Here is a 57,671-nt window from a genome sequence, read left to right as displayed (position 1 = left end):
GGGTATAACCTCAGTGCCCCCAGGGAAGTCGCTATTCTTCAGGGAAACAAAGAGGCACTTTCACATGTGGTCTCCAATGTCTTTTCGGGAAAAGTCCTTCTTGCTGCCCTTGCTGCCTTTATGATCTTGATTGGGGTTTTTGGACTCAACCTCTTCGAGGGGTATCAGATGATTTTGGTTTTTTCGGTGCTGTTACTGTTCTCTGAAGCCACCCTTCCGCTATGGTTTTTTCAGGGTATGGAAAAAATGAAACTGGTGTCCATTGCCAATATCTTCTCCAAACTACTCTTCCTGATGGGCATCGTGTTGTTCATTCATTCTCCGGAGCAGAGCAAATGGGTGAATTTTCTAATGGGCTTTTTCGGGCTGGGCATCAATCTGTTACTCTTGGCCTATATCCATTCTTTTCTAGGTATTCAGTTTTACAGACCGGAGTTTTCAGCAATCTGGAAAAGCCTAAAGGACAATTCGCTGTTGTTTTTAAGCAATCTGGCGAGTCATATTTCCATCAATGGAGGACTTATTATTCTGAGCTTTTTCTCCGTAGCAGAGACCCTCGGCATGTATAGCTTAGCCGAGCGGGTGATTATGGTGTTAAGGATGTTTCCGGCACTGATTATTCAAGCAATTTTCCCCAGCGCATCCCGACTTTTCAAAGAAAATCAAACTGCATTTTATGTCTTTTTAAAGCGCGTTTATTTTCGAGTCTTGGGTATTGGAGCGATTATTTCCACTAGCGCATATTTCTCTGCTCCATTTATCATCAAAGTGCTTTCCCGTTCAGAGTTGGAGGAATCCGTAATTTACTTACAGATTCTATCCATCGTTCCCTTTTTGGCTTGCCTGAATATTGGCAATATCACGATAATGCTTGTTTCGGATCTGAAACAGCTGCTTTTCCGTGCTTCATGGATGATGTGCGCATATATGGTGACGGTCTCCTTGATTTTGACCTCCATGCTGGGTGCAATTGGACTATGCCTTGCTATTGCTTCCACAGAAATAGTCGTGTTTTTAATCTGTCTGGTGTTGCTTTACAGACATAACCGGACATTAGTTCATGGCTTTTACTCCTGATACTTCGATCGCCGTCATTTTGGTCAACTGGAACGGGTTTGATTTTACCAAGGCCTGTTTGGATTCGTTGCGCAAAGTTGATTTTCCTGATTTTAAGCTCATTTTAATAGACAATGCTTCACAAAATCAGGAAGGTCTTCGACTGAAAAGAGCTTATCCGGAAATCGAGTTGATTGAAAATTCTGAAAACCTGGGGTTTTCGGGCGGAAATAATGTTGGAATTCGCTTTGCACTTCATCAAGGCTTCTCTCATCTGATGCTTCTCAACAATGACACAATAGTCGAACCTGATTTTTTGGGAGAAATGATGCGAAAATTTCTTCAAAGTCCAGGGTTGGGCGTGGTACAACCATTGATAATTTTTCAGCATGATCCTAAAATCATCTGGAGCGCAGGGGGAAAATGGATGCCATCATTGTACCGGGCCATTACCCTTGGAGATCGTGAGCCACTTGCAGATTTTCGATGCAAAAAGGAAAATTTGGATTGGGCTACGGGATGCTGCATGCTTATTTCCCGTGAAGCCATTTTGGCAACCGGTCTTCTCAATGAGCAATACTTTGCCTATTTTGAAGATGTGGAATGGTCTCTGAGATTTCGAAAAGCCGGATTTGGGATTGCCTTAGCTGAGAAAGCGGTGATCTATCATGAAGCTGGAGCCTCCTCCAAAAAGAATCATTCCGAAGGGACATTGAGTCCCAAGGTGTTTTACTTTCATGTTCGAAATCAATTGTTGTTGATTCGGGGAATTCACCAATGCTCCACGAGTCGCGGTAAAACCTTTGGCGGTTTGATATATCACCTTTGCCGCTTTACGCTCTGGTTAGGTTATTTTCTAATCAGAGGCAGATTTCAGAAAATGAAAGCTGTGGCAAAGGGAATTCGAGACGGGCTGACTTTGCCTATTCAACCCGCTCCAATATGGCCTTAATCTTCTTCATTGGTATTGCTATAGCGGTCGGTGCAGGATTCCTGTGGGTTGTTCAAGAGATGATTTTCAGGGGGAGATGGAGCTATTTTATTTTTTTCCTGACAGCATTTCTCCCTTTCTACATTACCAGCCTAAGTGTAGTTTACCTGGCCACACAGTCTGCTGAGGTTGTTGGCATGTTCCAGATTTTTAAAGAAGTCATAGTATTGGTGGCGATACTTGTTTTTCTATTTTACCAAAAGGGTATTTTTGATTATCCCTTTCGCCTTCAGTCCACCGATTGGATGATGTTGGCCTTTCTCTGCCTTGGATTTTTGTATTTGTTACTACCTCTGGGAGAGGCTTCCTTTATTAATAAGGCATTGTACTATAAAAGTATGCTAATACCGGGATTGGTGTATTTCCTAGGTAGAAATACCCGTTTTTCTAAACTGGAAATCGGGTGGATATTTAAAATCATTTTCGCCGTCGCTATTGGAGCCTTTTTGGTCAATTGTGTGGAAAGCTTCCTGCTAGACTCACATCTCCAGCAACTTACGGGCTATGCACTTTACAATCAGGCCATCAATGACATCGACCCAAGTGGGAATTTCGGGCTGACTTGGACCTTTGAAACTCAGGCGGTCACCAAGCGACTTGCAAGCTTTTTCTCAGATCCTTTGGAGTTGGCAAGTTCGGTGCTGATGGGTTTTGCCGCGGGTTTAATTTGGTTTTTGACCTCCAAAAAAGAATACAACTGGCCTTACCTTTTGGTGATGGCCTGCTCTTTGGGAAGTCTGGTTTTTTCGGCTTCCAGAGCGGCATTTGGGGCATTTTTTATCATGATTTTTTTTGTGGCGCTGGTCTTTAAACTTTACAAACTTATCGGAGCGGGCTTTCTGGTATTAGTCTGTTTTGGGGTTTATGTAATTGGGTTTGCATCGGATGATTTTTACTTTTTTGTGTTGGATACCATCACCTTCGAAAACTCTTCAAGCCTTGGCCACGTGGTCGAATGGCTTTTGGCATTGGACTCCATGGTAGCCAATCCGCTGGGGATTGGACTTGCTATGAGTGGAAATGCCGGAAGCGTTACGGATGAACTGCGAGTAGGGGGTGAAAATCAATTTCTGATATATGGGGTACAGTTGGGCTGGCTGGGGATGATGCTTTACATTCTCACTATGGCGACGGGTGTCGTCTTGAGCCTCAGGGTATTTTATCAAACTGAGAATACGATGACCGCACGGCTTGCATTTGTAGGAGCGGTCACCAAAGTCGGCTTGCTTCTTCCTCTCTTCACTGCTAATGCAGAAATGTATACTTATGTTGCCTGGTTGTCTTGGTGGATGATTGGATACAATGTGAAGGAATATAGTTTTATTAAAAACACATCAAACCAAATCTTTCCTGGACTCAGGCAATAATTGATTTTACCTAAAATCACTTAACTTGTTTTGTGAATTTTTCTGAGCAATCCATTGCTGATTGCTGAACAAGGTTCCATTAACTGTCTACCCAACAATTAACCTCCAATTGAAAGTCCTCCTCGACCTCCAATACCTCAACGTCGCCTCCACCGGGATCAAAACCTACATGATGGAACTGGCGAAAGCGGCCCGGAAATATCCGAATCCTGGGATTGAATGGATTTTTACCCATGAACCTGAAGCGCAGGCATCTGATAAAACCTATAAATCCACCCTCTCCAAAGTCCAGAAACTCAACTATCATTTGGACTATTTCAGATGGAAGGAGTTCCAGCTCCCGGATCTAATCAAAAAGCACAAACCGGATGTCTTGATCTGTGCCGATTTTGTTTCTCCCGCAGCTTCCCTGCCTTGTCGAAGGCTGACGGTAATTCATGATGCATTTTTCTGGCAGATGCCTAAAAACTACTCCAAGTGGTGGCGCAAATACTTCACCAGCCTGATCAGGAAAGGCTTGAAGGAAAAAACCGAAATCATCACCACATCAGAATATTCCCGCAATTCCCTACTTGAACATCTCGGGGATTCATTTCCTATTTCGGTGGTATACCAAGCCCCAAAAGGACTGAAAGCACCTGCTGATCCTACTTTTCTAGCTAAAAACAAGTTAACTACACAAGACTATTTTCTCCATATCGGCACATTTGACAAGCGTAAAAATCTTCCGCTGCTTGTCAAAGCTTATGCAGAATTCCTTGCCAAATCCTCATCAGATAAAAAGCTTGTTCTAGCCGGCGGACCGGGCGAAAGCAAGCAGATGAATGACCTTCCTGCAGTTGAGAATTTGGTTCGGGAATGTGGGTTGGAGGGCAAAGTCCTCCTTCCAGGCTATATCACAGACGGGGAAATCAAAGCCTTGTACCAAGGAGCTTTGGGGTACATATTTCCTTCGGAAAATGAAGGCTTCGGAATTCCCATTTTGGAAGCATTTGGCTTTGGTGTTCCGGTCATCCATTCCGATCAGCAGGCACTTTTAGAAGTGGCCGGTGGTGCAGGTTTGTCATTTGAAACGGGAAATCAGGCTGATTTGACGGAAAAATTGATACTTTTGGGACGTGAGAATGAGCTTAGGTCCAAGTTAATCCAGTTGGGAAAGACTCGATCAAAGGACTTTTCCGCACAAAAATTTATCGAAGCTTTTCAAAAGATTATCTTAAGTTCTACACCAATTACATGAGGCAAATCACCTGTCCGGTTTGTAAAACTTCCCCCCAAAAACCAAACAAAAATCAATCTATTGTCAGCTGCGATTACTGCGGCACCGGATGGACTTTTCTTTCAAAAGACATTGATTCAGACTCACTCTACACTGACGAAGTCTACGCCTTAGTCGACAATCGGAAATCTGTTTTCGAGCGTATTATTTTTTTGGAAGCTGAAAAAATCCTAAAAACTGCTCGATCCATTCATCCACACGCAGTTACAGTGTTGGATTTTGGTTCAGGGAAAGGGCAGTTTTTAGCCGTGGCCAAAGGCTTGGGCTGGAAAGGTTTGGGAATCGAAACAGCAATAGAACGCGCCGCTTTTGCTAAGGAAAAATATCAAGTTGAGGTCTTTGTTGAACGCTATGAAGAAGGCCAAATTGGGCTGGACGGATTTGATTTCATCACGCTGAATCATGTCCTTGAACATTTGCCCGATCCTATTAAATTGATCAATGAGCTTCTTGAAAAAAATCTTGCTCCAAACGGTCTGGTCTATGTCGAAGTTCCCCGTGCTGATTCTTGGCAATCAACGATAGCCGGCGATAAATGGATCCATTGGGATATTCCAAGGCATTTAACCCACTGGACAGAATCAGCACTGGAAAATGAGTTTGCAAAAATTGGCTTTCAAAAAGTAAGAGTTCGAAGATTTTCAATCCATCTCGGGATTTTGGGAATGTTGCAGGCCATACTTTCCAAAGTAGGATTTCGGGAAAACCTTATCCTACACTTGAAGCGAAAAAAATCCTTTGGATTGCTTATAGCTGTAGGTATTTTCTTACCCTTTGCATCGATATTGGAGTTGATTGCTGCTGGTTTTGGAAAATCAGGAATTTTGGGAGTATACCTTAAAAGAAATGCCTAAGCCTCGAAACGTACTTTTTCTTCAAAGTTCTTCAGAATGCTATGGTTCCGGCAAGATCATTCTTCAGGTTTTGCGGATTTACAGAAAGGAAGGATTCAATCCGGTTGTACTTCTGACGAACTCAGGCCCACTACAGGTGATTTTGGAGTTGGAAGGCTTCTCGGTTTACGTTCAAAATCTGGGAATCCTCCGTCGGAAATATGTCAACCCGACTGGTTTACTCAACAGATTGAGTAAAAACCTAAAAGCCTATCGATTTCTCACCAAACTCCATCAGAAATACCAGTTTGAGCTGGTTTATTCGAACACACTTGCGGTAATCGTTGGTGCTTTTTGGACCAAAAGGAGGCAAATTCCGCATGTTTGGCATATCCATGAAATCCTTCCCGGACCAAAGCCTTTAGTAAAAATGTTGGCCAGTTTACTGGACCAAAGCACTCCAAATCCCATCGCCGTCTCGAATGCAGTAGCAGACCATTGGCAGCCTCTTTTGAAGAAATCCAAAATTGAAGTGATCCACAATGGAATTCCTTATGGAGATTACCTCGAAGATTATCCCAGTGCGAAAAAGGAATTGGGACTCACCAAAAGTCCTATCACCATCGGAATGATCGGCCGGATCAATCCGGGAAAAGGACAGCTTTTCTTCCTGGAACTAGCCGATCAGCTTTCAAAGAAGTATCCAAATACGCACTTTATACTCGTAGGAGATCCATTTCCGGGATACGAACCGATTTTGGAAGAGATCAAAAAAGAAATCAGAGACAAGAGTTTAGAAACAAGAGTTACCTATCTCGGTTTTCGTGAAGATATTCCAAAAGTCATGGCAGCCCTTGATGTCTTTGTTTTGCCTTCGATTTTGCCTGATTCATTTCCTACCGTGATCTTGGAAGCCATGGCCGCCGGGAGACCTGTTGTCGCAACGCAATCCGGAGGTGCGTCAGAGATGGTTTCTGATGGAGAAACCGGCCTTTTAATCCCCATTTCCTCCGTAGAAAAAGGGGTAGATGCTTTGGAAAAGTTAATTCAGGATATTGAGTTACGCCAACGATTTGGCGATGCAGGAAGAAAGCGAGTTCTAAACGTATACAGCTTGGAGGCTTTCGAAGAAAAAATCAAAACACACCTATGGCTGCACCTGAAAAAAAGCTAAAAGTCGCCATCATGGGGGCCAAAGGCTATCCCTATGTCTATGGTGGATACGACACGATGATCAAGGAACTGGGCGAGCGATTGGTTATCAAAGGAGTGCATGTACGTGTATATAATCATCGGGCTTTATTTGCAGATCGACCTCGATTTGTCAATGGAATTGAATGCATTTATACCCCTGCTATCGAGTCCAAGAGCCTGACTCAACTGACACATACCTTCTTTTCGATGATCCATGCCTGCTTCTCGGATGTGGATGTGATTTTTGTGGTAAATAGCGGCAATGGCCCTTTTGGCTTGATTTCAAAACTTTTTGGGAAACCTACAGCGATAAATGTCGATGGGCTGGAATGGTTGCGCCCCAAATGGAAAGGCTTGGGTTCAAAATATTTCTTCTGGGCTTCCAAGATGGCAACCAAATTCTACGATCAAATCATCAACGACTCCGATGAAATGCGTCGTGTATATCTGGAGCTTTTCAAGGCAGATTCCAAAGTAATCGCTTATGGAGCTAATCCACGCGAAGCTGTGGAATCCAAACCAATCAAGAAATGGAATTTGGCAAGCCAAGGTTATTTGCTTATTGTCGGAAGGTTGGTGCCGGACAATAATGCGGATCTGATCATTGAAGGCTTTTTGAAGTCCGATTCCCTACGAAAATTGGTGATTGTCGGCGATGTTCCTTTTGAAGATGCTTGGGCAAATCGGTTGAAGAATCTGAAGGACGAGCGGCTTCTTTTCACGGGATACGTGAAGGACCCGAATGAATTGGCGGCACTATACTCACACTGCTACGCCTATTTCCACGGACATGAGTTTGGTGGGACCAATCCGGCGATGTTGAAAGCCTTGGGATACGGATGTGCGATTTTGGCATTGGACACCCCATTCAATCAGGAAATGCTTCAAAACGGAAAGCATGGTTGGTATTTTGAGAAAAATCCAGAATCCCTGAAGGAGATTGTGGAAAAAGCTGAGGCTGAACCCGAAAAAATGAATGAATTCCGCCTAATTGCCCGATCCGGATTGACTCAGAAGTACAATTGGGATTATGTGACGGAGCAGTATTTGGAGGTTTTTTTTAGCTTGGTGAAAAATTAGTTCTCACAGATCTGCACAGAAAAGAACACAGATTAACACAGATTTTTTGATGGGGTGTTATCACTTTCTGTGTCAATCTGTGATTTTAATCCGTGACAATCTGTGGGAAACTGGGCATTAGAGGTATCCATTGATCTTCCGAATAATGTTCTCTGACAAATCATCTGTATTGAAGTTAACCAAAAGACCAACCTTTACACGTGACAGTCTTAAATATGTCATTATTTGCAAATGGTGAACATTTAGTAAACGCTCCACTGATTTAATTTCAACGATTACCCTTTTCTCTATCAACAAATCTATTCGATAACCAACATCCAATTTTAAATCCTCATAGATTAAAGGAAGTCCAACTTGATGCTCAACCAAAAGCCCAGATTTGATCAATTCATATCCCATCGCCGCCTCATAGCTCGATTCCAATAGCCCCGGGCCGAGGGTATTGTACACTTTAAAAATTGCACCCCGGATTAAAAATGTGATTTCATTCTCGTGCATTGTCTAAATTAAAAAATAGTTCCCACAGATTAGCACAGAAAAGGGCACGGATTAGCACAGATTTTTTGAATTTCTTTATTTTTAGTTCAGATATATTGCCTAATTTCTGTGTTAATCTGTGATTTTAATCCGTGAAAATCTGTGGGAAATTCAAAAAACAAGAAACTTAAACCCTTCAAAAAGCCTTATAATACCATATTTTAACCTCAAATCTCTTTAATCCCATGATCAGAAAAGCAACTGCCGTTTGGAACGGAACCGGAAAAGAAGGCAAAGGCCATTTGACCACAGCAAGCACTGTCTTAAACAAAACACAATACTCTTTCAACACCCGATTTGAAGACGGAGTAGGAACAAATCCCGAAGAACTCATCGCTGCCGCTCATTCTGGCTGCTTTGCGATGAAGCTCAGCTTCAACCTGACCGCTGCCAATTTTCCTCCGAAGGAACTAAACGTAACTTCCAACATCACTTTTGAGGACGGCACGCTGAAGAAATCTCACTTAGTGCTTAAGGCTCAGGTAGAAGGCATCTCCGAAGAAGAATTTGCCAAGCAGGTAAAAGACGCAGAAGAAAACTGCCCGATTTCCAAGGCATTGAATATGGAGATCAGTGTGGAATATACACTGAACGCATAATTACTTTTGGTCTGTGTCTCCACAGACCACGGCGATAGGTGCTGAAGAAAATTGTCCGATATCCAAAGTCTTGAATATGGAAATCAGCGTAGCGTATACGCTTAATTCCTGAAAATTTGCGTTTCGCGGAGACCTGGCTGTCGGTTGTCAGACACAATCTGCTTCCAAAAAATATGATTAAAAGAAGCCATGCTAGTAAATTAGCTTGGCTTCTTTCTTTGAGCATGTTGCAGTTAAAATTTAATCCTTATCGAAACTACTGGAACTCCGGCCATTTGTCTGCTTGAAAACCTCTGTATCTCCATGGGTTTGTAGTCCAGATTTGCAGAAAGTTCTCTCGCTTTTTTGAAACTTTTGCCTGAGGAGGATAAAACAACGATACTTGCGCCAAGAATAAGCGCTCCCCCCACTACTAAATTTCTAATATTATTCATTGGGACATTTCCTTGGGCGGCATGAACGAATATCAATGCTGAACCAACTAACAAGGCCGAACCGATTATCATCTCTAAGTTCCCTTCTCTTTTGTAGTCTTGATATGACTTTTTGGAATTAGTTTCCTGGCCAAAACAAAAATTAATTGTTGCTAAAATCATCAAAATAAGAAATGCTGTTTTCATAAGAATTAAAGTTTGATTGATCTAATTTATTATCAATCAAACTATTGAATATCCAGGAATTGCGAATTTCAGAATTAATAATTGCAGAAATCGCAATTATCCGACCCGATGACCTTCAGACCTATTTTCCCGCTGCTTTTCAGTCAAAAAAGTCCAAGCCACAAATCGACTTTGCTTATTTCCCTGAGCCATATCGATCGTTTTTTGGGAAAAAACCCCAGCTTTTTCAAGTTGATAATAAATTGATTTTAGATTTTCGGACTTCGATACCAAAGTCGTAAACCAACAAACTTGATTCTTGAATCTCATGCTTTCCTCAATCATTTTTCGGATAAACTCCAATTCTCCCCCATCTGTCCACAATTCATCAGCTTGTCCTCCAAAGTTCAATACTGGTTTTGAAGTCAACTTTCCGGTTAGATTTCGGACTTTTCGCCGGCTGACCTCTTGGGCAGCTTGGGCAGATTCGTGAAAAGGAGGATTGCAAATCGTCAGGTCGAAAAATTCCTCAGCAAGGATGACGTTGGAGAAAATTCTGGATGAATCAGGCTGCAAACGGAGTTCAATTTTAGCTTGCAATTTTTGATTCTGCGCGATGATTTTTTGAGCCGATTCCATAGCTACTGGATTCAACTCCGATCCTACAAAACTCCAATCATAAATCGAATTCCCTAAAATAGGATAGATCAAATTTGCCCCGGTTCCTATATCCAAAACCTTGATTTTTGAGCCTGTTGGGATTTTGCCATCCTTGCTTTCTCCAAGCACGTCAGCCAAATAGTGAATGTAATCCGCCCGACCTGGAATCGGAGGACAAAGAAATCCAACAGGAATATCCCAAAACTCGATTTGGTAAAAATACTTTAAAAGAGCGCGATTGAGGGATTTGACGGCTTTCGGGTCGGCAAAATCCAAAGTCAGATTCCCATGCTCGTTTTTGAAAATATGTGCTTTCAGCTCCGGCAAAGAATCTGAAAGCAACTCCAAATCGTAGCGCCCTTGATGGAGATTTCGGGGGTGAAGACTTGGCTGTGGAGTTTGCTTCTTCATGTAGACAAAACTACCCTTTTCACCTTAATCCACCTCAAAACTCAGCTTCATCGTGATGGAAGCCGTTTTGTTTTTTGCCGAGGTATTGAATGTGCCTCCCCAGGAGTAGTCTTCACCTGAGTTTTGGCCGGTGATCTGGAAAATCCCCATGTTGGCAGTGACGAGATCTCCCAAGCTGGAATTTGAGTTTTCAGCGATTCGCTCGGCCCGGATTCTACCGTCCTCTGTCGCCTTGGCGATCATTTCCAGTTTCAGAGATTCCAGTTGGGTATAGTAATACCGGGGTGGCTGAGAATAGAATGTGATCCCCTGATTGAGCAATTCGGTGATTTCACGGCTGATTTTCTCCACTTTTTCCACCTCCTTGGATTCGATGACCAAGGACTGGTTTAACTGATATCCCTGAAAAGTCTGTCCGGCGTAGTTTCCGTTTGCAGTATAATTTTGTTGGTAAATGGGATTAGTACTGACTGCATTGAACACCAATTGCTCGAAGGGAATACCCTTTGATTTGAGGTAATTGGTGACGGCCGTTCGATCACTTTCCAAGCTTGCATAAGCAGCTTTTAGATCCTTGCTTTCCCGGGAGAAATTTCCCTCCCAAACCACCAGATCCGAAGTAAAATTCTGCTCCCCCAAACCCGTCACGTGGATCATTCCCTGTGGACGGTTTCGGTTGATGACCGCATTGGCAAATACAAAAGCGGCGATGATGATTGCAATTGCAAAAATCAGTGAAGAGAGGTTTTTTCGCATGGCGATTTAGAAAAGTGATTGATGAATTTACCAGATATTCTTTCAAATTCATAGGCAAAAAACCCGCCGAGTATGCGGGTTTTAACTTTAATTAAAAATTAGTTTTAATTCTGATAACTCCCTTCCAATTCGATTGATGCCGGCAAGGATCCGCTGTGATTGGTTTATCGAAGGCTTTTTTTTTCCACTCACATACTGAGAAAGCAAAGAGGGATTCATTCCGATTTTTTCAGCTAGAACTTTTTTCAAAATACCCGATTTCGAAATTCCTGTTTTTTAGGATTTTCAAGGTCAATTAAATACCCATTGACGACACCATATTTTAGCACTCCATCTTTGGCCAAAAAGAAATTGGGAACGGAACCGGTGGTCCAACCGCCTGTGAATTTTTCTGTGGTCTTCAGCACCAGTATTGGAAGTCTATGTACTTGTCTAGCCTCTCCGTTTTTTACTTTCACAGCCATAAAGCCCTGACGAAGTAAATCCATCGCTTCAGCTTCGGAAATTTTGTCGACACTTTCGAAAGCTGTAGGGTAAACTTTCCCCTCAGTATAGTGAAGTCCTGTGGCATCCAAGGTCTCAAAACCATAGAAAATCTGCATATCTCCCAAGTCCTCCACTGATCCAGTCATAAAATATCCGGAAGCATTCTCTGACTCTCTTCTTCGGATGGCCAGATCGAGGGGATACAGTTTGTCCCTCACGTTGACTTGCATTTCATTGATGATCAGATCCATGAGTTGAAATCCATTATCAGGAATCGCGAAATACTGGGCAGTGGTGTATTGCTCATAGCCTTTGGTGGCGATTTGATGCAGTGCATTGAGGATTATCATAAAGTTCAGCTTGCGGATGTATTGCTTCTCCGGATCACCAGGATACCCTCCAGATTCGATCAAAATCGTACTGGTACCCCACTTTTGGATATTGTCTCCAAAGGCACGTGGTTCGAAAGCGTCATCATACTTTCCAACCTGCCCGGGAATCAGATTTTGCAGAATGTCATTCATCCCCGCAATGGTCTTCATTGCATTTCCGCGGACATCATTGATTTCGGTCTCATAATTATAGGCTGGAGCCAAAAGGGAAATTGTTGCTTGCTTTGGCGTATTGACCACATTATAATAGATCTGCTGATCATGGAGATTGAACCCAAACTCAGGTTCGAAGTCATCTCTGGCTTTTTTGAGAATCACTGCCTCCGGTGAAATTTGCGAAATCGCATCGCGATTTAAGTCAATGTCCAAACCATTTCTCCGCTTAAATGCATCCGCTCCGTCAGGATTAAGCATGGGGATAAACTTTAGAGTGAGGCTGGATTTTAGGGTTTTTCTCAATTCCTCATGCTCATCGTCTGAAGCTTCCAAGAAATTGAACAGGTCAAAAAGGGCCATTGTTGCCGTACTTTCATTGCCGTGCATCTGAGACCAAAGCATCACCTTGGTTTGGCCTTTGCCCCAAATCATGCTGGAGATGCTTTTGCCTTCTACGGATTCGCCTAATTTTTCGATCTGAAAAGCTGCAGAATGCTTTTGGATCAAAGGCTGAAGATCGGCATGCTTAAATCGACGGTGTGTGATCGTGGGTTCTTTGTAGCTTTCAAAAGCGGCTTCCAAGCGGTCAGAGGGAATTTTTTCGTAAGCTATCTGAGCTTGAATTTTACAGCTCGTGGCAAAAAGCAGAAAACAAAGGAGGTACAATTGTATCGAATTCTTCATAGAATTGGCATTTGAATCACTGAATCTAAAACTAGCTAATCGAGTGAAATAAATTCATCTATTTTTGTCCAAGCTCATAAAATCCTCCCATGAACCTCAGCTACCAAGTCATTGACCTTCCTCTAAAACACACCTTTACAATTGCCCACCAAAGCCGGGATATTCAAGATACTTTGATCGTAAAGCTGGAGGAAAACGGCATTTACGGCTTGGGTGAATCCACTACCAATCCATTCTACGGAATGACAATTGAGAATATGGTTCCGCTTTTGGAGGCTTTTCGGCATGTAATTGAAGGCGAGGGTTGGGAAACACCTGAGCAACTTTGGGAATTGGGCCGGGAAGTATTCAATGAAAACCCATTTGCGCAATGTGCACTCGATATGGCGGCTTGGGATCTTTTCACCAAAAAGAAGGGCCAAAAACTCTATGAATACCTAGGCTTAAATCCTGCTACGATTCCCACTACCAACTTCACCATTGGAATTGATACGGTCGAAAAGATGGTGTCCAAAATGAAAGAAGTGGATTGGCCGATCTACAAGATCAAGCTGGGGACTGAAAATGATCTGGAAATCGTCAGCGCATTGAGAAAGCATACTGATGCAATTTTCCGAATCGATGCCAACTGTGCTTGGACGGCTGAGCAAGCCATTCGAAATTCTGAAGAATTGGCTAAGCTCGGCGTGGAATTTATGGAGCAACCGTTGGGAAAAGACGACTTGGAAGGAATGAAGGAAGTTTTCAAACACTCAAAACTTCCTGTGATGGCTGATGAAAGCTGTATCGTAGAATCAGACGTCAAAAAATGTCACGGCTTATTCCATGCCATCAATGTCAAACTCGTCAAAGCAGGAGGCATAACTCCGGGACTGCGAATGATCCATGAAGCCAAATCGCTGGGTATGAAAACGATGGTAGGCTGCATGACAGAATCCTCTGTTGGAATCACCGCCATTGCCCATATTGCCCCGCTTTTGGACTATGTAGATATGGATGGAGCGATGCTACTGACCAAAGATCCAGCAAGAGGGGTGAGGATTTCACCAGAGAAGGTTACTTTCCCGGACGGCCCTGGTATCGGGGCGGAGTTGGTTTAGGGGTTTCGGAGGTAAGGAAGTTGGGAGGTCAAGGGGAGTTAGAAAGTCGGAGATTTGTCTTTCTCAAAAATCTGTGTTGATCTGTGTCTTTTTCTCCGGAAACCTGCGGGAAAAAATAAAAACCCCGGAGCATCTCTACCCCGGGATTTCAAAATCTTGATACTTATGTCTAGCTACTAGCTTCTCCAATTATCCTTCCCCCACAATCATCTTAAATCCTTCTCCGTGAATGGTAATGATCTGGACTTTTGGATCGTCTTTGAGGATTTTGCGGATTTTGCTCAGGTACACATCCATGGAGCGGGCATTGAAGTAGCTGTCATCTCCCCAGATCTGCTTGAGCGCATGACTTCTGTTGACCAACTTATTGATCTCTGAAGCAAGGAGTCGGATCAACTCGTTTTCCTTAGAAGTCAGCTTGTGCCTTCCCTCAGGGCCTTCGATAAACTGCTCATCGTAATGCAGGACAAAATCACCAAACGTATAGGTTTTCAACGCTGAGATTTCGGTTGACTTTTGAGTTCTGCGAAGGATAGCTGTTATCCTCAAGAGCAATTCTTCCATAGAGAATGGCTTCGTAAGGTAATCATCCGCTCCGATTTTCAGGCCTTCGATAATGTCATCTTTTTGATTTTTGGCGGTCAGAAAAAGTATTGGAAGGTTTTCCTGCACTTTCTTGATTTCCTTGGCTAGCGTAAATCCGTCCTTCTTTGGCATCATAATATCCAAAAGACATAGATCGTATTTGTCTTTCTTGAATTTATTCCAGCCTTCCTCCCCATCTCTGCAAAGTGTGGGCTCATAGCCTTTCATTTCCAGATACTCCTTTAAGATATCTCCCAAGTTTGGATCATCTTCTACGACTAATAGTTTGGCCTTGCTCATTGTTTTTTGGGTAGGTTAATGGTGAAGATACTTCCTTTTCCGGTTTCTGATTGCACTTGAATTTCGCCTTTATGGGCTTCCAGCATAGTTTTGACATAAGAAAGCCCGAGTCCGAAGCCTTTTACGTCGTGTACGTTACCGGTTGGTACCCGATAGAATTTATCAAAAATCTTTTTCTGGGCATCTTTATTCATCCCGATCCCTTTATCCTCGATGCAAATAAAAACCCGATCTGCTTCTTCCCAAGCTTCCACCCGTATGACCGGATTTTCTTTGGAATATTTGTTGGCGTTGTCCAGTAAGTTATTGATCAGGTGGGTAAGGTGAAAGGCATCTCCTTCAATTTCGGGATCTCTGAGTTTGTTGACAAAGTTTATTTTCCCGCCGCGTTTCTCCACCTGAAGACTGATTTGATCTACATTGCTCTCCAGCAAATCAGTCAAATTGATTGTTTCGATTTTGAGTTGGAAATCCTTTTTTTCCAGCGCGGCTGCTTGCAGTACTTTTTCAACTTGGGTTACCAAGCGCTTATTTTCGTCTTTGATGATTCCAAGGTATCGGGTTCGGAATTTATCATGATTGGACAGCTCAGGGTCCTGAAGAGCTTCCACGGCAAGACTCACCGTAGCCAGTGGAGTCTTAAATTCGTGGGTCATGTTATTTATAAAATCGTTTTTGATTTTGGAAAGCTCCTTCTGTCGGATGATGACTTTGATCGCGTAGACGAAGCAAAAAATGATCACGAAGATGAAAACGACGGAGCTGAAGATCGGAAGCCAGACTTGCCGGATCACGTGATTATTTTTCTCAGGGAAAAAGATGAACAGAAAGTTATCCTTGCCTAGAATATCATTAGGGAAAAGCTTGGCTTGGACTCCATGATTTTTTAATCTCAAGGGGTCAGCTACTTGGCCAATGGGCACCATTTCTGCCTTATCATTAAGCAATGCCAACTCAAAATCCTCGGAAATTCCTTTTTCGACCAAGCGCTGCTTAAGCATTAGCCTGACTTTTCCAGTATCTAAGCGGTCTAAAATAGCGCGCTGCCCCTCTGCCCACTCAGCTATAGCCTGATTAATTAAGTCAATTTTGATATTCGTCTTTACGATCTTGTCGATCGCATCATCAGAAAGAATGATCTCTGTTTCAAAGGAAGATATGATTGGCTTATTTTGCCTTCTCTGTCGAAGGAAACCTTGACTTTTACTCAGGAAATCTAACTGCCGCTCTTTTTCCTGAAGCAAAATTTGCATTTCGTCAGGAGTGAACATCCTCGAGGCAATCTCAGGAGTCAAGTAGGTGAAGAAATTTTCCAATTCAGAAACTACAGAAATATCCACTCCACGAGAAAGCAACATACGACGAAACGTCTCACTCACCTGAGGCGCGGGTAAGGAAAGCATGGTGTCTACGACTGATGGGCGGCTATATCGAGGGGAGGTTTGGATTTGAAGCTCAATAGGATCGATTTTTTTGAATATAGTCTCCTGAAGCGCTGAATCCTGAATAAGTTGGCTAAGCAGGACATCACTCGTTTCACCTTTTTCCAACTCATTGATTGTACTGGAAAGTACCTGAAGCACATTTTGATCGAATCTTTCCTGATTAATCCTTACAGCATTTCTGACCCAATAGTATTGAAAGCCCATCAAGCCAAAGCTTGCCAGCGACATCAAAACTACAATAAGGGTGATATTACCTTTGGACATCACACAAATTTAAAGTGATTCGCAAGTGAGGCGCAGCTGTTAACATGTTTTAACTGAGCTGTTTTTTTTCAAATTTCTTTATTTTGAACAATGGAAGTAATCTTGCCGTTCTCACTTCATTAGTTTCTTAATTACATTAAATCCAAAAAAAGGGAAGGTACTAGCCTTCCTTTTTTTTATGAATAGGTAACTTGCAGCCTCAAATCTTTAAACCTTTTCCAAGTGCCTAATCCTACGCATATCCAAGGAGTATCCATCGCCGCTCTGGCTGATGAATTTGGAACCCCTCTTTACATTTATGATGGTGAAAAAATCACTCAACAGGTAAAAACTCTCCAAGAAGCTTTTGGAGGCGTGCCTTTGAAAATCAAGTATGCCACCAAGGCACTTTCCAACATCAATATCTTAAAACTGATACGGAAAGCAGGCGCGGGTGTGGATGCGGTATCCATTGAGGAAGTAAGGTTGGGAATGATGGCCGGACACCAAACAGATGAAATCATGTACACCCCAAGTGGCGTTGGTTTTGAGGAAATTCGGGAAGCTGTCAACTTGGGAATCATGATCAATCTGGACAGTCTTCCTTTGATGGAAGAGTTTGGGGAGGTCTATGGAGGATCGATCCCTGCCTGTATCCGCATCAATCCGCACATCATGGCCGGAGGAAACCTCAAAATTTCAACTGGGCACAAGGAAAGTAAATTTGGTATTTCCATCGAACAACTCCCTCAAATCCTGGATACGGTAGCCAAATACAAGCTTAATATCGTAGGACTTCACATTCATACGGGCTCAGATATCTTAGATGCGGAAGTATTCTTGAAGGGGGGAAATGTTCTTTTTGAAGCTGCGATTCAGTTTCCTGAGCTTAAATTCCTTGATTTCGGGGGAGGGTTTAAAGTAGCTTACAAGCCGAATGATATTGCTACAGATATAGTGGAAGTGGGCAGCAAAGTGTCCATAGCCTTTCAGGATTTTTGCAAACGCTATGGGAAACAACTTGAGCTTTGGTTGGAACCGGGAAAATTTTTGGTCAGTGAGGCTGGATATCTTTTGGTAAAGGCTAACGTGGTCAAAGAATCCCCGAGCGTAACTTTTGTGGGTGTAAATTCTGGATTGAATCATCTCATTCGGCCCATGATGTATGATGCATACCATGGCGTATACAACCTGAGCAATCCAGATGGGAAAAAAGCGAAATACAACGTCGTGGGATACATTTGTGAGACCGACACGATTGCTTCACATCGTGAACTGACTGAAGTAAGGGCAGGAGACCTTCTGGTCATCAAAAATGCCGGGGCTTACGGTTACAGTATGGCTTCCAATTACAACTCAAGAATGAGACCCGCGGAAGTGCTGGTTTTGGACGGAAAGGCATTCCAAATTAGAAAACGGGAAAATTTTGAGGACCTGGTTCGCAATCAGGAAATTATTGATTTTTAACTCAAAGGCGCTCGACAAAGCGCCTTTGGTATAATTATTGACAAACTGTGCATGTCAAGAAGCGAAAAGTACTTTTGATTCGTTTCAAGATAAGGTTTGAAACCCAAAGATTGCTCACCTCAATCCTAAGCCCTAGTAGTTTCAATGTCTTATTTGATAAAATCTAATCACGGATAAAGTATTGGTTATAACTTTGTTCCGCGAGAGAGGATAGTTTATGTTGCGGAAATTTATTTTAGGGATATGGCTTGTATTGTTTGGGCTCTTGGGTGTTTTCCCCCTGAGTGCGCAAGACGTGCAATATTCCCAATTCTACGCCGCACCCCTTTACCTCAATCCTGCCCTGACCGGCGCCTCCGAGCTCACCCGCGTTGGGGTAAACTATCGAAATCAATGGCCTGGCTTGGACCATAGTTTCAATTCCTATTCAGCCTATATTGATCATTATATTTTTGACTACAACAGTGGCATTGGCTTAATTTTCAATGGAAATCAGGAAACTCTTGCCAATCTTTCTACCAATGAGATTGGATTAAGCTATTCCTACAGACTCAAATTGACCGAGAAGTTTTTTTTCAGGCTTGGAGCGCAGGCTAGCTACATGCAGCGAGATGCCTTTTTCTCAGATTTGGTGTTTGGTTCGATGATTGATATTGTCAACGGTACCGTAGGCGGCATTACCGATGAGCTAAATGGCGTTCCTTTAGACAGTCGCCATTCCTTTGTTGATTATGCTGTGGGAGGAATGTTTTACAATGACAAATTTTGGCTGGGCGCATCCGCCCATCATCTGAGCGAGCCCAATATTTCTTTTGTCAACGACCAATCCAGCGTACTCCCGATGAAATTATCGCTTCAGGGAGGATACAAAATAAATCTTGCTCCCGGAGGAAGGGACTACTTTACGCACATCTACCAGGAAAGATCGCTCTCATTTGCTTTTAATTACAAAGAGCAAGATCCTTTTAGCCAACTGGATGTGGGGGCTCAACTGTTTTTACACCCGCTAGTCTTAGGCTTATGGTATCGGGGACTTCCTACCAAAAACAGTCTTCCAAACAATGAAGCATTCATTGGACTGGTAGGCGTTGCTTTAGAAACCGGTCTGGACATAGGCTATTCTTTTGATATGACTACGTCCAAACTTGGACTGAGAAATAGTGGAGGAGCGCATGAAATTTCGGTTAGATATACTTTTTTATGGGGTGATGCTAAATCCCGAGGTCAAAGATCACGCGTAATACCTTGCTTCAGGTACTGATTTTCAGAGGAAAAATCAGTTTAACGTAAAAAATTCGAAAAAATTTTGATTTTTTTTCAAAGGCCTTTCTAGCAGGTCTTTTTTCATTTCACATCCTGAAAAAAGTATCACCACAACAGTTTTTTTAATTATGATACATTTTAAAGAAAAATTATACTTTTCTAAGCCTAGCATTTCATTTACATCGTAGTTCACCCTGCTTGGAAAATAGAATTTTTAGGTTCTAATTTCATGAAATCAGCAATTCTAAAGAATATCATTTTGTTGTATGTGACTTACAAAAAATATTATTCTTAAAAATGAAATACACAAAAGGGTTTTTGTAAGACAAAAATCTACTGCTGAAAGAGTTGAATACTGTGATGAAGTGCAAAAATGAAAGGTTTAAATAAAATGTCCGGCGCAAAGATTCTCCTACTGATCCTCAGTATGGCAATCAATTATTCTGCCCGGGCCCAATTTGCCTTTAATATCCCCAGTCGTGAAAACCAGCGAATTGAAACATATCAGACAATTCAAGTCGCAGTAAGCGGAAAACTCGCACTCTGTTCTCACAGTGAAAAAGGAAGCATTATCCTTGACGTAACAGGAGGAGTTCCTCCATATAAATTCAGATGGAACACGAACGAGACCAGCCAAAACCGTACCAATTTAAATGCCGGTACCTACACGGTCAAAATCACCGACGCACTAGGAACAGAGCATATCGAACGAATAATTGTTCAACCGCCATTTCCTTTAATCCTCAATCCTGTCACAAAAAGAGATGCAAGCTGCGGCTCCGGAAATGATGGATTCGCTAAAATCAGCGTAAAAATCGGTAGAAATGATTACGAGGCTGACAGCCCTCCTTATAAGATAACCTGGAGCAATGGCCTCAAAGATGTTTGGGAAGCCGATAATTTAGCCCCGGGGACCTATACAGTAGTAGTTGCTGACAAATACAATTGCGACGTAAGCATTTCATTTGATATAAAAGCTGCTGCTGAAGGAATTAATGTTTCGGCTGCTTCCCAAGATCCAACCTGTCAAATAGCTAATTCTGGAAAAATTCAATTAACTGTAACTGGGGGTCAGGCTCCATATACTTATGCATGGAGCAATGGGGCCAACTCCAAAGATCTCTCCAATATCGCTGCCGGGACGTATCAGGTTACTGTAAAAGATAACAAAGGCTGTTCTTTCCAAGCTTCCTACACATTGAGCTCACCGGCTTCTTTCACCTTGGATTCAAGAATCCTTGATCCTACCTGTAAGGATTCAGACACCGGTGAGATTGAAATCCTTCCAAAAGGCGGAAAGGCTCCATTTTCATTTCTATGGAGCAATGGAAAAACCTCAGCAAGAGTAACTGACTTAAAAGAAGGCAACTATTCTGTGAAAGTAACAGATGCCCTTGGCTGCACTGTTGAAAAGCAATTTTCCTTAACCAATCAGTCAAGCCTGACCTTAGAGGTGTTGGAAAACCGTCCGGTTTCCTGTTCCGGCCAAGCCGATGGAGGCATATCCCTAAAAATCACAGGACAAAAAGGAACCATAAAATTATCCTGGTCAGACGGGGCAAAAGACTTACTTCAGAGAAAAGACCTGAAAGCGGGAACCTATACGGTGACCGCCACTGATGAAAGCGGATGCTCAGCTTCCCTCACTGTCACCGTGGTAGAAACCACAAAAATCCAGGCCCGTATCGAAACTGCCCTAGATATAGACTGTTCAAATGGAAAAGCAACCGGAGTGGCTTGGGTCTCAATTCAGGGAGGCAAAGAGCCCTATACCATCAAATGGAGCAGTAGCAATTCAAATACCCGAGAGATCAACTTCAGCTCTTCCGGAGTCCTTAAGGTAACAGTAACTGACGCACTTGGCTGTAGTGTAGAAGCTGAGTCAAAAGTGGATTTTCCAAATCAAAATTCACAGGGATCAAGACTTGACTTCCAATATCGAAAGCTGGTCTTCACCTCTGAACCGGAAGTAATGATCGAGGAGGAAATCCTGTTTGAAAGTGAAATTGCCCCGGAATTCATCGCTTGGGAATGGGAGTTTGGAGACGGGAAAAAATCCTCTGAAAAAGATCCTATCCACATTTTCTCAAAGTCCGGAGAATATGAAGTCAAACTAACCGGATACGACATTTTTGGCTGTTCTACTGTCGAAACAAACAAAGTCCAAGTCACTTCTCCAACTGAAATGATCGTAATCCCAAACGCCTTCACTCCCAATGGAGATGGGCTTAATGATACGTTTTTCCCTAAACTGAGAGCTGTCACCTCATTCCAATTGGAAGTCTTCAACACCTGGGGAGAAAAGCTCTTTATCACCAACAGCCTGGAAAGCAAAGGTTGGGACGGGACCTACAAAGGTCAGCTGACTCCCGCCGGCAATTACATTTATCGAATCACCTTCACCACCATGAACGGACAAATGGTCAATCGTTCCGGTGGTATCACCCTTATCAGATAGCATATGAGAACATCATTTACGCTTATCACCCTCGTGTTCTTCACTATGTGTTGTACATCCCTCTGCCTTAAGGCTCAAGATGTTCAATACTCACAGTTTTACGCGAACCCGCTTTATCTTAATCCGGCTATGACCGGAGCAAGCGAGATGACCCGAATCGGAGTGAATTACCGAAATCAATGGCCGGGACTAGATCAGTCTTTTACTTCTTATTCCGCACACATTGACCACTACCTGTTCAATGCCAACAGTGGAATTGGAGTGATATTCAATCGCTCAGAGCAAAGCATGGCTAACCTCAGCGTGTCGGAGATCGGCGCTACCTATTCTTACAGAGCTCGTTTGGGGTTCCGTTCCTTCCTTAGATTTGGAGGTCAGGTGAGTTATATTGATCGTGATGCCTATTTTGGCAATTTGGTCTTCGGCAGTCAAATCAATGATCAGACTGGAGCAGTGGGAGACTTTTCGGGCGAAAACCTCGGACCTGATTCAAGACATCAATTTGTGGATTACAGTCTCGGAATGATGTTCAACAATGAAAAGGCTTGGTTTGGTGTCGCTACACATCACATTACCCAACCCAACATTTCATTCCTCAATGATCAGGAAAGTCGATTACCCGTAAAATTCTCGGCTCATGGCGGATACAGAATTGACCTTTCTGGAGGCTCATCGCGCACTTTCATGAATGACCGAAGCGGAACCAAAGATTTGACTTTGGCTTTCAACTACAAAAACCAGGGTCCATTCTCCCAGTTGGATATGGGGGCTCAGGTTAATCTGCAGCCAATGGTTTTGGGAATATGGTATCGTGGAATTCCTGTTTCGGAAATAACTCAGACTAACCATGAATCGGTCATTGCCCTAGTAGGTATTTCTCTCGGAAACGGAATTGATGTAGGATACAGTCATGATTTCACCATTTCATCTTTGGGGAATGCCAATACAGGTGGTGCCAATGAAATATCCATCAGGTATAGCTTCTTAGCCGGTTCGGCAAAAGGAGCCGGAAGAAAATCCTCCATGCCTTGCTTTAAATATTAATTTTTTCATGAACAATGGGTTACGAAAAGGGCTTTACTTTGGTAAAGTCCTTTTTTTATGGCCAAAACTCTTCGTCTGATCCTCGGTGATCAACTCAACATTCAGCATTCTTGGTATCAGGAAGTAGACGATTCTGTCAGGTACCTGATGATGGAAATGCGGCAGGAGACTGATTATGTCACGCATCACATTCAGAAGATTGTTGGATTTTTCCTATCCATGAGGACTTTTGCTCAAGCGTTGACAGAAGCTGGTCATCAGGTGATTTATCTCAACTTGGATGATCCCGAAAATCAACAAAACCTCAAAGAACAGCTGAATTTCTTGATCTCCAAAGAAGGTTTTGAGCGCTTTGAATATCAACTACCTGATGAATATCGACTGGATAAGATTCTGAAAGACATTTGCGAAAAACTTCCCATCCCTTCAGCTTCTTTCGATACTGAGCATTTTCTGACCACCCGAGATTTTCTGAAGGATTTTTTCAAGGGGAAAAAAACCTACCTCATGGAGACCTTTTACCGGGAAATGAGAAAAAAATACAACATCCTAATGGATGACAAAGAACCATTGACGGGACAATGGAACTACGACCATGACAACCGAGCATCCCTAAAAGACAAAAAACTGCTTCAAAAAGCTTTGATCCGGCCAAAGAAAGTAAGCGAGATAGTAGAACTACTGGAAAAATCCGGAGTGAAGACCATCGGAAAGATTGATGCAGAAAATTATCCTTGGCCTGTCTCTCGCGCTGAAAGTCTCGAAATTCTGGAATATTTCTGCGAAAATCTCCTGATGCACTTTGGCGCTTACCAGGACGCATTGACCACTTGGGACCCATACCTTTTCCACTCTCGATTGAGTTTTTCGATGAATACCAAAATGATCTCTCCCCTTGAGGTCGTACAGACTGTAGAGAAATATTGGTATCAGCATCAAAACACGATCTCCATCGCTCAGGTGGAAGGGTTTATCCGGCAGATCATTGGATGGCGTGAATACATGAGAGGAATCTATTGGGCAAAAATGCCGGAGTTTTCAGGAATGAATTTCTTTGGTCATGATAACAAGCTGCCGGATTGGTTTTGGACCGGAAATACTAAAATGAATTGCTTGAAGCAATCCATTGGCCAGTCATTGGATTTGGCCTATGCGCATCATATCCAACGCTTGATGGTCACCGGTAACTTTGCCTTGCTGGCAGGAATCCATCCTGATGAGGTCGATCAATGGTACCTCGGGATCTACATCGACGCGATCGAATGGGTCGAAATCACCAATACACGCGGCATGAGCCAATTTGCAGACGGGGGAATCGTCGGCACCAAACCCTACGTCTCCTCAGCCAATTACATCAAAAAACAGGGGAATTACTGCTCCGGCTGTGCATACGATTCCAACAAAAAGGCAGGACAAGGGGCCTGCCCTTTCAATAGTCTGTATTGGCACTTTTACGACCGAAATCGTGATAAACTGGAGAAAAATCCGCGAATCGGAATGGCTTACCGGACTTGGGATAAGATGAAGAACCAAAAGGAACTTATCGATCAAGCAGAACAATATCTTGGTCAACTTGATCAACTCTAAATCCAAAGTTTGCTCTAGAGGTAAATAAAAATATTAAATGAGTATCCGCAATCTTTCACGTACTATTAAAAGTGTGGGTTTGAAGCTTAATTTGAGGAGATTCCCCCTTTCAAAGGGGGCTAGGGGGATTTTTTCCTCAGGTTAGTTAGTGAAATTCCTACAACGTGCAACATTCCGTAGAGTCATAAAATATTAAAACCAATCAGAATTTTGCAATTTGAAGGCAAAAATGCAGGCTTGGACAGCATTCTCCAAACCTGCATAATTCCTGATTTAAAACCAACCCACCAAACTAAATGACAAAGTGTTCTGCTTATCAGTATTGGTAATAAACGGATTTTTTTCGTTTCCGGAACTTTGTAATTCCCCTTCGAAAAACCAGTTTTGGGTTCCATAGTCATATCGATGCTCCAGTCGCAACATCAAATGATTGGGAACTAACGTGTGAGAGTAAGTAGTAGTAAAGCCATACAATCCCGCTTCGTTATTCTCATTAAAAGTTTCCAGAAAATTAGATGAGTGTCCTCTGGCAACTTTCTCGAGAAGATGCTCATAACGAAACGCCACGTAGTTTTTCTGGCTGGTTTGATACTTGAGATAAAGGGCAGAAATTAAAAACTTATTTGTTCCAAGTGCTGAGGTTTCAGCACCAGGAAGAACTTGAGCCATAATGACAATATTCTTAGTAAGATTGAATCTTGTGTGGAAATCAAATATATGTCTCCAGGTATTCTCGATCTGATAATCTCTTGGTCTTTCATTTCCCCCCATATACAAAGCGCTGAAATGCACTTTGGGATTAGGTGTCCATAGGTATGAAAAACTCATCGTTTTGCTATTGTTATTGTCCGTGACCATATTCTGACCATTGATCAGGTAGAATGAATAGGTGCTTTTTGGAGTTGGACTGTACAAAAGTCTAATCCCACTATGATAATCCGGGACATGTATGAAGGCATTACTTCTGGAAAAATTCCAGTTTTCTCTATAGTCCTTTTTATGAATTGCCGGATTTGTACTGCTGGATTCCCAACTTTGAAAACTCGGTAATCCTTCGATTCCAATCGGTGTAGCCATGATTCCCATTTGAAGAGAAAGTCCCTTTACCTTTTCGAAGTCATAATTAACAACAGCCTCCTGAATCAAGTTCCAAGTAGAACTGTTCAATGAGGGAATTTGATAGCTGGCGGAAGTTGTTGGCTCCTGCTTGTAAAACTGACTAGGTGTCATACCCACGTTGATGGCTAAACGCATGCTGAAATTATTGTACTTAGCATCCGTTGCCAACACGAAGTTGCCGACCGTAAGCGAGTTATTGATAAAATCAAAACCTCTCAACGCGTTGAGGTTATTGGACGGCTTGTTGAAATTATGGGAATAGAACGTTTCCAGGTATCCGCCGAAAGTAAGAATGAGTTCGTCTCGGACTTGGTGAGGATTTATGCCTTCAGAGTTAGATTTTACTTCCTGATGCTCCTCGGTAATGTCATGGGTTTCATTTTCTTGAGAAAATGCAACAGTGATATGGGTCAGCCATAGCATGGCCAACAGAATGTATGATTTCATTTTTAAGGTATAAATCCCTGTTTAGAGTTGAATAAAAAAGATCACTTCGAAGGCATTGAAAGCCTTCAAATCCAGGTGGAATGATCTCTGATTAATTTAGAAAAGAGTAATCAGGGAGCGGATTACCAAAAATAATGAAAGGGGAAAATTATAACAGATGAAGAAAGGTTGATCGGGTGGTTTTCCGACAAGTAAATAATCTGAAGAACTTTGGATTCAAAAATCAGATTTATTTGTGGGGCAAACCCTACAAATCCATTTAACAAATCCCTAACAACAGAACCTGGTGATAGGTTGGATCCAATTCTAAAGGACTCACAAAAAATCTCTCCAAGTTCACCAATCGTCGTGTTGTACTCGATGGGTGGTGAAAGTTTTTGATACGACAGATCGTTAACTTGGGAAGCAAACAGCGGTGCAAAACAACAAAAGACTGCCGTCCAAGTGGCTCTAATTACCTGCTTATAAAAACTGTTTTTCACATGTCAAATCTACGCATCATTTATGCGATTATTTCTAATGAGCAGAATCATTTTTTCCAAAAAATGTAATCAAAAGAACTTTCTATTGAATAAATATGACAATCCTGCCATCCGAGAATCCTTCAACCTTCACGAATTGCACGTATGAGTCCTTTCAAACTTTTATTTAGCATGAGAACAATAAATTTGTATTAATCAGCTTTCCGCTGATCCAACACCACTCTCGATTTTGGTAATGCATCAGGATAATTTTTCTGGATGAAATCGATCATTTTTTCCCGCACATGTACACGCAAATCCCAAGCTGTCGGGGAGTTCTTGGCGGAAACCAAAATTCGTAGTGTAAATTTTCCTTGCCTTGAGATTATCTTCTTTCAATATATCATATTGCTTGAGCAGGTTTTCCTTTAGTATTCGGGTCAGCCCAAGCAAACACCAAGTGAGTCCCAGGATAATTAAAATAGTATTGACCTTGGGCAAATAAGCCAAGAACCCTTCCCATTCCTTCGCCTTTTCTTGGACAAAAAACTTCGAAAAGGCTAGGCTTAGGGTAATCAGAAGTGGGATGGAAAGCTGAGAATAAATATTCATGAGCAAAGAAAAATTGTTTGAGACAATTTTAAAGTAGCAAAGGAGAACTGTTGAAACAAAAAAAACCGCTTAAAAAGCGGTGTTTGTGAGGTGATTTTTTCGTCCGAGTCCTTTTTACCCAATTGGAAAAAACACACTTCTATTTCAAATCTTCATCCCAGAATATCTCCTTCAATCGGTAAACAAACCGCATTTTAGGAAATGCCTCGGAGGTTGTTATCCGCTCTATGATAAGTTGATCCCTTAATTGAGGCCCTGCTCCCAGATTGATTTTTACCGGCAATTTGATTTCGTTTGTCACCAAAAGGTAATGAGTGCTTTTCCCCATTTCAGGGTCAAATTCAGTCTCTATAATTTTATAAATGTCGAGATTGAGATACCTAGAAACTTCATCTTTAAAAACGGCATCACTGCTTTTCGTTCTTTCGGGGATAGCGACAAAATTGCGTTTCAAGATTTTTCGGTATTGGTCGTATTCTTCTGCCAAATGGGAGTCTTTTCGATATCGATAGCTATTTCCCGCATGCTGACCGTTCCATTGGGAATATACCCAAACCTCGGTTGGATAAATTTCATAGACCACCTCACTTTTGGATTCGTCTGCCTGCTTCTTCCAGAAATCATCCGATGAAAGAATCTTGAAAGCTGCGGAATCCATGGTTTTTGTGTCAAAAGAAGCCTTTAATATCGAGTCCAATCTCGACGATTGGGAGGAATGTGCTTGCTCTAGCACTTCAACATAGCTCTCATAAATCAGTTTTCTAGGAATCTCTCTTTCTTGAGCAAATCCTTTCAAGGAAAAAATCAATACCAGTAGAGTTATTCCAATTTTGCGCATATGATTGTGTTAATATCTGATCTATTAATCCCCAATCCACTCTGCGACAAACAGATTCGTATCGCGAGTTCCTCCATTGTTTCGATTGGAAGAGAAAACGAGGTATTTTCCATCATTGGAGAAAACGGGGAACGCATCAAACGTGCCGTCATGCGTGATCCGAGTCAGGCCAGTACCGTCCAGATTGATCATGAAGAGGTTGAATGGGTAACCACGCTCGGTCAGATGATTCGACGCGAAAATGAGTTTTTCGCCCGAAGGATGAAAGAATGGTGCCCAGTTCGCTTTGCCCAAACTTGTGATTTTCTTGACATTGGTACCATCCACATTGGCCACATACAATTCCATATCGGTTGGCTTGACCAATCCATCTTTAAGTAAGTCCCGGTATTCTTTGACTTCCTCAGGAGTCTGAGGCCGGGAAGCTCTCCACACGATTTTGCTACCATCCGGCGAGAAAAAAGCTCCCCCGTCATAGCCTAGGTCAGAGGTGATCTGTTTCACTTCCGTTCCGTCAATATTCATGGTATAAAGCTCCAAGTCGCCGGTTCGAATGGAAGTAAAGACGATTTTATCTCCACGAGGAGAAACTGTCGCCTCTGCATCATAGCCCGGTTCATTCGTCAGCTGAGAGAGAATATTCCCTTCCAAATCGGCAGTAAAGATGTCAAAGCTGTCGTAAATCGGCCAAACGTATTTGCCATCTGCTCTTCGCTCCGGAACAGGTGGACAGGCAGGATCTACCAAATGTGTCGAAGCATAGACAAAAGTGTTATTCCCCGGTAAGAAATAGGCACAAGTCGTCCGTCCCAGTCCAGTACTGATTCGCTTCGGTTGAGACGCCGAAAGATCGTCTTCTCGCCAGTTGAGGTAAAACATCTGATCACATTCATTGCCCCAGTCTGCATAGTCCGACTGAAATACCAGCATTGAATCATCGAAGGACCAGTACGCCTCAGCGTTATTTCCACCAAAGGTCAACTGCTTGATATTTTTAAGATATTTCATTTCCTCAGGGTGAAGTAATAGGGAATCTGGAGGGGAATGTTGTTCAGGTTCTACAGCTGTTTCTGTTTTGGGACTACAGGCAATCGCCAAAAGGAGGATTGAAAAAAGGATATGTCTCATTATTTTGGTGAAATTAAAAGAATCAAAGATCGAAGATACCAATTATTACCTTTGGACTAAATCCGATAAAATATGAAATCGAGCTGCCTGAGGCAGACAGGCATGACCCAAAGGACCACACAGAGGGGTGATTATCTGTCATGCGAAGATTCCATATAGCCGCTAAAAAAAGAATTATAATCATATGAAAAATTATCTTTTGAAATCAAGCTATATCCTTGCTTCCCTGCTTTTATTCACTGCCTGCGATGGGCCGCCAACGGACGAAAAACTTTTTGCATCGCTTCAGAAAGATGTGATTTTCTTGGCTTCCGATGAGCTGGGAGGGAGGGCTATAGGTACAGAAGGGGAAGTAAAAGCCGCTGAGTATCTGGCAAAAGAATTTAAAAAAATCGGACTTCTCCCCAAAGGTACAGATGGGTTTTTCCAGCCATTTACAGTTTCCAAACCCTCAAATCCACATGAAGAGGCTGTAATCGGAACCGATGGAGCAGGAATTACCGGCCGGAATGTGGTCGGATTTTTGGATAAAAAGGCAGATAAAACCATCGTGATCGGGGCACATTTTGACCATTTAGGTTTGGGAGGCTCAGGCTCACTGCACCGAGGCGATTCTGCCATTCATAATGGAGCGGACGACAACGCCTCCGGCACAGCTGCATTATTGGCTTTGGCAAAAATTCTCAAGCATGAGGAATTAAGCAGCAATGTACTTTTCATCGCTTTCTCAGGAGAGGAAAACGGGCTTTGGGGATCTAATTATTTTGTCAAAAACCCAACAATTGACCTAGCCAGTGTGAATTATATGATTAACATGGACATGGTAGGTCGATTGAATGAGGAAAAATCTCTTGCTGTGTATGGCATTGGAACAAGCCCAAGTTTTCCATCTATTCTGGATCCAATTAATTCTGACAGCTTGAAAATTGTCACTACTGAATCCGGAGTAGGACCTTCAGATCACACGTCATTTTACCTTCAGGGTTTGCCGGTATTGCATTTTTTCACCGGACAGCATGAAGATTATCATAAGCCATCGGACGATTCTGACAAGATCAATTATGAGGGATTGGTGAAAGTGGTCCGTTACATCTCCAGAGTCATAGATCAACTGGATTCTGAACCTAAACTCGCTTTCACCAAAACCAAAGATTCCAGCGATTCTCCACGATTCACAGTGTCGATGGGTGTAGTTCCCGATTACATGTATGACGGAAAAGGAATGCGAGTGGATGGCGTATCTGAAGGAAAACCGGCGCAAGCCGCCGGACTCCAAAAAGGAGATATCGTCGTTCAGTTGGGCGACTCCACGATCTATGACATGATGAGCTATATGCGTGCGCTAAGCGCATTTCAAAAAGGAGATTCGACCAAAGTAGTGATCGAAAGAAGTGGACAGAAAGTAGAGGCGTTGGTGAAGTTTTGAATTTTCTTGCATTCATTAATTTATTAAAAATGCCTTTGGATCAAATCCAAGGGCATTTTTAATAAGTGTATGTCAATTCATTCACTACCTGATGAAGTTCAGTCACGGATTTTGACGCTTCAGTCAGCTTTAGTTTTTTGAACGGATAAAGCCCTTCAATTTTGGTTCATATCTGAATCAAAATGAACACACGACTTCTTCTTTTAACTTACTTTTTCCTCAGCCAAACATTCGCTTTTAGCCAAACGATTATCTCTGGAAGAATCCTTGACGAAAAAGGAAAAGCTCTCCCTGGTGCCAATGTTTTTATCAAAGGGAGTTTTGACGGCACAAGCAGTGATGCCTCAGGTGCTTTTTCTTTTGAAAGCAGCGAATCAGGCGATCAACTCTTGGTCGTAAGCATGATGGGTTTCAAGTCACAAGAATTTCCTATCACCCTTTCCCAATCCAAGATTGAAATACCATCCATTAAATTAATTGAGGAATTCAATGAAATGAATACTGTCACGATATCAGCCGGAGCCATGGAAGCCTCGGATGAGAAAAAATCCGTCATCCTTCGCCCGATCGATATCGTCACCACCCCTTCTGCCATGGGTGATATTGTGGGAGCTTTTCAAACTTTACCTGGCACCTCCACCGTCGGAAATGACGGCCGCCTCTTCGTTCGTGGTGGTGATGCAAGCGAAGTAGGCATCTACATTGAGGGGATGCGTGTAGGAAATGCCTATGGTACCACCGCCGGAAATGTGCCTACCCGCACCCGATTCAACCCAAATCTGTTCAAGGGCACTTTCTTCTCCACGGGTGGATATTCTGCGGAATACGGTCAGGCACTTTCCTCCACTCTGGCACTGAACACCAAAGATCTGGCAAAACGAAGCCAAGGCGATCTGTCCATCATGTCAGTCGGTGGGGGGTATTCCCACACCTTGGCCAATGAAAAAAGAAGCATTAGCATCAGTGGAAATATCTTTGATCTGAAACCCTATCAGGCTTTGATCAAACAAAATTTTGACTGGGAAAGAGCTCCGTTTGGTCGAGACATCGAACTTGCCGCCCAGCAAAAAACGTCCAAAGGCGGTCTTTGGAAAGTACTGGCCCGCACCGAATCCGGAGGAATGCAACTCTGGCAGCCGCAGCCGGGTATGCCCGATCGGGGATTGCTGATCGACCTGAAAAATACCTATTCCTATGCTCAAACTAACTGGAGAAAGGGCTTTGAAAACGGTTGGTCGCTCTTCGGTGGAATTTCTTTCTCCCAAAACAAGGACATCCTTAACCTGGGAGGTTTAGACTTGGAGCGAAAAAATCAACTCAGCCATGCCAAATGGACTGCTGGATATGATTTCTCGGATCGCCTTGCGGTGAAAAACGGCGTCGAATACTTCCGAAATGACTATTCCGAAGTCCTGACTCAGGAAAGTCTCGAGCGTAGCATTGGCGAAAATCAGGGTTTCCTTTTTACCGAATGGGATTGGTATCTCAGCCGAAAATTGGTCCTTCGATCCGGGCTTCGGGCTGGAATTTCTTCCCTTGCAGATGAAAAATGGCTCGATCCGCGCACTTCTTTGGCCTACAAAATCTCCAAAAACGGCACCCTCTCTTTTGCCACAGGCCGCTTTCATCAATTGCCTGAAGAACGCTTCAGAGTCCTGGCTCCAAACTTGAAAAATACCGAGTCGCGGCATTTGATTCTGAACTACCTCTACCAAAAAGACGGCAAGACCTTTCGGGCCGAGGCTTTCCACAAGTCCTATGATCACTTGGTTAGATTTGAAGGAATTCATCAAAACCCACGAAATGTCCGAAACGAGGGAGATGGTTTTGCCCGAGGTTTTGATGTGTTTTTCCGGGATCGGGAAAGCCTAAAAAATACAGACTACTGGATCACTTACAGTTTTGTGGACAGCAAGCGGAGTTATTTCCAATACATCGGACAGGTGCAGCCTGACTTTGCACCCAAACACAACCTGAGCGTGGTGGTCAAGCACTTTGTCCCAAGCCTGAAATCACAACTCGGCCTGTCTTGGTCCTTCAATGACGGCCTGGCTTACACCGACCCGAATCTCACAGGAGAGATGAATTCCAAAACAGGGACGTTCCAAAACCTCAGCCTAAGCTGGAGTTATTTGCCTCGGCCCAACCTAATCATCCATGGAGCGCTCACCAATGTGACTGGGCATCAAAACATATTTGGGTATCAGTATGCACAGAATCCAAACGAACAGGGACGGTTTGAATCCCTTCCTCTAGGTCAGGGGGCACCTCGCTTCCTTTTCCTTGGGATCTTCTTTACCATTTCCAAAGACAAAAACGCAAATAATCTAAACAACCTCTAATACTTATGAAAAAGTCCCTATTTACTCTCGCTATGGCTTTTGCCTTCGTTTTCGCTGCTTTTGCAAATGATCCAGCTTACGAAAACGCCATGAAAAAGCAGATCTCCTCGATGAATACCATCCAATCCTCAGAACAATCTCAGACGGTGGCCAATGGGTTTATCCGAATTGCAGAAGCAAAATCCGAAGAATGGCTCCCGCTTTACTACGCAGCTTACATTAAGGCCACGGCCGCATTTCGATTCGAGGTCAACAAAGACCAATACTTTGATCAAGCTATGGAGTTGGTGAACAAAGCCGAAAAAATCGCACCCAACAATTCCGAAATAACGGCTTTGAAAGGCTTTGTAATCATGGGGAAACTTTCCGTCGATCCCATGAGCCGGGGTCAGGAAATGAGTCCCTTGGCCATGCAAATTTTTGGAAAAGCAATTGCCTTGGATAAGGAAAATCCACGTGCTACGACACTGATGGCTCAGATGGAATTGGGAATGTCACAGTTTTTCGGAAGTGGGCCTGAAAAGGCTTGTGGATTGGCAAGGGTTGGACTGGAGCTTTTTGCAAAAGAAGAAGCAAAGGTCGATGACAATTATTTACTTCCAACTTGGGGAAAAAGAGAAGCTGAGCAGGTTGCCAATGCCTGCAAGTAATGTGCGCTTTGAAAAACTAAACCAACAAATCCTCCACCAAAGTTGCTCTTGGTGGAGGTTGAAATTCCGAAACTTGTACTGAGCTTGTCAAAATATCCGAAATAGGATGGAAGCTCCATTGAGTGTGCACTCAGTGGAATCCTGAAGATCTCAAATTGATCCATTCACTTTCTGGTAAGAATTACACCTAATCCAAAACTTGTCTTCTTCACCACAAAACTTCTGAAATCCGAACTTTATTCCCTTTTTCCTAACTTCCGACATGATCCAAGCCGAGACACCAACAGACTGCAAAGACGACAAAGGAATCTGGCGTGACCTTCGTAAATTCCTACTTGTCAACTTGGCGATTGCCCTGTCTTTGCAGGTGATTTTTTGCCCGATTTGCTTTTTGAGTCTGAAGGATTTGAAGGGACTTCTGCCTGATTTTATCTTTTCCTTTTGCGTGTCTATGGCACTGAGTTTTGGGGGCAGCAGGGTGGAGGAATATTGGGATGTTCGGATTTCATGGGTTCACGAACCTGTAAAGCGGCTTTTGGCGACTGTCTCTACTTATATGGTCTATGCGTTTATGGTCAGCTTTGTCATCGTGTTTTGTTATGCATGGATCGAATGGAGGTTTCCCTCAGACCAAATCCCATGGCGAGGAATTCTGAAGTTCACTCTTACGCCTATGACCATCGCACTGGTATTTATGGCGATTTTCACATCAAGGTCTTGGCTGATAGAATGGCGGAAATCCGCTATTGAAGCCGAACAACTCCGATCCGAAAAGCTAGCCAGCCAATACCAGAGCTTAAAAGACCAACTCAATCCGCATTTCCTCTTTAACTCGCTCAACGCCCTGTCCAACCTCGTCTATGAAGATGCGGACCGCTCAGCGGCTTTTATCCAAAAACTCAGCAAAATCTACCGCTACGTTCTCGATGTGCAGCAGGAGGAATTGGTCGAGCTTGACAGGGAACTTGACTTTGCTAGAAACTTCCTCGAGCTTCAGAAAATTCGATTTGAAGAGAATCTAAATTTCAAAGTGGATGTACCCGATTGCAAAGGTTGCTTTCTACCGCCCCTTTCCCTACAGCTTTTGCTGGAAAACGCCATCAAGCACAACATTGCATCCCAAGAAAATCCCCTGTTCATCTCCATTTTCCAAAAAGGGGATGAGCTTTGGGTAAGCAATACCTTTCAACCCAAAACCAGCCAAAATGAGCCTTCCACGGGTGTAGGTTTGGAAAATATCCGTTCCCGCTATCGAATTTTGAGTGATCAAATGCCTGAAATATTTCAGTCGGAACATGAATTTTTGGTTAAGCTTCCTCTTTTGAAAGTAAACTCATGAAGATTCTAATCATTGAAGACGAGAAGCCTGCCGCAACTCGATTGAGTAAGTTGCTGCAGGGACACTTTCCAACAGCCGTACTGATCGGAAATCTGGATACTGTCAGCAGAGCGGTTCATTGGTTTGCGGAAAACCCAACACCGGATCTGATTTTCTGTGATATCCAACTGGCCGACGGGATCAGCTTTGAGATTTTTGAACAGGTGAAAGTCACCACTCCGATCATATTTACCACGGCATTTGATCACTATGCGATCAAGGCATTTCAGGTTAATGCAATTGATTACCTACTCAAGCCCATAGATCCCAAAGACTTGGAACGGGCAGTTGAAAAATTCAATTCCCAGAAGATTCAGCCCCATCTGGATTTGGAACTGATCAAAATACTGATCCAACCTCAGGCAAAATCCTACAAAAGCCGGTTCATGGTGCGTTTTGGAGAAAAAATCCAAAGTGTTCCAGCCGAGGATATCGCTTTCTTCTTCAGTGAGGAGCGAGTGACTTTCCTCCAAACTCAGGCTGGTAAAAAATATGTGCTCGACTCTACCTTGGAGCAGATGGAAGCCCAAGTCAATCCCGCAGATTTCTTTCGCCTGAACCGAAAATACCTCAGCCATGTGGACACAATCGAGGAAGTCCTCACCTATTCCAACAGCCGATTGAAAGTCAAACTCCGAGGCTGTCCCGATTCGGATATTTTGGTCAGTCGGGAAAAAGTGGCTGAGTTTAAGGATTGGCTGGACCGCTAGGTGTTAAATTTCATTTCATAAGCAGCGAAAAATCAGATTCCTCCGTTTGACCTTTGACCCAAACCCTCTCACTATGAAGATTTTTCTGCTCAAACTTCCCATTCTCTTCGGCTTTATTGTAGCTGCCTGCGGAACTCAGGACACCGTTAATCTAGGCCTTGATTCCGGTGGATCGTACGAAAAAATAGCGGACATTCCTCCCACCGAGCAGCCCCTACCTGAAACGCAATTCACTGAGCGAAAAGTCGTCCGTGAGGGCGACATCTACTTCGAGTTCAAGGATATCAATGAAACCGACACTTTTCTCAAAAGTTAAGTCAATTCCGCCAAAGGCTTTATTTCCAACGAATCTTCCAATAGCTACGGCGAGCGAACAGAAAAGCGACTGACGATCAGAATACCAACTGACCAATTGGATCCCTTGCTGGAAAAAATCCAATCTCATGCAGTCCGCATCGAAAACACCAACATCCGCAGCGAAGATGTCACGGAGCAGTTTATCGATGTGGAGGCTCGGCTGAAAACCAAAAAGGAGCTGGAAATCCGATATACTGAATTGCTCAAGCAAGCCAAAAATGTCGAAGAGATTCTTGCCCTCGAGCGGGAGCTGGCCAATGTCCGAGGCGAAATCGAATCCATGCAGGGTCGGCTCAATTTCCTCAGTGATCGAGTAGCCTTGAGCACCCTGAATGTCTCCTTTTTTGTGGAAGGGGAGCGTGTTTTTGGTTTCCTAGGCAAAGCAAAAGATGGACTAAAAAACGGCTGGAAGAATTTACAGTGGTTCTTCATTTTTATCCTCAATCTTTGGCCATTCTTCCTGATTTTCGGAGCCTTGTTGATTTGGCTTTTGAGACGAAAGAAATCTCCTCCACCTCCGATGAGGTAAGGTATAGGCAAAGATGTAGAGGATCGCATTTTTTGAATTTTCGGATTAGAAACATAATCCCGAAGGGATGAAATAATTATAGCGGACATTTGGGAATGACGGTTCCAAAACCCAGAAGGGGTGATATTATTCTAACCATTCCAAAAAGATATTTTTTCCCAAATGAAATTTCAAATTTTTTCAAGAACCCAATTATTTGTTAGATAGATTTGAAAAGTACCTTGGCCTTTCACTACAATTCTTAACAGCGAACAAAAAGAATAACTTTCAGAACCGAAGAATTAAAAACGGGAATGCCGATAACGGAAAAGTCTAATCTTGAAATCAAACAAAAATGAAATCAATCTATGCCTTGCTTTTTCTGTGCCTTTTTTCTTTTTGCAAAAGTCCGCAGCCAAAACAAATCAACATCGACGAACTCACCATTTCAGAAATTCACCAAGCCTTCCAAAACGGAGATTTTTCAGCTGAAGATTTGGTAGAAGCCTATCTCAGTCGGATCGAGGCGCTGGATTCTTCGCTAAATTCCATCTCGGTCACTAATCCTGGAGCTTTGGCTAACGCCAAAAAACTTGACGCAGAGTTTTCCAAAACAGGGAAGCTACGCCCGCTTCATGGAATTCCTTTAATCGTTAAAGACAACATCAACACTTCCGGACTTACAACCACAGCGGGGGCTTTGGCTTTAGCCGATTTTTATCCAACATCGGATGCATTTATCATTCAAAAACTGGTAGATGCCGGAGCTATCATCCTTGCCAAGTCCAACATGGCCGAATGGGCCTTCAGTCCCATGCACTCGGAGAGTTCAACCCAAGGGACTACCCGAAATCCTTATAACCTGGATCATGTTCCTGCCGGATCAAGCGGAGGCACAGGAGCCTCCATCGCCGCCAACTTCGGGACCATCGGACTGGGAACTGATACGGGAAACTCCATCCGCGGGCCTTCTTCACACAATGCCTTGGTAGGTTTTCGGACTACTTTGGGCTTGGTGAGCCGGGAAGGAATCGTGCCGCTATACCTCCGGAATGATGTGGTCGGGCCGATGTGCCGCACGGTGGAAGATGCGACCAAGGTTTTGCAAGCCATCGCCGGAATTGACCTAAAAGATCCGATTACTCACTATTCCCAAGGAAAGACCACCACAAACTACACGCAATTCCTAAAAAAAGACGGAATGAAAGGAGCAAGAATCGGCGTGTTTAGAACCTTGAGTGAAAAGGATACAGATCCCGAGATTTCTGCGCTGTTCAACCAATCCCTGAAAGACATGGCTATGCTAGGTGCGGTGATCATTGACTCGGTGAAGGTAGAAAACTTTGATTCCCTCCGTAGAAATCAATGGTGTCCCGTTTTCCGTGCAGATTTGGAAAAGTTTTTGGCAGACTATGTCAAACGAGACACCATGAAAACGATTCGGGATGTTATTCGAGTCGGTACTACCTCGGAATATGCACGGAAAGGCTTGGAAAGTTTTGTCGATTCCTCCCTTCCCGAAAATCCCGAAATCAACTGTGGCGATGCCTTTACAGATTTGAAGCGAATTGCTTTTCGCGAAGCAATCGAAAAGGTCATGGATTCTCTAAAACTGGACGCCTTGGTTTATCCAAGTTGGAATAATAAGCCTGCACAGATTGATCGGTTTCAGGAAGAATACAAGGGTGATAATTCACAGCTTATCGCGCCGCATACGGGACAGCCGGCATTTACAGTTCCGATGGGATTTACTTCAGGAAATCTCCCTGCGGGACTTCAGTTTCTGGGGAAAATGTGGACTGAACCAACATTGATCCGCCTAGTCTACTCCTACGAACAAGGCACCAAACATCGCAAAGCTCCGGTATTTTAAAAGCTGATTTATGGCACACCATCATTCCCATGATTCCGGTAAAAATCTAAGGCTTGCCTTTTTTCTCAATCTGTCTTTTACCCTGATTGAGCTTGTTGGGGGATGGTATGTAAACAGTGTTGCGATTATTTCTGATGCGGTGCATGACTTGGGTGATTCAATTTCCTTGGGTACTTCCTGGTATCTGGACAAGCTTTCGAAAAAGAAAGCAACCGAATCCTATTCCTTTGGATATCGGCGATTCTCCCTTCTTGGAGCCTTGATCAATGCCATTGTTCTGATTTTGGGGTCAGTCTTTGTGATCCGGGAGGCTATTCTCCGGCTCCAAAGCCCGGAAATGTCAGATGCCAAAGGCATGTTTTATTTTGCGCTGCTGGGAGTGGCAGTCAACGGCTATGCGGCCTGGAAACTGAGTAAAGGAAAAACCCTGAATGAGCGGGTGATTACCTGGCACCTGATCGAAGACGTTTTGGGTTGGATTGCAGTGCTTATCGCTTCGATTATCCTACTTTTTTATCCAAATCCCTATCTGGATCCGGCCCTTTCGCTGCTTATTGCTGCTTTTATTCTCTGGAATGTCATCAAAAGACTTCGGGAGACTGTTTTTATTTTCTTGCAAGGTCAGCCTTTGGATGTGGACAAGTCAGCGATTGAAAAGGAAATCCGGGCAATCGTCCATGTGGACTCCACCCATCATACACACATTTGGTCTTTGGACGGGGAGCATCATGTGTTTACATCCCACGTTAAGCTAAAGCCGCTGCAATCCATGGAAGACATTCTCCATGTGAAGAATGAACTGAAACGGATCATGAAAAAATACCCATTTGAACATTACACCATCGAAACGGAATTTGAAGGAGAGGATTGTGTCTTGCTGCGGGAAGAGAAAAACGATCATTCCTGAAAGATTCGGCTTTTTTCTAGCTGTTGATTTTTTCTTTCCTGATCTGTCTATCAAGCCAATTCCGGAAGAATGGTGCCCTATTGGTTGAATTTCAGGACTATCACTGGAAAAATTAGATTTTTCCGCTAACTTATCCCTACCAACGTATTCGATTTCAGTTCAATTTCAGGCCTGACTACCTCCATTTTATCGATTCGGAAGAATCAAACCAACTCCGCCTAGAAGCTTTTACCATTCTTAACTTTTATTCTTCACCTTATGAGGACTAGGGAGAACGTCTTTTCGCTTTACCCCAATTTGGGCTATTGGTTGATGGGGTTTATTCCATTGGCAATCGGAGGTTTTTATTTCAGCTATTTTACCCAACTTCAATTTAGTCCAAGATTAATCCATGTTCATTTTGGGTTCATGGCCCTTTGGATGGGGATCGCCATTTCCCAGCCCTTATTAATCCGGTACAAAAAACTCAGCATACATCGAGCTGTGGGGAGACTGAGTTATCTGGTTGTCCCAATAGTTATTCTGAGCACCTGGTTGGTGATGAAACAGGGCTATGCACGTCAACTGGCAGATTTTGAAAGTGATTTTGCTCAGGGAATAGCACCTTACGCCTACGCTGAAGGACGCATAATCATCGCTTCTTACACTGCTATTGGGTTCGTCTACCTGTTTTGGCTTGTCGCCTTCTATGCTTTAGCGGTTATTTTCAGGAAATCCCCTTCAATTCATGCACGGTTTATGATTGCGGCAGCCCTGACTTTCATGGGACCGACTTTAGATCGGATTTTGTTTTTTTGGTTTGACCTGACGACCATTGGATTTGGAATTTCGGGAATGGTCATTTCCTTTTTCCTGATTGACCTAATTCTGATGATTCTCTTAGTGGGAGACATTCGAAAAAATAAAAATCCCTGGCCATTTCTGATCGCTCTTGGCTTGTACTTCCCGCTCCAGGCTTTTTATCTGACACTGACCGAAACGGTTGGTTGGGAGAAATTTGTAAATTTTGTATTTAATTGATCTTCTATGAAAATAATCCCCGTTTTATTCTTCCTTGTCTTATCCTCACTTACGGCTTGGTCCCAATCTACAGCCCTTCTGAAAAAAACAGCTGTTTCCTTACTTTCCACACTGGGGGAGGTGGAGAGGGCTCAAGTGCAGCTTGGACTGGAGGATAGTGCTCGTACCGCTTGGACCAACCTTCCGCTGGGTCTCGCTCCCCGTGTCGGAGTTCGATACGGCGACCTCTCTGAGGAAAGCAAAATTGCGTTCCACAAGGTTTTGAGTGCGGTTTTCAGCTCACAGGGATATCTGAAAACCTTTGCGATTATGCAAGTCGATGATATTCTTCACGAGCTTTTTGAAATCCAGTTTCAGCAGGGCAAAGTGAATGAACGAAGTATGGAATTCATCCGAAAACTGAATTGGGACTATGGAAATTACTACCTCGCTATGGCAGGAAATCCTGAAACAGATGACGCTTGGGGGTTGAAATTCGAAGGTCATCATATCTCGATCAACCTGACTGTGGCCGGAGACGAATTTACCATGACTCCCCTCTTTTTCGGATCTGATCCGGCGGTGGTCGAAGCCACACAATATGCCGGTTTACGGCCTTTGAGCAAAGAAGAAGATTACGGCTTTTGGTTGATCAATGCCTTGGATGAAAGCCAAAAAGCCAAGGCAACCATTAGCGATAAAGTCCCCGGCGATATCATCACCAGTCCCGATAGACCGCAATGGCTTGAGGAATTCCAGGGAATAAAAGGTGCAGAATTATCCGGGGGACAGCAGAAAATCCTCCACTACTTAATCGAAGAATACATCGGAAATCTGGAAAAAGAAAAAGCCGAAGCCTACCTTGAAAAACTCCATACCCGGGGGATGGATGAAGTCTATTTTGCCTGGATCGGAAGTTATGAACCGATGAAAGCGCACTATTACGTAATCCACAGCCCTGACTTCCTGATCGAATACGACAATGTTGGCTTTCTGGACAATGCCAATCACATCCATACAATACTGAGAGAAAAGGGAAATGATTTTGGTGAGGATATTTTGAAAAAGCATCGCTTGGATCATAAACACTGATAGAAATGATGAAAAATCCTTTTGTCTTATTTTTGGTTTTTTTGCTTTGCTCCTGCGGAGAAAAATCAAACACTTCAACTGTTTCAGCCCTTCCAAATATCGTTTTCATTTTTGCTGACGACTTAGGCTATGGTGATTTGGGATGCTTTGGGGCCACAGCTATTGCCACTCCAAACATCGACCGGATTGCAACTGAAGGAATTAAGTTTACTTCATTTTTATCTGCATCTCCGGTTTGCAGCCCTTCCCGTGCGGGATTACTTACAGGCCGGATGCCACAACGCATGGGGATAAACTCGGTCTTTTTTCCTGAAAGTCTGACGGGAATGGATCCGGAAGAAATCACCATCGCTGAAATTCTAAAATCGAAAGGATACCGGACAGGCATTGTTGGCAAATGGCACCTTGGCCATATGGAAAAGTTTCTTCCGCTCAATCAGGGGTTTGATGAATACTTTGGAATCCCCTATTCCAATGACATGGCCTCGGTGGTTTACATGAGGGGAAATGAAGTCGAAGAATTCAAAGTCGATCAGCGCTATACCACCAAAACATATACTGAGGAATCCTTGAAATTCATTGATTCCAGTGGAGGGACCCCCTTTTTCCTTTACCTGGCGCACAGCATGCCCCATGTACCGATCTATGCTTCACCGGAGTTTGAGGGAACATCGGAACTCGGTCTATACGGAGATGTCATTCAGGAATTGGACTGGAGTGTGGGAGAGGTTTTAAAAAAGCTGGAAGAAAAAGGCATCCTCGAAAACACGCTAATTGTCTTCTCCTCAGACAATGGCCCCTGGCTGGTAATGGAAGATCATGGAGGTTCGGCAGGTCCGCTGAGAGAAGGAAAGCAGTTTACGTTCGAAGGTGGAGTGCGTGTGCCTACGGTTGCCATGTGGAAGGGGAAAATTGATCCGGGCCAAGTCTATGAAGATTTGGCCACGCAAATGGACTGGTTTCCTACTTTCTGCAAACTTGTCGGAGCTGAAATTCCTCAGGACCGGGAGATCGACGGCAAAGATTTGAGTGCCGTGCTTTTTGAAAACGGCAACCGAGAAGGAGACAGCTTTATTTATTACATGCTTGCCAGTCAGGAGGCCTATCGGGAGGGTGATTGGAAAATCAAGCGACCCTATGCTGGATTTGCCGGAAGTAGGGGAATGAAAAAAGTTGATCCTCACGAGACGCTATTATTCAACCTGAAAAATGACCCCGGAGAAACCATAAATCTGGCTAAAGAAAATCCCGAAAAAGCCGCCCAAATGATGCGGGCGATGGAATTGGCCGTGAAACAACTGGGGCCATTGCCGGAAAGTAAAGTCATTCGTACCCCTCAGGATAACAGTCATTATGAGTACCTGGAAAAGAAAAAGAAAATTGATAATTGAATCCCTTATGAACATCAGAAACCTACTCATTGCGCTCTTTCTTATTTTAATTCAGATCAATGCATTTGCTCAGGAAAAAACCAAACTGGAACTGACCGACCTCTTCAACATGGAGTATGTCAGCGATCCCCAGATTTCGCCGGACGGCTCACAAATTGTCTTTAGCCGAAACTTCAAAGACATCATGACCGACAGGGATTATTCCAATCTCTGGATCAGCAATGTGGACGGCTCCAGAATTCGCCAACTCACACAGGGCAACCAACGGGATTATGCCCCAAGATGGTCCAATGACGGCAAAAAACTGGCTTTCCTTTCCAATCAGGACGATGAAAAGGTCAAACTCTATGTCATGTTCCTTGACACACGGGAGACGATAACACTTACAAATACGGCTACTCCTCCCGGTGCTGTGGCTTGGAGTCCGGATGACAGTCAAATGGCATTCACACAGTTTGTCCCTGAAACCAAAAAATCCATGCTGACCATCCCTGGGAAACCCGAGGGGGCGGAATGGAATGCTCCGCCGATTTTCATCGATGAGATGAATTATCGCGGCGATGGCGCAGGGTATTTGAAACCCGGCAAATCACAGATTTTCACCTTGGGAATCGATGGCGGCACTCCAAGACAGCGGACATTTACTTCAAATAATCATGGAAGTCCGGCTTGGGCCAAAGACGGCAAAAGCCTTTTCTTCTCCGCCAATCTGAGTGAAAACCATGAACTGGAGCCTGCAAACTCAGAGATCTATCGCTTGGATCTGAGTTCAGGTGAGATAAAGGCCTTAACCTCCAGATTTGGGCCGGATGCCAATCCTGCAGTTTCTCCTGACGGGAAAATGATTGCGTTTACAGGTAATGACGATACTTTTCAAGGCTATCAGGTTTCAAATCTCTATGTAATGAATGTGGATGGAAGCGGTGTCAAAAATCTAACAGCGGATTTGGACCGTGATGCAGGTAATCCACAATGGGAAGGAAACGGGCAGGGCATCTATTTCCAATACAATGAATTTGGCGATACAAAAATCGGGCATGTAGCATTGACTGGAAAGATAAGAACCGTCGTCGAAGGACTTGGAGGTTTGGATTTGGGAAGGCCTTACAATGCCGGGACTTTCACAGTTTCTGCCAACAACCGCTTTGCTTTTACCCAAGGTGGACCAGAGCATCCGGCTGATTTGGCGGTTTGGAACGGCGGAGCAACCAAGCGCTTGACTGCTGTAAATGACGATTTGTTTTCCTTCCGGAAAATCGGAAAAACCGAAGAAATCTGGTGGGAATCATCCTTTGACCAAAAGCGGGTGCAGGGATGGATTGTGACTCCTCCGGATTTTGATCCTGCAAAAAAATATCCATTAATCCTTGAAATCCACGGCGGACCATTTGCCATGTACGGGCCTTCGTTCGCTTATGAAATTCAGGCTTATGCCGCTGCAGGCTATGTGGTGCTCTATACCAATCCTCGCGGTAGTACAGGGTACGGTCAGGAATTTGGTAACTCCATTCACCACGATTATCCAAATCACGACTACGATGACTTGATTTCAGGAGTGGATGCGGTAATTGCCAAAGGCTACATCGATACTGAAAACCTATTTGTTACCGGAGGATCAGGGGGCGGAGTTTTGACAGCTTGGATCGTGGGCAAAACCAATCGCTTCAAAGCTGCTGTGGTAGCCAAGCCAGTAATTAACTGGACGAGCTTTGTACTTCATGCAGATTCCCCTGCCTTTTTTGCCAAATATTGGTTTGGTGCCTTGCCTTGGGAAGATCAGGAGAACTATTGGAGAAGATCACCGCTTTCGCTGGTGGGAAATGTAAAAACTCCAACGATGCTGCTTACTGGGGAACAGGATTTCCGAACGCCGATTTCAGAATCAGAACAATATTACACCGCACTCAAACTCGTCGGGGTGGAATCTGCCATGGTCAGAATCCCAAATGCTTCACACGGTCTGACAGGACGACCAAGTATGCTGATGAGCAAGACCGCAGCGATTTTGAGTTGGTTTGATCATTACAGGGATAAGCAGTGAATTGGGTCGGAACAACGATCTTTTCCTTGATCGGAATTTTGATAATCAGCATTTCGTATGGACAGGATTTGGACGTGGCCCAAATCCTTGCCCAACGGGAAGCATCCAATCAAGCCCTTAGAAGTTTTGACGAAAAGTTGAATTCCACTTTTTCTACTGAGGATGCTTTCATTACTACAGGTGCTGGAACTTTGCTGGCGGGAAAAGCAGAGCTCATGGAATACATCCAAAATGCCAAAGGACCCAAAATGTACTGGATCCGAACTCCGGATGAAGTGCTGGTCAATCCCAAAATCCTATTGGCCTAGGAGACAGGAATCTGGAAAGGATATATAGAAGGTTCGGAGGAAGCAGCAGTCGGAGGAAAGTACTCCGCCCAATGGACCAAAGCCTCGGGGACTTGGCTGATCCGATCGCAATTGTTTGTCACATTAACTGACTGATAGACCATGATCTCTTTCCTCCGCAAAATCCGTCAAAACCTCCTTCGGGAAAACAAAATCACACGGTACTTGGCTTACGCCATTGGCGAAATCTTCCTCGTTGTAATAGGAATCCTGATCGCGTTGCAGATCAACAATGCCAATGAATCGAATAAGCTGAGAAAAAAGGAGGTGATTTTATTGAGTGAAATGAAAAATAATCTCCAAAGTGACCTGTTAGACTTAGAGTTTAACATCGATGGCAATAAAGATCGACTTACCTCAAATCGAATCATACTCACAGCCCTTCAGGATAAAGGGCCTTTCCATGATTCCCTGAAACCCCACTTTGGTAAAATCTTTGGAAATTATCAGCTATCCGAGAATACTGCCTCTTGGGAAAACTTGAAATCAGTGGGCTTGGACCTGGTATCCAATGACTCCCTTCGCAATCGGATTTCCAATCTCTATTCTACCCGTTACCCCTACTTGGAGAACGTCGAAAAAGGATTGGATGATCGTTACCAATGGAATTTTCTCTATCCTTTAGTACTCAAGAATATAGCCATGGATCAAATTTGGGTATCAGCAAGCCCTCAAGATTATGATGCTCTTTTGGCAAATCTTGAGTTTCAGGAAGTACTTAAAATGAACGTGTTTATTCGGGAGTTCCAGCAAAATCAGTATGAGGAAATCCATGGAATTGTCGGGGACTTAGTCAAACAAATCGACCGTCACCTGAGCCTATTTAACGACTAAAAGCGGGATTCACTTTTTAAAAAAACACAATTCAAAAACACCTGCCGATTTTAGAAATAGACTTTTTGATTTGCTGAAAGCTTAACATCTTCAGAATTCTCATAGGAAAGAAATTCACCATTCTCGGAAAGTAAATCAGGTCGTTCGTCCTTGTACACTTTCATTTTAATCTGAATAGGTGAAGTTTGGATATCATATTTTGAATGTGTTTTTCTGTTTTACCTAACCTATCCCATTATGAAAACTTTAAAAACAATTTTGCCTATTGCTTTCTTACTCGTGCTGACTCCTTTTATTTCCAACGCACAAGAGGCGTCGGTGACTCTCGATTTTCAAAATGCAGCTTCAGCCATAGAGGTAGTCCAAAAATACACCAAAGCACTGCAAGCCGGAGATGTCGCAACTATGAATGCCGTATTTGCGCCGAATGCTATGATCTATGGATTGGGTGGTGGCATGGACTCGCTTACAGTGGCCCAGCACAAAGAATATTACACCACAAGCACCACGAATTACAAGCACTCCCTTTCGCAAGAGCTTTATTTGCCAATCAAAGTGACGAATAACTGGAATGAAGGGGAGTGGGTTTTAGCTTGGGGGACCAACACACTTACTAATAAGGCGACGGGGAAGAAGATAGACGTGCCCTACCATACCGCTTCAGCCGTAGTGAATGGTAAAATTACTTTTATGCGCTACTGGTATGACATGCTGAATATCCTTGAGACGCAGGGATTCACCCTGACGCCTCCGGCTAACTGAACAATTTTTTACACTGGAAAATAAATCCTATTCCTTTGGTGATCGAGTGATCACCAAAGGACTTTTTGTTTATTTCTTCTTGATTGATTTTTATTTGAAGATCATCTTTGCCAACCCCTGCCTACAGTTAGGCAACAATTAAGTCAAAGGAACCCGAAGCAGGGTGGTGGGATTTCAAGCCGCACAAAACCGGGTAATCAATTGAGTTAAAGGCAAAATTTTTAAAAATTCCTCGGGAAAGAAATACCCCTATTTCGGACAGTAAATCAGGTCGTTCGTCCCAGCCAGATTCCTTTTTACTATCCAACTGGGTAGCTTGTCCGATACCAAACAGCATTATTCAATTTTTCTAAATCCAACCTATCCTTTCCCCCAGAACTCCAAAAATGGAACAAGCCTCCTCTTTACAAATCACCCCTATCCAGCAGTCGGACAGAATTCAGTCCCTGGACGTGATGCGTGGAATTGTCCTATGCGGAATTCTTTTAATGAATATCAACTCCTTCGGCTTGGCAAATTCCTACAATGATCCAACAGTAGCCGGTGGATTCACGGGATGGAATCTCTACACCTGGATAACGACAAACATGTTTTTTGAAGGAACCATGCGCGGCTTGTTTTCACTTCTTTTCGGTGTTGGGATGTTTATTTTTCTAGACCGATTGACAAAGCGTGGAGCTGGAATTAAGGCTGCGGACATATTTTTTAGGCGGCTCATTTGGCTTCTTGTATTTGGACTGATACATGGATACCTGCTGCTTTGGACAGGAGAGATCCTCTATGATTATGCTTTAATGGGTTTTTTGGTGTATTCATTTAGAAACATGGCTCCAAAGAAATTGATCGTAGCAGCATCAGTTTTGGTTTTGGGAGGAATGATTTGGAACTATTCAGATTTCCGGGCGAGTGAAAAACTGGTTGCCGATGTTTCCCTCATTGATTCCTACAAAGCCGAGAATAAGGAGCTGACCAAAGAATTGGAAGAATCCCAAACGAAATGGGAAAAGTTTCAGGAAGAGCGTTCTCCCGAATTCATTGCAGAATTCAACTCCTCGATGCAGAAAGGATATTTTGATGTGGTTTCATTTCTGGCCCCTATCAATTTGCATTTCGATACCTGGATGAGCTATAGATATGGACTCTGGGATGTTCTCAGCATGATGTTGGTCGGGATTGCGCTGTTCAAATTGAATATTCTGTCTGGGGATAAATCCCTTGGCTTCTATGGAAAAATGGCCGCGATTGGTTATCTGATCGGCATTTCCATCAATTATTATGAGCTCCAAGTTGTTTTGAATGGTCAGTTTTCTCCTGTTGCGATAGCAAAGTCCAATCTCACCTATGACCTGGGAAGAATTGCTACTAGCATGGGCCATATTGGATTAATCATGCTATTCTCCAAATCGAATTTTTTGATTTGGCTGAAAAGCAGTCTGGCTTCGGTTGGCAAAATGGCCCTGACCAATTACATCATGCATTCTGTTATTTGTATGATCGTATTTACCGGTGTGGGTTTTGGTCTCTTCGGTAAGTTGCAACGCTACGAACTCCTTTATGTAGTCTTTCCGATCTGGATTTTCCAGTTGATCCTGAGTCCGATCTGGCTTCGGTATTTTCATTATGGACCGCTGGAGTGGCTCTGGAGAAATCTGAGCTACCGCAAAGTTCACTCCTTCAGAAAAGAAAGCCCTCAGCCAATTTTGTCAAATGGAAATCTTGACCCATTAAACACCAGCAATTAAAAACGGAGAAGCCGAAAACCGTACAGAGTAGGCACAAAACAACGAGAAAAATGAAAACTACAACTTATTTCCGAATTGCTCCTGCACTTATTGCTCTCACGTTTTTCGGTCTTGCCGGATGCGCTCCTGCACCAGAAAATGTCGCCACTCCTGAACCTGTAGTGGTTGAGACCAAACCTGATATGTCCGCCATCAAAGCAGAGATACAAGCCATAGAAACCGCCTTTGCTGCTGCCGACAATGCCCGAGACATTAATGCTATCCTTGCTTTCTACAGTGATGATGCAGTGACGATGGGACCCGGTGAACCGATGTCTGTTGGCAAAGCCGCCATTCAAAAATCCATTGAGGCTGGTTTCGCAAAAAGTGCGGCAGGCAGTACAGTGGCATATGATGTTTTGGAGGTCTTTGGTGATGGAAACACAGTGACAGAGGTTGGTAAGTCAACCCGAAAAGACGCTTCCGGAAAAGTAACCTACACAGGCAAGTACATGGCCATCTGGGAGAAGCGTGATGGCAAATATGTATGCATAAGAGACATCGGAAACAGTGATTCAAAGGAAGATTAAGATTCTTAAATTATAATCATATGAAACCAGAATACTTTAATCTCAGGCCTGAAGTGGAAAAAGTGTACGGATACAGCCATGCCGTAAAGATCGGTAACAGCATCAAAGTCTCCGGTGCAGTCAGCATGGATGATGAAGGTGCGCCTACCTCAGTAGGTGATTTCCTTCAGCAAATGAAAAACTGTTATTCCGATCTGGATAAAGTATTGAAGCACTATGGCTGCAGCTTTGACGATGTGGTGGTGGAGAATGTTTTTACCATCGATATGCCGGGATTTTTAGAACATGCCGAATACCGAAATACTATTTATACCAAACAATTTCCAACCGGATCATGGCTTGAGGTCAAAGGCTTGGCCTTGCCAGAATTTTTGATTGAGATTGAATTGGAAGCCGAAACACAACAATTAACTAAATAACAATATCATGAAAACTGTTAAAAATTACCTGTTTATCGCTGCATTGTTTTTTATAACAATTCCAGCTATCAGTCAAGAAAACATTGCCAACAATACGGCAGGATCTTCTGAATCCTATAAAAACATGAGCATTGTAGATGGGCTTTATAAGGCCTTTGCCGTAGGTGATATTCCCACTGTTTTGGGAGGCTTGGACTTAAATGTGGTCTGGAATGAAGCCGAAGGAAACGCCTATGCCGATGGCAATCCTTACATAGGGCCCGACGCAGTGCTCAATGGCGTTTTTGCCCGCATCGGTGCAGATCATGAATATTTTAACCTGAAGGATATTGTACTTCATGAAATGAGCAATGGCAAAGTGTTGGCCACCTTACGCTACGATGCCAAACACAAGAATGGGAATAGTTACAATGCTCAGGTAGCTCATCTGTGGTCCTTAAAGGACGGAAAAGTCGTGTCTTTTCAACAGTATGTGGACACCAAAAAATTAAGTGAGGCAATGAACAACAAATAATATTTCATTTAACCCCAGCACTCATGATCAAGAAAATCATTCTCGGAATTCTAGCCCTCCTAATTGTAGTGGTAGGAGGATTGGTGATTTATGTGCAACTATCATGGGATAAAACCTACGATATTCCCTACCCTGATCTCAAGGTAAGTAACGACCCGGAAGTAATAGAAAGAGGAAAATACCTGGTTCATGGACCTGCACATTGCTCCAACTGTCATGTGTCCAGTCTCGAGGACATGATAGCTGCTGATGCAGGTCAACCTATTCCTCTGAAAGGCGGTGTGGATTTCCCATTGGGACCTATTGGTAAACTATACACCAGAAATTTGACACCAGATCCTACCACCGGGATAGGACGATTTTCGGATGGTCAGCTGTTTCGAATGATGCGCCATGCTGTAAAGCCAGATGGATCAGCTACTTTATCGGTATTAATGCCTTTTTGGAATATGGCAGATGAGGATTTGGTCGCAGTGGTTTCTTATTTGAGAAGCATGGAACCAATCAACAATGAAGTAAAGGATAACGAGTGGACCTTTATGGGAAAAGCTGTTCGAGTGATGGCTTCTTCTTTTAAACCCATTGAAAACCCAACTCCTCCTGCCTTTGCTCCAAAGATGCAGGCCACAATCGAACGGGGTGAATACATCTCCCGCTATGTGGCCAATTGTGTGGGTTGCCATACCAATAGAGATTTGATGACTTTTGAGGCTATCGGTCCCGAATACGCGGGAGGAATGGAGTTTGAACCCTATCCTGAATTACATCTGGCTGTGGGTGAGGATCCTGAACTTTGGATGCGCACGCCTAACATTACTCCACACCCCAACAGCGCCCTATCGAAATTCAAAACTGTGGAAGAGTGGAAGGAACGGTTCAGAAAAGGCAGGCAAATCAAAATTTCACCCATGCACTGGGGGCCATTTTCCAGAATGTCGGATGAAGATTTGGAAGCGCTTTACCTGTATCTGACCAGCTTAGAACCACAGGATTATGATCCGGGAGAGTTGATGTTTAAAAAATGAGTTTTGGACTTGGTGTCTTAGAATCTTCGTGGCCCTAAAGTTTAATTTAGCCACAAAGGCACGAAGACGCTAAGTTGAAATTATTATAAGGCAATTCAATTTGGACTAAGGACAAATCACCATAATTCTTTCTGCAAGAGAAATCAGTGAAGGAAAAGGTTGAGACTGCGTTGGGTGAAATATTGAATTAAACCAGAGACTTTAACTTCCTCTAAAAAATGAAAACCCTGGAATACCTCCTCTCCATCGATCTCAATTACATCGCAATCGGATTGATTGCGGTATTCTTTGCTTTAGAACACATCCTTGGCACTCAATTTAATTTTCAAAGGCGAGGTCATCATTTCTGGAATAGTTTTCTGTTTATGGTCCCTTTTCTGATCGGAAATCTTTTTTGGGCAGTCATCTTCGTTTTTTGTATCGAATGGCTCAATCAAAACGAAATAGGATTATTTCATCTTATTGAACTTCCGGTTTGGCTGAAGTTGATCTTGGGGGTGATGATCCTGGATTTAGCTACCTATTGGTTTCACAGGATTTCCCATCTAGTTCCAGTTTTATGGCGTTTTCACAGGGTTCATCACAGTGATACGACTATGGATTCCTCCACTTATTTTCGTGGCCATCCCATTGAAGTATTGTTTTGGTTTGGCAGTGCCCCTATTCTGATGGCTGCGATCTTCGGATTGGATTTGTTTACCATAGGGGTTTATTTTCTCGCGTTGACACCCTTTTTAGTCATCGAGCACTCCAATCTCCGCTTTCCTTCCTGGTTGGATAAAACAATAGGCTTGGTAATCACTACTCCGAATCTTCACAAAATCCACCATGATCAGGATCAGCATTATACCGACTCCAATTTTGCTGACATCTTTATCCTTTGGGATCGTATTTTCGGTACCTACACATACAAACCTGCGGAGCAGGTGAAACTTGGCTTAGCCGAATTTGATGAGGACAAAAAACAGAGGTTCTGGTATCTATTGAAAAGCCCTTTTATCAGAATTGATAGGAAGAATTAGGACCTAAAAATCTGAAGATTCAAGCTGCTTAATGGGCTAATATCAAACCTTATTCAGCATCTTGTGCAAGTCTTCTTTGTATTGTTTTCCGATGGGAATCAGCTTTCCTTTCACCTCCACAAAGGATTCCGCCACTGCATCCAACTTTGAAAAGTTCACCACAAAGGATCGGTGGATTCGTATAAAATGCCTTGGGTTGATCTTTTCACACAGCTTGTTCATTGGACTGACCACAAGGTACGTTTGAGCTACAGTTATGATTTTACAGTAATTTCGGTCCGCCTCCACATAAAGAATATCTTCCAACATCACTTTGATTAGCTTGTTGTTATTTCGGATAAAAATCCGATCCTCTTGGGAATCTACTAAGGTGTCCTCGGAGGAGAGTTTTTCCCGTTTTTCTTTGACCTTATCCTCTACCAAAGCAATGGTACGTTCAAGGTTTAAGTTGGTAAAAGGCTTACCAATAAAAGCATAGGGATGGGTTTCCTTTGCTTTCTGGAAAGTAGAATCGTCCACATTAGCCGTCAGATAAATCAATGGGATATCAAGATACTTTCGGATGGCATGTGCGGCATCGATTCCATTGGATTGGCCTTTCAGGTTGATATCCATTAAAATCATATCGGGTTTCACTTCCAAGGCATGATGGACTGCTGTCTCCGCTTTGGTTTCAATTCCCGTCACCTCATATCCCAGGTTTGACAGCTGTAAACTGATATTGGAGGCAATGATCATGTCATCTTCCACAATCAATATTCTGGTTTTCTCCATTAGGCAGCTTTGTTGAGATGAAATTCAAAAATAATTGCTGTTCCTTTTTGTGCTTGAAGTGTCATCTTGCCATCCAATTGAACCGTAAGCAAACGAATCAATTCCGTGCCAAATCCAGTCCCGAGTATCGGTGGATCCGATGTCATTCCAACTCCATTATCCGTAACCATGAGGAACAAATGACTGTCTTTTTCTACTAATCGGACTCCTATCTCCCCAAAGCGATTTTCTGGAAAAGCATACTTTAGTGAATTGGATATCAATTCATTGACAATGAGACCGATCGGAATGGCCAAGTCCACATCAAGTTCAAGGGGTTCCATTTCAGAACAAAAGTGGATTCGGTCTGAAGCATCAAATGTATCAATGATGTAATTTCCAAGACTCTCAAAGAATCCCTTCATTTCAATCGCCTTCATATTTTCACCTTGGTAAAGCCGCTGATGGATCATTCCCATACTATGAACTCTGTTTTGGGTTTCTTCCATGATAGCCTGAAATTCTTTGCTTTCGATCTTGGCTGTCTGAAGGGAAAGTAAGCTTGAAATTGTTTCAAGGTTGTTTTTTACCCGATGATGAATCTCTTTGAGAAGAAATTCTTTTTCGAGGTTTTTATTTTCCAAAAGCTGGCTATACCTCTTTTTCCGAAGAAAAATCCGATAGAGAATAAAAAGAAAAACCACTAAAATCCCGGAAAGTGTCAATATAAAAGCCTGAAGAATCTTGCTTTTCGAGAGTTTTGCTTCTTGCAGTTTGATGGTGTTTTCTTTTTGGGAGAGCTCCATTTGAGTTTGTAAAAGGGAAATCTGCTCGTTGGCTTGATCTGTAAAGACATCCTGTCTAAGTTGATCATACTTGCGGCTTGCCTCCAATGCCAAGGCAAATTGCTGACTCCCTTCCAGTGCCTTACTTAGCTCCAGGTAAACCAAACTCAGGTAATACTTATCCCCAAAATCAGGTGTGGCGACTTGAATACTTTTTCCCAAAAAATCAGAAGCTGCATTGAAATTTCCTGCTGCATTGCTCGCTCTGCCCATTGCTAAATAGGATCGCATGATCATAAAATCATTTTCCAAGAGCTCTGCATATTTGAGCGCTTCCTTACCTGAAGTTACTGCATTTTCATATTCTTCTTTTTTAACATATAGCTCAGAAAGCGCAATGTGACTATCGCTCAGGTTATTATAAAACCCATAGTTTTCTCCGATTTGGATGGACTGCTGAAAGTATTTTTCCGCCTGTTTCAGCTTTCCCAATTCTACCAAATTGTTCCCAACCACATGGAGCGTAAAATCATAGTCCAAGTCTTTGATTCCTCTTTTCTCAAAAATGGCAAGTGATTTCAACCCATATTCCAAGCCGATATCAAATTTTCCCTGCTTCCAAAAAAGATTGCTCATATCGGAATAGGCCATGGCGATGGCTTTTTGGTCTCGGTAAGTTTCCCCGATCTTTAGGGTTTTTGCCGCAAAATCAAACGCTTTTCCCAAATCCCCAAGCCTTTCGAAAACATAGCCCAAATTGGTATAGAGAAGCCAACTCTCTGCCTCTGGAATTTTTGATATGGCATTTTTAAGTATGAGTTCGGCCAACTCAAGTTCTTCCATGCGAAGGAGAATTGCCCCTTGAGATACCTGAAGCCTTCCCTGCCAGTACGTGTTATTCAGGTCGGTCGCTTCATTCAGCCCCTGATTAATCAGTTTAAGTGCTTTATTCAGATTTCGAGTGTGGTAGTAATAACCCAGGTCATTTAAGATCTGCAATCTCACCAGTGAATCGTCCGTGATTTTAATCAAAGAATTTTCCAACTCTTCCAGATACTCCGGCCCAAAATCATCCGATTCTACAAATACTTTTTTGTAGTGGAAAAGCCCATTCTTTTTCACTATCTGAGCGAAGACCAGATTGGGAATTAAAAAAATCAGAAGGATGTAGATACGCTTCATAGAATAAATGTAACAAAATATAAGCTTTTGAATATCAATTTTTTGCATTTCAAATATTTTGGAAAAGTTTTTCATTTGGTTCGGACGATTTTCACCCCCTTTCGTCCTAGCTGCCTTTTTATCTTTTTACCCTATATCCATATTGGCAGGAAATAACCCAAGATCATCATGGAAACCCGTTTAAAAAACTTCTTCAAAGTGGTGGTAATTGCTCCGCTATTTTTCACCACGCTTACTGTTTCTCTTGGACAGTCTGATCCACTCGGTCCGCTTATGTCGGTAACAGAATTTACAATAAAGCCCGGACATGAGGTCCAATTTCAAGAGGGTGTAAAAGCCTGGAAATCCTGCTATTTAGCTGAAAAAGGAGAATGGACCTGGAGAGTATGGCAAAGACAACAAGGCGAAGGAAACGTATACGTCTTGGCTTCAGACATGCCAAACTGGGCAGAAATGGATAAAACCGATCCGGTAGGAAGCAACTGCGCTTCATTAGTGACCGCCATGATCAATCCCCATATTGAAAAGGCAACTAACCATATTACCCGTCTCCTTCCGGCTTTAAGTATGAGTACTCCTACTACAGACGAATTGATCTCCGTTGCATTTTATGAACTCCACGCCTCGGAAGCTCATAAATTCATTCCCATAATTAGAGAGATCGCTGCAAGTTTGACAAAAGCAGAAGGAGCTCCAAGAGGGTATTGGTACAGCTGGGTAACAATGAGCCCTGATAGTCCAAATTACCACGTGGTCAACCCGTATAAGAATTTTGCTGCAATGGATATCACAAGAAATAATGTATGGGATATCTATGAAAAAGAACACGGCAAAGAAAAGAGGGATGCCTTGCAGTCCCAATTCCGGTCAACACTTAAAAATGTCTGGACTTATCAGTATAAACTGAATAAAGACATGAGTCGTCCTACCAAATAGTCTAAAACTCAAAAAAATGAAAAATCTAATCGTAATCAGTCTATTCGCTATCCTGTTATTTGCCTGTGAAGGCAAGCAGCGCTACACTCAACAATCCGCTGAGATTGAAACCATCAAATCAATCATGACCAATTACGTCAATGGGGAATGGGATGCCTACCAATCCAATTATGCAGAAGATGCACAACTATTCTTCAATGCCACCGAAGATAAACCTGCAACTATTCAGCAAATCATCGCTCAGCAAAAATTAGAGCTGGAGCCCCTAAGTTCTTACAGCCTTGATCGGGAAAATGAAGCCATTGAAATGGTTTTGGACGATAAAGGAGAAACTTGGGTAAACTATTGGGGAGTATGGAAAGGGACCATGGCCACCAACGGAAAAACATACGAAATTCCGATTCACATCACGTCTCAGTTTGTCAATGGTAAAATCGTCAAATCCTATGGCTATTGGGACAATTCCCCAATCCGACTCGATGCGATGGCGATGCAAATAGCTGCCGAAAAGGCAGCCATGGAGGCTACTAAGCCAAAAAAATAAGTCCATTTTTTAGAACCGGGAAGAGCTTCACAATTCATGTGGGCATTCTTCCCGGTTTACTTGTTTTAATTGCTTCCCATCCCAAACAAATCGCCAGGATTCCAACGGGGCTTTTCCAGCGTATTGGCAATCGAATAGCTGATCAGGAAATTAAGCTGCACATACGTTTTGGCAGCAGTGAAATCGAAAATCCCGTCCATCCCATCTGCAGCACGGTGGTAGTATTTGGCTCTCCATTCCTTGATAAATGCATCCATATCAAATCCCGGTACATTGCTTTTGTTGCCGTACTTGATATGCAATGCCGGAATCCCGCTTACTACAAAACTATACTGATCGCTTCGCACGAACCGGTTTTGCTCCGGTTCAGGATCTTTTTCCACTTCTAATCCAAGATAATCCGCAGCAAATTTCACATTCCCCATGATGCTGGAATGCTCTGCACCCAAGGGCACAATGGAAAGTAATGGTGCGATGACAGTTGGCATGTCGGTATTCACATTGGCAACGATGGAAGATTTCGGCACTGTAGGATTTGCCGCAAAATAGGAGGACCCCACCAAACCCATCTCCTCTGCGGTGACCATCACGATCAGCACCGAGCGCTTGGGTTTTGCATTACCATTCTTATACACTCTGCCGATTTCAAGGAGTGAAGCTACCCCTGAGGCATTGTCATGCGCCCCGTTATAGATCGAATCGCCGTTTTCTGGCCTTCCGATTCCCACGTGATCGAGGTGAGCGGAATGCACTACATACTCACTCTTCAGCCTTGGATCCGAACCCGGTATCAGGCCGACTACATTGTGGCTGTCAAACTCACTGTGCGTATTGGTATAACCGGCCGAAAAGGTAAAGGGAAGCTCAAAAGAGGAATTCTTTCTGGACTTAATATCAACTAAAACTTGGTCCAAATTTTTGCCTGAATTCAGAAAAAGACCTGTCAGGAATGATTTGCTTCCAGTGAGTGCAAAGCCCAGATTCCCTACGAAACCCCGTCCATAAGCAGTCGTTTTCTCCGGGTTCAGTGCCACATTGGATTGAAGCGTCGGATTGGGGTTGGTAAATGGTACTGCAGGATTAACCAAAATCGCACCAGTAGCCCCTTTGGCAAATGCCGTATTCATTTTATTCCCCGGACTGGAAAAGTGAGAAATCAGGGTGGAAGCGGGAATTCCATCCGGCACACCCGCAACCATTACCACAACTTTACCCTTCACATTCACGCCATCATAATCCGAATATAGTCCCGGTATATCCACGCCATATCCCACAAAAACCAGGGATCCTTCACCTGAAGCCTTTTCTGACATTGGATGAGGATAAGGCAAGAAATCTGTGGCAAAAAGCAGGGAATGTTCATTTCCGTTTTTGTCTTTCAAAGTA

The 57,671-nt window shown here is 43.2% G+C and carries 52 protein-coding genes and 1 pseudogene (2 of these 53 only partly in view); 38 read left to right on the top strand and 15 right to left on the bottom strand.

The genetic code is table 11. From position 1 onward, the window contains the following. The 7 genes from Q8M62_RS19725 to Q8M62_RS19695 form a co-directional block, all read left to right on the top strand. Nucleotides 1-1,077, top strand: partial view of an oligosaccharide flippase family protein gene (locus tag Q8M62_RS19725; RefSeq protein WP_304902576.1) — the 3' portion only. Its footprint begins 216 nt before the window's first position; 1,077 of the gene's 1,293 nt are visible here — the last part of the coding sequence; its start codon lies beyond the left edge, outside the window; the stop codon is at nt 1,075-1,077. Further along, the gene (locus Q8M62_RS19720) at nt 1,061-2,008 is read left to right on the top strand and encodes a glycosyltransferase family 2 protein (RefSeq protein WP_304902575.1); all 948 of its coding nucleotides are present in this window, start codon (nt 1,061-1,063) and stop codon (nt 2,006-2,008) included. Before Q8M62_RS19725 ends, Q8M62_RS19720 begins: the two co-directional genes overlap by 17 nt. Beyond that, on the top strand, nt 1,999-3,414 hold the full coding sequence (locus tag Q8M62_RS19715; RefSeq protein WP_304902574.1) for an O-antigen ligase: 1,416 nt from the start codon (nt 1,999-2,001) through the stop codon (nt 3,412-3,414). Before Q8M62_RS19720 ends, Q8M62_RS19715 begins: the two co-directional genes overlap by 10 nt. A 109-nt stretch (nt 3,415-3,523) precedes the next feature. Further along, nucleotides 3,524-4,654, top strand: a complete 1,131-nt coding sequence (locus tag Q8M62_RS19710) for a glycosyltransferase family 1 protein (protein WP_305668240.1) — start codon at nt 3,524-3,526, stop codon at nt 4,652-4,654. Further along, complete coding sequence (locus Q8M62_RS19705) at nt 4,651-5,547, top strand: methyltransferase domain-containing protein (RefSeq protein WP_304900417.1); 897 nt, start codon at nt 4,651-4,653, stop codon at nt 5,545-5,547. The genes Q8M62_RS19710 and Q8M62_RS19705 overlap by 4 nt, the downstream gene beginning before the upstream one ends. After that, on the top strand, nt 5,540-6,700 hold the full coding sequence (locus tag Q8M62_RS19700; RefSeq protein ID WP_304900416.1) for a glycosyltransferase family 4 protein: 1,161 nt from the start codon (nt 5,540-5,542) through the stop codon (nt 6,698-6,700). Before Q8M62_RS19705 ends, Q8M62_RS19700 begins: the two co-directional genes overlap by 8 nt. After that, the gene (locus Q8M62_RS19695; protein ID WP_304900415.1) at nt 6,676-7,800 is read left to right on the top strand and encodes a glycosyltransferase; all 1,125 of its coding nucleotides are present in this window, start codon (nt 6,676-6,678) and stop codon (nt 7,798-7,800) included. The genes Q8M62_RS19700 and Q8M62_RS19695 overlap by 25 nt, the downstream gene beginning before the upstream one ends. A 117-nt stretch (nt 7,801-7,917) precedes the next feature. On the opposite strand, the gene Q8M62_RS19690 is transcribed toward Q8M62_RS19695, so the two are convergent. Continuing rightward, the gene (locus Q8M62_RS19690) at nt 7,918-8,298 is read right to left on the bottom strand and encodes a GxxExxY protein (RefSeq protein ID WP_304900414.1); all 381 of its coding nucleotides are present in this window, start codon (nt 8,296-8,298) and stop codon (nt 7,918-7,920) included. Nucleotides 8,299-8,522: 224 nt separating this feature from the next. On the opposite strand from Q8M62_RS19690, the gene Q8M62_RS19685 reads away from it, so the two are divergent. Beyond that, on the top strand, nt 8,523-8,936 hold the full coding sequence (locus tag Q8M62_RS19685; RefSeq protein WP_304900413.1) for an OsmC family protein: 414 nt from the start codon (nt 8,523-8,525) through the stop codon (nt 8,934-8,936). A gap of 233 nt (nt 8,937-9,169) precedes the next feature. Here the strand turns inward: Q8M62_RS19685 and Q8M62_RS19680 are convergent, their stop codons facing one another. The 5 genes from Q8M62_RS19680 to Q8M62_RS19665 all read right to left on the bottom strand — a co-directional run bounded on the left by Q8M62_RS19680 (nt 9,170) and on the right by Q8M62_RS19665 (nt 13,080). Then, a complete protein-coding gene (locus Q8M62_RS19680; protein ID WP_304900412.1) occupies nt 9,170-9,556 on the bottom strand; it encodes a hypothetical protein in 387 nt (128 codons plus the stop codon). Between the two features lie 96 nt (nt 9,557-9,652). Continuing rightward, nucleotides 9,653-10,606 (bottom strand): 23S rRNA (adenine(1618)-N(6))-methyltransferase RlmF, encoded by a 954-nt coding sequence (gene rlmF / locus Q8M62_RS19675; RefSeq protein ID WP_304900411.1) that lies wholly within the window; start codon nt 10,604-10,606, stop codon nt 9,653-9,655. A gap of 24 nt (nt 10,607-10,630) precedes the next feature. Beyond that, nucleotides 10,631-11,362: an SIMPL domain-containing protein gene (locus tag Q8M62_RS19670; RefSeq protein WP_304900410.1), complete on the bottom strand. Its 732-nt coding sequence runs from the start codon at nt 11,360-11,362 to the stop codon at nt 10,631-10,633. An 87-nt stretch (nt 11,363-11,449) separates the two neighbouring features. Then, nucleotides 11,450-11,581, bottom strand: a complete 132-nt coding sequence (locus Q8M62_RS21600) for a hypothetical protein (RefSeq protein WP_370690542.1) — start codon at nt 11,579-11,581, stop codon at nt 11,450-11,452. 26 nt (nt 11,582-11,607) lie between these two features. Then, a complete protein-coding gene (locus Q8M62_RS19665; protein WP_304900409.1) occupies nt 11,608-13,080 on the bottom strand; it encodes a M14 family zinc carboxypeptidase in 1,473 nt (490 codons plus the stop codon). 89 nt (nt 13,081-13,169) lie between these two features. Between Q8M62_RS19665 and Q8M62_RS19660 the strand changes: the two genes are divergently transcribed. Next, nucleotides 13,170-14,180 (top strand): dipeptide epimerase, encoded by a 1,011-nt coding sequence (locus Q8M62_RS19660; protein WP_304900408.1) that lies wholly within the window; start codon nt 13,170-13,172, stop codon nt 14,178-14,180. 189 nt (nt 14,181-14,369) lie between these two features. On the opposite strand, the gene Q8M62_RS19655 is transcribed toward Q8M62_RS19660, so the two are convergent. Further along, a complete protein-coding gene (locus Q8M62_RS19655) occupies nt 14,370-15,065 on the bottom strand; it encodes a response regulator transcription factor (protein WP_304900407.1) in 696 nt (231 codons plus the stop codon). Further along, a complete protein-coding gene (locus Q8M62_RS19650) occupies nt 15,062-16,774 on the bottom strand; it encodes a HAMP domain-containing sensor histidine kinase (RefSeq protein WP_304900406.1) in 1,713 nt (570 codons plus the stop codon). The genes Q8M62_RS19655 and Q8M62_RS19650 overlap by 4 nt, the downstream gene beginning before the upstream one ends. A 222-nt stretch (nt 16,775-16,996) precedes the next feature. Between Q8M62_RS19650 and lysA the strand changes: the two genes are divergently transcribed. From lysA to Q8M62_RS19625, 5 genes are all read left to right on the top strand, one after another. Next, entirely contained in the window at nt 16,997-18,220 is a 1,224-nt protein-coding gene (gene lysA, locus Q8M62_RS19645; RefSeq protein ID WP_304900405.1) for a diaminopimelate decarboxylase, read from the top strand. 217 nt (nt 18,221-18,437) lie between these two features. Beyond that, nucleotides 18,438-19,481, top strand: coding sequence for a type IX secretion system membrane protein PorP/SprF (locus tag Q8M62_RS19640; protein WP_304900404.1), 1,044 nt, complete (start codon nt 18,438-18,440; stop codon nt 19,479-19,481). Between the two features lie 393 nt (nt 19,482-19,874). Then, nucleotides 19,875-21,941 (top strand): gliding motility-associated C-terminal domain-containing protein, encoded by a 2,067-nt coding sequence (locus Q8M62_RS19635; protein WP_304900403.1) that lies wholly within the window; start codon nt 19,875-19,877, stop codon nt 21,939-21,941. 3 nt (nt 21,942-21,944) lie between these two features. Continuing rightward, nucleotides 21,945-22,985 carry a type IX secretion system membrane protein PorP/SprF gene (locus tag Q8M62_RS19630; RefSeq protein WP_304900402.1) on the top strand — a complete coding sequence of 347 codons (1,041 nt, stop codon included), beginning with the start codon at nt 21,945-21,947 and terminating at the stop codon, nt 22,983-22,985. Between the two features lie 57 nt (nt 22,986-23,042). Next, nucleotides 23,043-24,572 (top strand): cryptochrome/photolyase family protein, encoded by a 1,530-nt coding sequence (locus Q8M62_RS19625; protein ID WP_304900401.1) that lies wholly within the window; start codon nt 23,043-23,045, stop codon nt 24,570-24,572. A gap of 273 nt (nt 24,573-24,845) precedes the next feature. Here the strand turns inward: Q8M62_RS19625 and Q8M62_RS19620 are convergent, their stop codons facing one another. The 4 genes from Q8M62_RS19620 to Q8M62_RS19605 all read right to left on the bottom strand — a co-directional run bounded on the left by Q8M62_RS19620 (nt 24,846) and on the right by Q8M62_RS19605 (nt 29,177). Further along, nucleotides 24,846-26,138 (bottom strand): outer membrane beta-barrel protein, encoded by a 1,293-nt coding sequence (locus Q8M62_RS19620; RefSeq protein WP_304900400.1) that lies wholly within the window; start codon nt 26,136-26,138, stop codon nt 24,846-24,848. Between the two features lie 722 nt (nt 26,139-26,860). Further along, nucleotides 26,861-27,211, bottom strand: a complete 351-nt coding sequence (locus Q8M62_RS19615; protein WP_304900399.1) for a hypothetical protein — start codon at nt 27,209-27,211, stop codon at nt 26,861-26,863. 139 nt (nt 27,212-27,350) lie between these two features. Beyond that, nucleotides 27,351-28,049, bottom strand: a complete 699-nt coding sequence (locus Q8M62_RS19610) for a hypothetical protein (protein WP_304900398.1) — start codon at nt 28,047-28,049, stop codon at nt 27,351-27,353. 24 nt (nt 28,050-28,073) lie between these two features. Continuing rightward, entirely contained in the window at nt 28,074-29,177 is a 1,104-nt protein-coding gene (locus Q8M62_RS19605) for a hypothetical protein (protein WP_304900397.1), read from the bottom strand. A gap of 184 nt (nt 29,178-29,361) precedes the next feature. Here Q8M62_RS19605 and Q8M62_RS19600 point away from each other — a divergent pair, with 184 nt between their 5' ends. The 22 genes and pseudogenes from Q8M62_RS19600 (at nt 29,362) to Q8M62_RS19495 (ending at nt 52,085) form a co-directional block, all read left to right on the top strand. Beyond that, nucleotides 29,362-30,603, top strand: coding sequence for a M20/M25/M40 family metallo-hydrolase (locus tag Q8M62_RS19600; RefSeq protein WP_304900396.1), 1,242 nt, complete (start codon nt 29,362-29,364; stop codon nt 30,601-30,603). A 182-nt stretch (nt 30,604-30,785) separates the two neighbouring features. Continuing rightward, nucleotides 30,786-32,945 carry a TonB-dependent receptor gene (locus tag Q8M62_RS19595; protein ID WP_304900395.1) on the top strand — a complete coding sequence of 720 codons (2,160 nt, stop codon included), beginning with the start codon at nt 30,786-30,788 and terminating at the stop codon, nt 32,943-32,945. A gap of 5 nt (nt 32,946-32,950) precedes the next feature. Continuing rightward, nucleotides 32,951-33,595 carry a hypothetical protein gene (locus tag Q8M62_RS19590; RefSeq protein WP_304900394.1) on the top strand — a complete coding sequence of 215 codons (645 nt, stop codon included), beginning with the start codon at nt 32,951-32,953 and terminating at the stop codon, nt 33,593-33,595. A gap of 262 nt (nt 33,596-33,857) precedes the next feature. Next, entirely contained in the window at nt 33,858-34,934 is a 1,077-nt protein-coding gene (locus Q8M62_RS19585) for a sensor histidine kinase (RefSeq protein WP_304900393.1), read from the top strand. Next, nucleotides 34,931-35,683 (top strand): LytTR family DNA-binding domain-containing protein, encoded by a 753-nt coding sequence (locus tag Q8M62_RS19580; protein WP_304900392.1) that lies wholly within the window; start codon nt 34,931-34,933, stop codon nt 35,681-35,683. The genes Q8M62_RS19585 and Q8M62_RS19580 overlap by 4 nt, the downstream gene beginning before the upstream one ends. A 73-nt stretch (nt 35,684-35,756) precedes the next feature. Continuing rightward, nucleotides 35,757-35,999: a hypothetical protein gene (locus Q8M62_RS19575; protein ID WP_304900391.1), complete on the top strand. Its 243-nt coding sequence runs from the start codon at nt 35,757-35,759 to the stop codon at nt 35,997-35,999. 12 nt (nt 36,000-36,011) lie between these two features. After that, a pseudogene (locus tag Q8M62_RS19570) lies at nt 36,012-36,569 on the top strand (DUF4349 domain-containing protein); the annotation flags it as partial. Between the two features lie 334 nt (nt 36,570-36,903). Next, nucleotides 36,904-38,421, top strand: coding sequence for an amidase family protein (locus tag Q8M62_RS19565; protein WP_304900390.1), 1,518 nt, complete (start codon nt 36,904-36,906; stop codon nt 38,419-38,421). Between the two features lie 10 nt (nt 38,422-38,431). Further along, nucleotides 38,432-39,328 (top strand): cation diffusion facilitator family transporter, encoded by an 897-nt coding sequence (locus tag Q8M62_RS19560; protein WP_304900389.1) that lies wholly within the window; start codon nt 38,432-38,434, stop codon nt 39,326-39,328. A gap of 258 nt (nt 39,329-39,586) precedes the next feature. Next, complete coding sequence (locus Q8M62_RS19555; protein ID WP_304900388.1) at nt 39,587-40,348, top strand: hypothetical protein; 762 nt, start codon at nt 39,587-39,589, stop codon at nt 40,346-40,348. A 6-nt stretch (nt 40,349-40,354) separates the two neighbouring features. After that, nucleotides 40,355-41,419, top strand: a complete 1,065-nt coding sequence (locus tag Q8M62_RS19550; RefSeq protein ID WP_304900387.1) for a DUF3500 domain-containing protein — start codon at nt 40,355-40,357, stop codon at nt 41,417-41,419. 5 nt (nt 41,420-41,424) lie between these two features. Further along, nucleotides 41,425-42,810, top strand: coding sequence for a sulfatase (locus Q8M62_RS19545; protein ID WP_304900386.1), 1,386 nt, complete (start codon nt 41,425-41,427; stop codon nt 42,808-42,810). 7 nt (nt 42,811-42,817) lie between these two features. Continuing rightward, nucleotides 42,818-44,851: a S9 family peptidase gene (locus tag Q8M62_RS19540; RefSeq protein ID WP_304900385.1), complete on the top strand. Its 2,034-nt coding sequence runs from the start codon at nt 42,818-42,820 to the stop codon at nt 44,849-44,851. Between the two features lie 26 nt (nt 44,852-44,877). Beyond that, nucleotides 44,878-45,159, top strand: a complete 282-nt coding sequence (locus Q8M62_RS19535) for a hypothetical protein (protein ID WP_304900384.1) — start codon at nt 44,878-44,880, stop codon at nt 45,157-45,159. Nucleotides 45,160-45,300: 141 nt separating this feature from the next. Then, complete coding sequence (locus tag Q8M62_RS19530; protein ID WP_304900383.1) at nt 45,301-46,032, top strand: DUF6090 family protein; 732 nt, start codon at nt 45,301-45,303, stop codon at nt 46,030-46,032. A gap of 237 nt (nt 46,033-46,269) precedes the next feature. Beyond that, a complete protein-coding gene (locus Q8M62_RS19525; protein WP_304900382.1) occupies nt 46,270-46,794 on the top strand; it encodes a nuclear transport factor 2 family protein in 525 nt (174 codons plus the stop codon). Between the two features lie 386 nt (nt 46,795-47,180). Then, nucleotides 47,181-48,536, top strand: coding sequence for a DUF418 domain-containing protein (locus Q8M62_RS19520; protein WP_304900381.1), 1,356 nt, complete (start codon nt 47,181-47,183; stop codon nt 48,534-48,536). A 50-nt stretch (nt 48,537-48,586) separates the two neighbouring features. Beyond that, the gene (locus tag Q8M62_RS19515) at nt 48,587-49,105 is read left to right on the top strand and encodes a nuclear transport factor 2 family protein (protein ID WP_304900380.1); all 519 of its coding nucleotides are present in this window, start codon (nt 48,587-48,589) and stop codon (nt 49,103-49,105) included. A 20-nt stretch (nt 49,106-49,125) separates the two neighbouring features. Continuing rightward, nucleotides 49,126-49,524 carry a RidA family protein gene (locus tag Q8M62_RS19510; protein ID WP_304900379.1) on the top strand — a complete coding sequence of 133 codons (399 nt, stop codon included), beginning with the start codon at nt 49,126-49,128 and terminating at the stop codon, nt 49,522-49,524. 7 nt (nt 49,525-49,531) lie between these two features. Beyond that, nucleotides 49,532-50,038, top strand: a complete 507-nt coding sequence (locus Q8M62_RS19505) for a nuclear transport factor 2 family protein (RefSeq protein WP_304900378.1) — start codon at nt 49,532-49,534, stop codon at nt 50,036-50,038. Between the two features lie 23 nt (nt 50,039-50,061). Then, nucleotides 50,062-51,063, top strand: coding sequence for a cytochrome c (locus tag Q8M62_RS19500; protein ID WP_304900377.1), 1,002 nt, complete (start codon nt 50,062-50,064; stop codon nt 51,061-51,063). Nucleotides 51,064-51,281: 218 nt separating this feature from the next. Continuing rightward, a complete protein-coding gene (locus tag Q8M62_RS19495; RefSeq protein WP_304900376.1) occupies nt 51,282-52,085 on the top strand; it encodes a sterol desaturase family protein in 804 nt (267 codons plus the stop codon). A gap of 42 nt (nt 52,086-52,127) precedes the next feature. On the opposite strand, the gene Q8M62_RS19490 is transcribed toward Q8M62_RS19495, so the two are convergent. Further along, nucleotides 52,128-52,859 carry a LytTR family transcriptional regulator DNA-binding domain-containing protein gene (locus Q8M62_RS19490; protein ID WP_304900375.1) on the bottom strand — a complete coding sequence of 244 codons (732 nt, stop codon included), beginning with the start codon at nt 52,857-52,859 and terminating at the stop codon, nt 52,128-52,130. After that, nucleotides 52,859-54,805, bottom strand: coding sequence for a histidine kinase dimerization/phosphoacceptor domain -containing protein (locus Q8M62_RS19485; RefSeq protein ID WP_304900374.1), 1,947 nt, complete (start codon nt 54,803-54,805; stop codon nt 52,859-52,861). The genes Q8M62_RS19490 and Q8M62_RS19485 overlap by 1 nt, the downstream gene beginning before the upstream one ends. A 168-nt stretch (nt 54,806-54,973) precedes the next feature. Between Q8M62_RS19485 and Q8M62_RS19480 the strand changes: the two genes are divergently transcribed. Next, nucleotides 54,974-55,741 carry a hypothetical protein gene (locus Q8M62_RS19480; protein ID WP_304900373.1) on the top strand — a complete coding sequence of 256 codons (768 nt, stop codon included), beginning with the start codon at nt 54,974-54,976 and terminating at the stop codon, nt 55,739-55,741. Between the two features lie 16 nt (nt 55,742-55,757). After that, entirely contained in the window at nt 55,758-56,285 is a 528-nt protein-coding gene (locus tag Q8M62_RS19475) for a nuclear transport factor 2 family protein (RefSeq protein WP_304900372.1), read from the top strand. A gap of 65 nt (nt 56,286-56,350) precedes the next feature. Here Q8M62_RS19475 and Q8M62_RS19470 read toward each other — a convergent pair whose 3' ends face one another. Then, a protein-coding gene (locus Q8M62_RS19470) for a M28 family peptidase (protein ID WP_304900371.1) crosses the window boundary here: on the bottom strand, nt 56,351-57,671 show its 3' portion. 311 nt of this gene lie beyond the right edge of the window; only the last 1,321 of its 1,632 coding nucleotides appear in the window; the start codon falls outside the window, past its right edge — the gene reads right to left on this strand; it ends in the stop codon at nt 56,351-56,353.

This window comes from Algoriphagus sp. (assembly GCF_030694375.1).
Lineage (GTDB): Bacteria > Bacteroidota > Bacteroidia > Cytophagales > Cyclobacteriaceae > Algoriphagus.
This window is presented reverse-complemented; position numbering and strand designations above follow the sequence as displayed.

Bases quoted from the DNA above. Each gene is read 5' to 3' on its own strand.
- Q8M62_RS19720 (WP_304902575.1), top strand. From the start codon at position 1,061: ATGGCTTTTACTCCTGATACTTCGATCGCCGTCATTTTGGTCAACTGG.
- Q8M62_RS19715 (WP_304902574.1), top strand. From the start codon at position 1,999: ATGGCCTTAATCTTCTTCATTGGTATTGCTATAGCGGTCGGTGCAGGA.
- Q8M62_RS19705 (WP_304900417.1), top strand. From the start codon at position 4,651: ATGAGGCAAATCACCTGTCCGGTTTGTAAAACTTCCCCCCAAAAACCA.
- Q8M62_RS19700 (WP_304900416.1), top strand. From the start codon at position 5,540: ATGCCTAAGCCTCGAAACGTACTTTTTCTTCAAAGTTCTTCAGAATGC.
- Q8M62_RS19695 (WP_304900415.1), top strand. From the start codon at position 6,676: ATGGCTGCACCTGAAAAAAAGCTAAAAGTCGCCATCATGGGGGCCAAA.
- Q8M62_RS19690 (WP_304900414.1), bottom strand. From the start codon at position 8,298: ATGCACGAGAATGAAATCACATTTTTAATCCGGGGTGCAATTTTTAAA.
- Q8M62_RS19685 (WP_304900413.1), top strand. From the start codon at position 8,523: ATGATCAGAAAAGCAACTGCCGTTTGGAACGGAACCGGAAAAGAAGGC.
- Q8M62_RS19680 (WP_304900412.1), bottom strand. From the start codon at position 9,556: ATGAAAACAGCATTTCTTATTTTGATGATTTTAGCAACAATTAATTTT.
- rlmF (WP_304900411.1), bottom strand. From the start codon at position 10,606: ATGAAGAAGCAAACTCCACAGCCAAGTCTTCACCCCCGAAATCTCCAT.
- Q8M62_RS19670 (WP_304900410.1), bottom strand. From the start codon at position 11,362: ATGCGAAAAAACCTCTCTTCACTGATTTTTGCAATTGCAATCATCATC.
- Q8M62_RS21600 (WP_370690542.1), bottom strand. From the start codon at position 11,581: ATGAATCCCTCTTTGCTTTCTCAGTATGTGAGTGGAAAAAAAAAGCCT.
- Q8M62_RS19665 (WP_304900409.1), bottom strand. From the start codon at position 13,080: ATGAAGAATTCGATACAATTGTACCTCCTTTGTTTTCTGCTTTTTGCC.
- Q8M62_RS19660 (WP_304900408.1), top strand. From the start codon at position 13,170: ATGAACCTCAGCTACCAAGTCATTGACCTTCCTCTAAAACACACCTTT.
- Q8M62_RS19655 (WP_304900407.1), bottom strand. From the start codon at position 15,065: ATGAGCAAGGCCAAACTATTAGTCGTAGAAGATGATCCAAACTTGGGA.
- Q8M62_RS19650 (WP_304900406.1), bottom strand. From the start codon at position 16,774: ATGTCCAAAGGTAATATCACCCTTATTGTAGTTTTGATGTCGCTGGCA.
- Q8M62_RS19640 (WP_304900404.1), top strand. From the start codon at position 18,438: ATGTTGCGGAAATTTATTTTAGGGATATGGCTTGTATTGTTTGGGCTC.
- Q8M62_RS19635 (WP_304900403.1), top strand. From the start codon at position 19,875: ATGTCCGGCGCAAAGATTCTCCTACTGATCCTCAGTATGGCAATCAAT.
- Q8M62_RS19630 (WP_304900402.1), top strand. From the start codon at position 21,945: ATGAGAACATCATTTACGCTTATCACCCTCGTGTTCTTCACTATGTGT.
- Q8M62_RS19625 (WP_304900401.1), top strand. From the start codon at position 23,043: ATGGCCAAAACTCTTCGTCTGATCCTCGGTGATCAACTCAACATTCAG.
- Q8M62_RS19620 (WP_304900400.1), bottom strand. From the start codon at position 26,138: ATGAAATCATACATTCTGTTGGCCATGCTATGGCTGACCCATATCACT.
- Q8M62_RS19615 (WP_304900399.1), bottom strand. From the start codon at position 27,211: ATGAATATTTATTCTCAGCTTTCCATCCCACTTCTGATTACCCTAAGC.
- Q8M62_RS19610 (WP_304900398.1), bottom strand. From the start codon at position 28,049: ATGCGCAAAATTGGAATAACTCTACTGGTATTGATTTTTTCCTTGAAA.
- Q8M62_RS19605 (WP_304900397.1), bottom strand. From the start codon at position 29,177: ATGAGACATATCCTTTTTTCAATCCTCCTTTTGGCGATTGCCTGTAGT.
- Q8M62_RS19600 (WP_304900396.1), top strand. From the start codon at position 29,362: ATGAAAAATTATCTTTTGAAATCAAGCTATATCCTTGCTTCCCTGCTT.
- Q8M62_RS19595 (WP_304900395.1), top strand. From the start codon at position 30,786: ATGAACACACGACTTCTTCTTTTAACTTACTTTTTCCTCAGCCAAACA.
- Q8M62_RS19590 (WP_304900394.1), top strand. From the start codon at position 32,951: ATGAAAAAGTCCCTATTTACTCTCGCTATGGCTTTTGCCTTCGTTTTC.
- Q8M62_RS19585 (WP_304900393.1), top strand. From the start codon at position 33,858: ATGATCCAAGCCGAGACACCAACAGACTGCAAAGACGACAAAGGAATC.
- Q8M62_RS19580 (WP_304900392.1), top strand. From the start codon at position 34,931: ATGAAGATTCTAATCATTGAAGACGAGAAGCCTGCCGCAACTCGATTG.
- Q8M62_RS19575 (WP_304900391.1), top strand. From the start codon at position 35,757: ATGAAGATTTTTCTGCTCAAACTTCCCATTCTCTTCGGCTTTATTGTA.
- Q8M62_RS19565 (WP_304900390.1), top strand. From the start codon at position 36,904: ATGAAATCAATCTATGCCTTGCTTTTTCTGTGCCTTTTTTCTTTTTGC.
- Q8M62_RS19560 (WP_304900389.1), top strand. From the start codon at position 38,432: ATGGCACACCATCATTCCCATGATTCCGGTAAAAATCTAAGGCTTGCC.
- Q8M62_RS19555 (WP_304900388.1), top strand. From the start codon at position 39,587: ATGAGGACTAGGGAGAACGTCTTTTCGCTTTACCCCAATTTGGGCTAT.
- Q8M62_RS19550 (WP_304900387.1), top strand. From the start codon at position 40,355: ATGAAAATAATCCCCGTTTTATTCTTCCTTGTCTTATCCTCACTTACG.
- Q8M62_RS19545 (WP_304900386.1), top strand. From the start codon at position 41,425: ATGATGAAAAATCCTTTTGTCTTATTTTTGGTTTTTTTGCTTTGCTCC.
- Q8M62_RS19540 (WP_304900385.1), top strand. From the start codon at position 42,818: ATGAACATCAGAAACCTACTCATTGCGCTCTTTCTTATTTTAATTCAG.
- Q8M62_RS19530 (WP_304900383.1), top strand. From the start codon at position 45,301: ATGATCTCTTTCCTCCGCAAAATCCGTCAAAACCTCCTTCGGGAAAAC.
- Q8M62_RS19525 (WP_304900382.1), top strand. From the start codon at position 46,270: ATGAAAACTTTAAAAACAATTTTGCCTATTGCTTTCTTACTCGTGCTG.
- Q8M62_RS19520 (WP_304900381.1), top strand. From the start codon at position 47,181: ATGGAACAAGCCTCCTCTTTACAAATCACCCCTATCCAGCAGTCGGAC.
- Q8M62_RS19515 (WP_304900380.1), top strand. From the start codon at position 48,587: ATGAAAACTACAACTTATTTCCGAATTGCTCCTGCACTTATTGCTCTC.
- Q8M62_RS19510 (WP_304900379.1), top strand. From the start codon at position 49,126: ATGAAACCAGAATACTTTAATCTCAGGCCTGAAGTGGAAAAAGTGTAC.
- Q8M62_RS19505 (WP_304900378.1), top strand. From the start codon at position 49,532: ATGAAAACTGTTAAAAATTACCTGTTTATCGCTGCATTGTTTTTTATA.
- Q8M62_RS19500 (WP_304900377.1), top strand. From the start codon at position 50,062: ATGATCAAGAAAATCATTCTCGGAATTCTAGCCCTCCTAATTGTAGTG.
- Q8M62_RS19495 (WP_304900376.1), top strand. From the start codon at position 51,282: ATGAAAACCCTGGAATACCTCCTCTCCATCGATCTCAATTACATCGCA.
- Q8M62_RS19490 (WP_304900375.1), bottom strand. From the start codon at position 52,859: ATGGAGAAAACCAGAATATTGATTGTGGAAGATGACATGATCATTGCC.
- Q8M62_RS19485 (WP_304900374.1), bottom strand. From the start codon at position 54,805: ATGAAGCGTATCTACATCCTTCTGATTTTTTTAATTCCCAATCTGGTC.
- Q8M62_RS19480 (WP_304900373.1), top strand. From the start codon at position 54,974: ATGGAAACCCGTTTAAAAAACTTCTTCAAAGTGGTGGTAATTGCTCCG.
- Q8M62_RS19475 (WP_304900372.1), top strand. From the start codon at position 55,758: ATGAAAAATCTAATCGTAATCAGTCTATTCGCTATCCTGTTATTTGCC.